The organism is Martinezella lusitana (genome assembly GCF_010668395.1).
Classification (GTDB): domain Bacteria; phylum Pseudomonadota; class Alphaproteobacteria; order Rhizobiales; family Rhizobiaceae; genus Rhizobium; species Rhizobium lusitanum_A.
On sequence record NZ_WUEY01000016.1, the window covers coordinates 1 to 57,671 of the forward strand.

General features: G+C 57.0%; 48 protein-coding genes and 4 pseudogenes (1 of these 52 running past the window's edge). 17 read left to right on the top strand and 35 right to left on the bottom strand.

From position 1 onward, the window contains the following. Positions 1-672 precede the first annotated feature (672 nt). The 13 genes and pseudogenes from GR212_RS26400 to GR212_RS26455 all read right to left on the bottom strand — a co-directional run bounded on the left by GR212_RS26400 (position 673) and on the right by GR212_RS26455 (position 14,977). Positions 673-3,039: a PAS domain-containing hybrid sensor histidine kinase/response regulator gene (locus tag GR212_RS26400; RefSeq protein WP_163991133.1), complete on the bottom strand. Its 2,367-nt coding sequence runs from the start codon at positions 3,037-3,039 to the stop codon at positions 673-675. A 28-nt stretch (positions 3,040-3,067) separates the two neighbouring features. Continuing rightward, entirely contained in the window at positions 3,068-3,706 is a 639-nt protein-coding gene (locus GR212_RS26405; RefSeq protein ID WP_163991135.1) for a chemotaxis protein CheX, read from the bottom strand. Continuing rightward, positions 3,703-4,086, bottom strand: coding sequence for a response regulator (locus GR212_RS26410; RefSeq protein ID WP_163991137.1), 384 nt, complete (start codon positions 4,084-4,086; stop codon positions 3,703-3,705). The genes GR212_RS26405 and GR212_RS26410 overlap by 4 nt, the downstream gene beginning before the upstream one ends. A 54-nt stretch (positions 4,087-4,140) precedes the next feature. Beyond that, positions 4,141-4,434, bottom strand: coding sequence for a hypothetical protein (locus tag GR212_RS26415; RefSeq protein WP_163991140.1), 294 nt, complete (start codon positions 4,432-4,434; stop codon positions 4,141-4,143). Beyond that, positions 4,431-6,395 (bottom strand): chemotaxis protein CheA, encoded by a 1,965-nt coding sequence (locus GR212_RS26420; RefSeq protein ID WP_163991142.1) that lies wholly within the window; start codon positions 6,393-6,395, stop codon positions 4,431-4,433. Before GR212_RS26420 ends, GR212_RS26415 begins: the two co-directional genes overlap by 4 nt. Further along, positions 6,396-7,265: a CheR family methyltransferase gene (locus GR212_RS26425; RefSeq protein ID WP_163991144.1), complete on the bottom strand. Its 870-nt coding sequence runs from the start codon at positions 7,263-7,265 to the stop codon at positions 6,396-6,398. Next, positions 7,265-8,356: a chemotaxis-specific protein-glutamate methyltransferase CheB gene (cheB, locus tag GR212_RS26430; protein WP_163991146.1), complete on the bottom strand. Its 1,092-nt coding sequence runs from the start codon at positions 8,354-8,356 to the stop codon at positions 7,265-7,267. Before cheB ends, GR212_RS26425 begins: the two co-directional genes overlap by 1 nt. Next, positions 8,353-9,771, bottom strand: a complete 1,419-nt coding sequence (locus GR212_RS26435; RefSeq protein ID WP_163991147.1) for a chemotaxis protein CheW — start codon at positions 9,769-9,771, stop codon at positions 8,353-8,355. Before GR212_RS26435 ends, cheB begins: the two co-directional genes overlap by 4 nt. Before the next feature lie 4 nt (positions 9,772-9,775). Then, positions 9,776-10,702, bottom strand: coding sequence for a methyl-accepting chemotaxis protein (locus GR212_RS37795; protein ID WP_432444410.1), 927 nt, complete (start codon positions 10,700-10,702; stop codon positions 9,776-9,778). Positions 10,703-10,909: 207 nt separating this feature from the next. Next, a pseudogene (locus GR212_RS37800) lies at positions 10,910-11,722 on the bottom strand (methyl-accepting chemotaxis protein); the annotation flags it as partial. 111 nt (positions 11,723-11,833) lie between these two features. Beyond that, positions 11,834-12,211, bottom strand: coding sequence for a response regulator (locus GR212_RS26445; RefSeq protein ID WP_163991151.1), 378 nt, complete (start codon positions 12,209-12,211; stop codon positions 11,834-11,836). 864 nt (positions 12,212-13,075) lie between these two features. Continuing rightward, the gene (locus GR212_RS26450) at positions 13,076-14,173 is read right to left on the bottom strand and encodes a PAS domain S-box protein (protein ID WP_163991153.1); all 1,098 of its coding nucleotides are present in this window, start codon (positions 14,171-14,173) and stop codon (positions 13,076-13,078) included. A 506-nt stretch (positions 14,174-14,679) separates the two neighbouring features. Next, positions 14,680-14,977 (bottom strand): annotated as a pseudogene (locus tag GR212_RS26455) (PRC-barrel domain-containing protein). A gap of 1,040 nt (positions 14,978-16,017) precedes the next feature. On the opposite strand from GR212_RS26455, the gene GR212_RS37250 reads away from it, so the two are divergent. Then, complete coding sequence (locus GR212_RS37250) at positions 16,018-16,260, top strand: DUF1236 domain-containing protein (RefSeq protein WP_246725982.1); 243 nt, start codon at positions 16,018-16,020, stop codon at positions 16,258-16,260. Between the two features lie 194 nt (positions 16,261-16,454). Here GR212_RS37250 and GR212_RS26465 read toward each other — a convergent pair whose 3' ends face one another. The 7 genes from GR212_RS26465 to GR212_RS26495 all read right to left on the bottom strand — a co-directional run bounded on the left by GR212_RS26465 (position 16,455) and on the right by GR212_RS26495 (position 22,391). Beyond that, positions 16,455-16,655, bottom strand: coding sequence for a hypothetical protein (locus tag GR212_RS26465; protein ID WP_163991155.1), 201 nt, complete (start codon positions 16,653-16,655; stop codon positions 16,455-16,457). Between the two features lie 515 nt (positions 16,656-17,170). Further along, entirely contained in the window at positions 17,171-18,343 is a 1,173-nt protein-coding gene (locus GR212_RS26470) for a DUF2252 family protein (RefSeq protein WP_163991157.1), read from the bottom strand. Between the two features lie 153 nt (positions 18,344-18,496). Beyond that, entirely contained in the window at positions 18,497-18,745 is a 249-nt protein-coding gene (locus GR212_RS26475; protein WP_163991159.1) for a DUF982 domain-containing protein, read from the bottom strand. A gap of 841 nt (positions 18,746-19,586) precedes the next feature. Continuing rightward, a complete protein-coding gene (locus GR212_RS26480; protein WP_246725969.1) occupies positions 19,587-20,228 on the bottom strand; it encodes a lipase in 642 nt (213 codons plus the stop codon). Beyond that, on the bottom strand, positions 20,225-20,821 hold the full coding sequence (locus GR212_RS26485; RefSeq protein ID WP_163991161.1) for a protein-S-isoprenylcysteine O-methyltransferase: 597 nt from the start codon (positions 20,819-20,821) through the stop codon (positions 20,225-20,227). The genes GR212_RS26480 and GR212_RS26485 overlap by 4 nt, the downstream gene beginning before the upstream one ends. Continuing rightward, the gene (locus GR212_RS26490) at positions 20,818-22,002 is read right to left on the bottom strand and encodes an alpha/beta fold hydrolase (protein ID WP_163991163.1); all 1,185 of its coding nucleotides are present in this window, start codon (positions 22,000-22,002) and stop codon (positions 20,818-20,820) included. The genes GR212_RS26485 and GR212_RS26490 overlap by 4 nt, the downstream gene beginning before the upstream one ends. Continuing rightward, positions 21,999-22,391 (bottom strand): hypothetical protein, encoded by a 393-nt coding sequence (locus tag GR212_RS26495; protein WP_163991164.1) that lies wholly within the window; start codon positions 22,389-22,391, stop codon positions 21,999-22,001. The genes GR212_RS26490 and GR212_RS26495 overlap by 4 nt, the downstream gene beginning before the upstream one ends. 612 nt (positions 22,392-23,003) lie before the next feature. Between GR212_RS26495 and GR212_RS26500 the strand changes: the two genes are divergently transcribed. After that, entirely contained in the window at positions 23,004-23,207 is a 204-nt protein-coding gene (locus GR212_RS26500; protein ID WP_163991165.1) for a CsbD family protein, read from the top strand. A 341-nt stretch (positions 23,208-23,548) separates the two neighbouring features. Then, complete coding sequence (locus GR212_RS26505; RefSeq protein WP_163991166.1) at positions 23,549-24,442, top strand: SDR family oxidoreductase; 894 nt, start codon at positions 23,549-23,551, stop codon at positions 24,440-24,442. A 374-nt stretch (positions 24,443-24,816) separates the two neighbouring features. Here GR212_RS26505 and xth read toward each other — a convergent pair. From xth to GR212_RS26545, 9 genes and pseudogenes are all read right to left on the bottom strand, one after another. Then, a pseudogene (xth, locus tag GR212_RS26510) lies at positions 24,817-25,594 on the bottom strand (exodeoxyribonuclease III). Between the two features lie 10 nt (positions 25,595-25,604). Then, positions 25,605-25,757, bottom strand: a complete 153-nt coding sequence (locus tag GR212_RS36930) for a hypothetical protein (RefSeq protein WP_204326774.1) — start codon at positions 25,755-25,757, stop codon at positions 25,605-25,607. Between the two features lie 110 nt (positions 25,758-25,867). Beyond that, a complete protein-coding gene (locus tag GR212_RS26515) occupies positions 25,868-26,077 on the bottom strand; it encodes a hypothetical protein (RefSeq protein WP_163991167.1) in 210 nt (69 codons plus the stop codon). A gap of 15 nt (positions 26,078-26,092) precedes the next feature. Then, a complete protein-coding gene (locus GR212_RS26520) occupies positions 26,093-27,745 on the bottom strand; it encodes a GMC oxidoreductase (protein WP_163991168.1) in 1,653 nt (550 codons plus the stop codon). Between the two features lie 30 nt (positions 27,746-27,775). Continuing rightward, positions 27,776-28,858 carry an ABC transporter ATP-binding protein gene (locus GR212_RS26525; RefSeq protein ID WP_163991169.1) on the bottom strand — a complete coding sequence of 361 codons (1,083 nt, stop codon included), beginning with the start codon at positions 28,856-28,858 and terminating at the stop codon, positions 27,776-27,778. Between the two features lie 4 nt (positions 28,859-28,862). Next, the gene (locus GR212_RS26530) at positions 28,863-29,750 is read right to left on the bottom strand and encodes a carbohydrate ABC transporter permease (RefSeq protein ID WP_163991170.1); all 888 of its coding nucleotides are present in this window, start codon (positions 29,748-29,750) and stop codon (positions 28,863-28,865) included. Beyond that, positions 29,750-30,637 carry a carbohydrate ABC transporter permease gene (locus tag GR212_RS26535; protein ID WP_163991171.1) on the bottom strand — a complete coding sequence of 296 codons (888 nt, stop codon included), beginning with the start codon at positions 30,635-30,637 and terminating at the stop codon, positions 29,750-29,752. Before GR212_RS26535 ends, GR212_RS26530 begins: the two co-directional genes overlap by 1 nt. A gap of 71 nt (positions 30,638-30,708) precedes the next feature. Continuing rightward, positions 30,709-31,941, bottom strand: coding sequence for an ABC transporter substrate-binding protein (locus GR212_RS26540; RefSeq protein ID WP_163991172.1), 1,233 nt, complete (start codon positions 31,939-31,941; stop codon positions 30,709-30,711). 59 nt (positions 31,942-32,000) lie between these two features. After that, complete coding sequence (locus tag GR212_RS26545) at positions 32,001-32,954, bottom strand: sugar phosphate isomerase/epimerase family protein (protein WP_163991174.1); 954 nt, start codon at positions 32,952-32,954, stop codon at positions 32,001-32,003. A gap of 207 nt (positions 32,955-33,161) precedes the next feature. On the opposite strand from GR212_RS26545, the gene GR212_RS26550 reads away from it, so the two are divergent. Beyond that, positions 33,162-34,244, top strand: a complete 1,083-nt coding sequence (locus tag GR212_RS26550; protein WP_163991176.1) for a LacI family DNA-binding transcriptional regulator — start codon at positions 33,162-33,164, stop codon at positions 34,242-34,244. Positions 34,245-34,896: 652 nt separating this feature from the next. On the opposite strand, the gene GR212_RS26555 is transcribed toward GR212_RS26550, so the two are convergent. Further along, positions 34,897-36,126 (bottom strand): enolase C-terminal domain-like protein, encoded by a 1,230-nt coding sequence (locus GR212_RS26555; protein ID WP_204326775.1) that lies wholly within the window; start codon positions 36,124-36,126, stop codon positions 34,897-34,899. Next, complete coding sequence (locus GR212_RS26560) at positions 36,123-37,115, bottom strand: NAD(P)-dependent oxidoreductase (protein WP_163991178.1); 993 nt, start codon at positions 37,113-37,115, stop codon at positions 36,123-36,125. Before GR212_RS26560 ends, GR212_RS26555 begins: the two co-directional genes overlap by 4 nt. Before the next feature lie 181 nt (positions 37,116-37,296). Here GR212_RS26560 and GR212_RS26565 point away from each other — a divergent pair, with 181 nt between their 5' ends. Continuing rightward, a complete protein-coding gene (locus GR212_RS26565) occupies positions 37,297-38,187 on the top strand; it encodes a LysR family transcriptional regulator (protein WP_163991179.1) in 891 nt (296 codons plus the stop codon). 49 nt (positions 38,188-38,236) lie between these two features. Here the strand turns inward: GR212_RS26565 and GR212_RS26570 are convergent, their stop codons facing one another. Further along, the gene (locus GR212_RS26570) at positions 38,237-39,340 is read right to left on the bottom strand and encodes a maleylacetate reductase (protein WP_163991181.1); all 1,104 of its coding nucleotides are present in this window, start codon (positions 39,338-39,340) and stop codon (positions 38,237-38,239) included. 494 nt (positions 39,341-39,834) lie between these two features. Here GR212_RS26570 and GR212_RS26575 point away from each other — a divergent pair, with 494 nt between their 5' ends. Both GR212_RS26575 and GR212_RS26580 read left to right on the top strand, forming a co-directional pair. Next, on the top strand, positions 39,835-40,788 hold the full coding sequence (locus tag GR212_RS26575; protein ID WP_163991183.1) for a cyclase family protein: 954 nt from the start codon (positions 39,835-39,837) through the stop codon (positions 40,786-40,788). Positions 40,789-40,988: 200 nt separating this feature from the next. Continuing rightward, positions 40,989-42,245, top strand: a complete 1,257-nt coding sequence (locus GR212_RS26580) for an MFS transporter (protein WP_246725987.1) — start codon at positions 40,989-40,991, stop codon at positions 42,243-42,245. Positions 42,246-42,668: 423 nt separating this feature from the next. Here GR212_RS26580 and GR212_RS26585 read toward each other — a convergent pair whose 3' ends face one another. After that, the gene (locus tag GR212_RS26585) at positions 42,669-43,535 is read right to left on the bottom strand and encodes a LysR family transcriptional regulator (protein WP_163991187.1); all 867 of its coding nucleotides are present in this window, start codon (positions 43,533-43,535) and stop codon (positions 42,669-42,671) included. 159 nt (positions 43,536-43,694) lie between these two features. Here GR212_RS26585 and GR212_RS26590 point away from each other — a divergent pair, with 159 nt between their 5' ends. Continuing rightward, positions 43,695-44,810: a Gfo/Idh/MocA family protein gene (locus tag GR212_RS26590; RefSeq protein ID WP_163991189.1), complete on the top strand. Its 1,116-nt coding sequence runs from the start codon at positions 43,695-43,697 to the stop codon at positions 44,808-44,810. A 354-nt stretch (positions 44,811-45,164) separates the two neighbouring features. Here the strand turns inward: GR212_RS26590 and GR212_RS26595 are convergent, their stop codons facing one another. Beyond that, the gene (locus GR212_RS26595; RefSeq protein ID WP_163991191.1) at positions 45,165-46,313 is read right to left on the bottom strand and encodes an ROK family protein; all 1,149 of its coding nucleotides are present in this window, start codon (positions 46,311-46,313) and stop codon (positions 45,165-45,167) included. Positions 46,314-46,469: 156 nt separating this feature from the next. Here GR212_RS26595 and GR212_RS26600 point away from each other — a divergent pair, with 156 nt between their 5' ends. The 5 genes and pseudogenes from GR212_RS26600 (at position 46,470) to GR212_RS26620 (ending at position 51,849) form a co-directional block, all read left to right on the top strand. Further along, positions 46,470-47,597, top strand: a complete 1,128-nt coding sequence (locus tag GR212_RS26600) for an SGNH/GDSL hydrolase family protein (protein WP_163991195.1) — start codon at positions 46,470-46,472, stop codon at positions 47,595-47,597. A gap of 97 nt (positions 47,598-47,694) precedes the next feature. Beyond that, on the top strand, positions 47,695-48,654 hold the full coding sequence (locus GR212_RS26605) for a sugar ABC transporter substrate-binding protein (protein ID WP_163991197.1): 960 nt from the start codon (positions 47,695-47,697) through the stop codon (positions 48,652-48,654). Then, a complete protein-coding gene (locus GR212_RS26610; protein ID WP_204326776.1) occupies positions 48,651-49,454 on the top strand; it encodes an ATP-binding cassette domain-containing protein in 804 nt (267 codons plus the stop codon). Before GR212_RS26605 ends, GR212_RS26610 begins: the two co-directional genes overlap by 4 nt. After that, on the top strand, positions 49,451-50,452 hold the full coding sequence (locus GR212_RS26615) for an ABC transporter permease (RefSeq protein WP_163991199.1): 1,002 nt from the start codon (positions 49,451-49,453) through the stop codon (positions 50,450-50,452). Before GR212_RS26610 ends, GR212_RS26615 begins: the two co-directional genes overlap by 4 nt. Positions 50,453-50,755: 303 nt before the next feature. Next, positions 50,756-51,849, top strand: a pseudogene (locus GR212_RS26620) (nucleotidyltransferase family protein). Positions 51,850-52,012: 163 nt separating this feature from the next. On the opposite strand, the gene GR212_RS26625 reads toward GR212_RS26620, so the two are convergent. Beyond that, positions 52,013-52,807, bottom strand: a complete 795-nt coding sequence (locus GR212_RS26625) for an IclR family transcriptional regulator (protein WP_163991202.1) — start codon at positions 52,805-52,807, stop codon at positions 52,013-52,015. A 207-nt stretch (positions 52,808-53,014) separates the two neighbouring features. Between GR212_RS26625 and GR212_RS26630 the strand changes: the two genes are divergently transcribed. From GR212_RS26630 to GR212_RS26645, 4 genes are all read left to right on the top strand, one after another. Further along, positions 53,015-54,058, top strand: a complete 1,044-nt coding sequence (locus GR212_RS26630) for an ABC transporter substrate-binding protein (protein ID WP_163991203.1) — start codon at positions 53,015-53,017, stop codon at positions 54,056-54,058. A 72-nt stretch (positions 54,059-54,130) separates the two neighbouring features. Then, positions 54,131-55,822 (top strand): ABC transporter permease, encoded by a 1,692-nt coding sequence (locus tag GR212_RS26635; protein WP_348643542.1) that lies wholly within the window; start codon positions 54,131-54,133, stop codon positions 55,820-55,822. 23 nt (positions 55,823-55,845) lie between these two features. Beyond that, positions 55,846-56,970, top strand: coding sequence for an ABC transporter ATP-binding protein (locus tag GR212_RS26640; RefSeq protein ID WP_163991205.1), 1,125 nt, complete (start codon positions 55,846-55,848; stop codon positions 56,968-56,970). 30 nt (positions 56,971-57,000) lie between these two features. Then, on the top strand, positions 57,001-57,671 hold the 5' portion of the coding sequence (locus GR212_RS26645) for a 3-keto-5-aminohexanoate cleavage protein (protein ID WP_163991207.1). It continues 250 nt past the right edge of the window; only the first 671 of its 921 coding nucleotides appear in the window; it begins with the start codon at positions 57,001-57,003; its stop codon lies off the right edge, out of view.

The following is a 57,671-nucleotide window of genomic DNA, read 5'->3' on the forward strand; positions in this document are numbered from 1 at the left end:
TTCACCTGACCCAGGATCAGTCCGAAAAGTGGCCGCCTTCAAATCGGAACGGCGGCCGGAATGAAATCGGAATGACTGGCCGGCTTGATTTCGGAACCAGTGGCCGGCTTCATCGGAATACGCACCTTCGCGAAAGCCGTTAAACATCGGTACCGCTTTCTTAAACAAAAAGTTGCGAAGGCTCTATCGGCGTTGTATTGCCCACCTATGAATGCAATGCCGGGGCGCCATTGGGGAGGCCGGTGTGGAAGTCGTTAACGTGTAATGAATTGGATTAGGTTTGTCCCGAGGCGCCGTGCTGTCTCGGCTCTTTGGAATGTTTTGACGTTATTTTTCACCTGTACTTTCGCAATCCTGCCAGGAGCAATCACTCCGGCGCATGCCGTGGTTGCTCCGATTTTCAATCACGACAACCTCGCTGTCGTCGGGCCAAAGCGGGGTGGATTATGGCGCTATCATTCCGGGCGGGACAGGGGCTTACCGATATGCCGTCACATCAGGTCGAATGCCACTCGGTATCAACCTTCTTCCAGACGGAAACTCTTTCGGGCAGACCGACCGGAGTCGGTGCACGTAACTTCGTCATCAGACGCGAGCAGTGCCTTTCCAAAAAGCACCCCACTATCAGTAGATTCTGATCCCCCGCGTTTTCCTGTTCACGGAACAAAAAATTCACTTGGCTGCGGTGAGGATTTCCCTGACTTTCTGAGCGAGATCATCTATTGCGAATGGTTTGGTGATCATTTCCATTCCCGGGGCCAGGAAATCGGAGCGCGATGCCGCAGTGGCGGCGTATCCGGTAATGAATAAGACCTTAAGAGAGGGACGGAAAGACATAGCAATTTCGGCAATTTGCCGGCCGTTGAGCCCGGGCAGTCCGACATCCGAGATCAGCAGATCAACACGGCCCTTACCTTCGATGACTGGAAGCGCTTCGCTTCCATCAATGGCTTCGATAACGCGGTATCCTAATTCGTTCAACACATCGACAACGAGCATTCGCACCGAATCGTCATCTTCGACAACAAGAACGGTCTCGCCTTCGCCACGAGGAGGATCAATGTCCGGATCGTCCGCATCACCTTCTTCCGATCTGTCTTGAACACTGCTAGGCAGGTATAGCTTGATCGTCGTCCCGAGGCCCACCTGGCTGTAGATTCGGACGTGGCCTCCGGACTGTTGCGCGAAGCCGTAGATCATCGATAGTCCAAGACCGGTCCCCTGACCGATGGGTTTTGTGGTGAAAAATGGATCGAATGCCTTGGCGATGGTCGCCTGTGACATACCGATGCCGGTATCGCTGACGGCCAGGACGACGTAGCTTCCGGGCTTCAGGGTTTCGCCGCGAACCAGATCGGCATCCGCAAAAACGACGTTGGTCGCCTCGATGGTCAGCTTCCCCCCCTTGGGCATGGCGTCACGGGCGTTGATCACCAGATTGAGGATGGCACTTTCGAGCTGATTGGCATCAGTCACCGCTTTCGATGTGCCAGGTGTCATGTTGATCAGCAGCTCTACCCGCTCGCCAAGGGTGCGCCGAAACAGATCCTCCATGGAGCCGATGAGTTGCGTAACATCAACTGGCTGGCGATCGAGAGACTGACGGCGTGAAAAGGCCAAGAGGCGATGCGTCAGGGCTGCTGCTCGTGTTGCGGACGAACTCGCAGCATCGATGAACTTGTCGAGGTCATCCAGCCGCTTTGCTGAAATCCGTCGCTTAATGATGGAAAGGGCGCCGATTACTCCGGTAAGCATATTATTGAAATCGTGGGCGATTCCACCTGTCAATTGCCCAACGGCTTCCATCTTTTGGGCCTGTCGCAGCTGCGCTTCAGTCTCTTCGAGAACCGCCTGCTGTTGCTTCTCGGTCGTGACATCCCTGCCGTAGGCATAGACACGCTCTTCTTCGCGGGAAGTCATCCACGACACGATCCTCAACGAGCCGTCTTTGTGCGTCATACGGATCTCAAGATCGGTATGCGTATTTTCAACCGCTGCTCTCAGCAGCGGTCCGATACGCTGACGATCTTCTGCCCAAACGAAGTCTGTGACGTGATGGCGAATGACCTGTTCTCGAGTGTGACCGAGGATCTCGAGCCAAGCCGGACTTACATCGCGAAAAATTCCATCGGTACCGATCACGACCAGGAGGTCTCGCGAATTTTTCCAGACGCGATTGCGGTCCCGCACGCTTTCAAGGGCGATTTCGGATAGCGCGGCATTGGCTTGCTCCAGGCTTTCCTGGGCCTGCTTCGCCTCCGTGATATCAAAGATTACGCCGACATAACGCCGGCCGTTCGATTCTGTATCATCGACATATTCCCCTCGCCGAGCAAGCCAGCGTTCCTGCCCGTCATCAGCGCGCTTGACACGAAACTCGATATTGCGCTCATTTTGAAGGCCATCAGGGTCGCTGAGGTCGATAATCCGCTCATCGTCAGAATGGATAAGATCATTCAGGGTACGCACGGTTAGGATACGCGTTGGATGCAGGCCGAACAAACGGCAGAATTTCTCGGAAACGCTGATCGTGCCGAAACCCACAATATATTCGAATGTGCCGATTCCACCGGCAGATTGAGCAATCCTAAGCTGCTCGTTGGCACGCTTCTGTTCGGTAATATCAACCAACATACCGACGAACTTTATAGGCTCATCGGCTTCGCTCAGGACGGCGCGGCCGCTGGCGTGCACCCAGCGATAGCCGCCGTCGCCGCGCAGCAACCTATATTCCTTCGAGAACACTTCGGAACCAGACAGGATGCCGGCGACCGCCACCTTTATCCGCTTAACGTCATCAGGATGGATTGAAGTGAAGAATCGGCTGGTTGCCACTCCCGCAGCCAGCTGGATAGGATCTTGATGGGTGATTGCCGCAAATCGAGCATCCGCGAACAGCCGCCTGTTGACGATATCCCATTCCCAGCCGCACGTCGCGCCCGCCGCCTCCAATGTGAGCTCCAACCGACGCTGAGCAGTTTCAAGTTCGGAGCGCACGTTGGATAGCTTTGCTGCAAGATCGTCGGCATCGTCAGTCATGGTGTGCGCCAATATTTTCTCGCCTTCGTTATTCTGTGTCCGTCATGACACGGTCGATGAAGGCAGCGATTAACTGTTTGAGCTTCTCCAAAGAGGGAAGATCCATGATCATCGCGATATAGCCGCGAATATCATGCTCTCGGACAGAAAAATTTATGTAGAGAAACAGGACAAAGCTCTCCCCACTCGTGCCACCAAAGGCTTCGAAAAGAAGATTGCTATCGCCCCGACGGACAGCCGGTAGGGACATTTTCAGCGTATGCTGAAGCATATTGGCCATCGAACCCAGGCAGCCATTCAAGATGACGTTGCCAGTCTCGGCCAGGGCCTCATCCTCCATTTCCGCCACTTCGATTTCAGCCATCTCATCACCAACGATGGCTCGAACGAGTGACAATCCATTGCTCTCAGGAAAAATCAGCAGGGCGCGGCCAGAAAATGGACCTTCAAATTGCTGCTGAACGGCGATCAGGGTCTCGCTTTCGCGCTGACCGATCAATGATGCCGCGGTCCTGCGCGTTACGACTTCAACTGACGGGACCGAAAGCGTCACTTGTTTGCTCACCATCTTGCGCAAGCTCACCGCCGCTCGGCTTACGCCGATATTCACGAGCTCGGTGAGCGCGTCGCGTTCGAGCTCGTCAAGGGCTATAGCGCTCTCGCTCATACGCTCGCCTTCTTAAGGCGAAGCGCAGCTCCAGCGATGAAGCCATTCAAGCCGTCCTGAGTAACGGGCTTTGCCACGAATGTGGCATTTAGCGAACGGACGCGGGCGATGATCTCGTCCTGCACATTGGCCGTAATCAGCGCAATCGGCATGTTGGGGTGAGCAGCACGCAACTCCGTTGCCAGTTCAAGCCCATCCTTATCCGGCATGTTGAAGTCGAGGATGGCCACATCGATCTGCTGCGATCCGACGACATCCAATGCATCTTCCGCATTGCCCGTTTCGACGCGCTCCCAATCGGGTTGCAAAGCCGCAATCGCCTTACCCACCACGATCCGAGCCAATTTGCTATCGTCCACCACTAACACCGTGACTGTCATTCTAAACTCCGCATAGTCGTCGTGTCTTAGACCTTTGCAAGGCCTTGAACTACATTACCGGCATGAAAAACCTTCGCAAGTTCCAGCTCCAAATTCGTCAGACTGGTTGAGATAGGTGACCAGTCCCGACATAAGCCTCTGAGTCATCAAGGATGGATGGGTTTCGGCAACCATTTTCGGTCGAAAAACCATCAAAGCCTGCCACAGGGCCGTATGTATTGCGGTTGCACCGCTGAGATCCACCAGGAGATCGGCGCGGCTTTGCAGATAGGAAACAAGGGTTTCTACCTCTTCGACACCACACGTGCCTGTCAGCATGAGAATATTGTCAACAAGTCTCACCGTCATTGTACCAGCTCTTCCATGTCCAGCACGAGGAGAACTTTGCCATCGCCCAGAAGGGTCGTTCCCGCAATCCCCTTTATGCCTTGCAGCAGGCCGCTCAGTGGCCGCGTCAAGGTTTCGGCTCGTTCGGCGATCGCATCTACGGCTACGCCAATCTCATCGTTGCCTGCTTGTAAGATGAGCACCTTGAGATCGTCAGAATGTGACGATTGAGGCGGCATCTGCAGCAAGTCGCCAAGATAAAGCAAAGGGATCGTTCTGTTGCGCAAAACAAATGCCTTGCCGGCTCTAACGAGTTGAATGGCGCTGGCCGGCAGCTTGTGCGTTTCAAGGACATTTGCAATCGGGATACCATATCGCTCGCTGCCAATCTCGACGACCATGAGCTGCGCCATGGAAAAATTTATCGGTAATTTCAGGATGAACGAGGTGCCCGATCCGACGGCACTTTGCAATTCAAGCGTGCCGCCCAGCCTTTTGACGGAACTCTGAACGACGTCGAGACCAATCCCGCGTCCAGATAGGTCGGAGATGGAGGATGCTGTGGAAACGCCGGGGGCGAATACAAACTGCAATATGTCCTTATCGGACAGCGCCAAGGCCTTCGCTTCCGCGATGAGGCCGAGCTCTAGCGCTCTTGCTCGCACGCGTTGCGGGTCCATGCCTCGGCCGTCATCGGAAACCTCAATCTCGATCTGATCGCTGCGGCGCTGCGCCCTCAGCAATATGCGTCCCCGGGCAGGCTTTGATAGTTGTAGCCGTTCGGTTTGAGGCTCGATGCCGTGATCAAGGCCATTTCGAATGAGATGCAACAGCGGTTCGAATAGGTTCTCGACGATTTCACGGTCGGCTTCGACGGTTTCACCTTCGATGACCAGATCGAGCACTTTTCCAAGCCTTACTGATGTTTCCCGCACGAGTCGCGGAAAGCGTCGAAAGGTATGCTCGAGCGGAATCATCCGTGTCTGAGTAACAGCGCTATAAAGGGATGCGACCAGTCGCTCGATCTCATGCTGGCTTGCAAGAATGCGCCTCGCGAGCGCTTCTGTGCCTTGGGTGCTCGCCTCTATGGCCAAAGGAAGAAGGCCGTTCTTTGCAGTGATCAGCTCGCCGGCAATTTCAACCAGCTTGTCAATTCGTGCCGAATCCACGCGTATCGTTGCCAATTGCCGGTCAGCCAATTCCGTAGACGTCGCTTTTGGGGGGGTGGGCGCTAGGCCATGAGCCTCTCTCGGCAAGGCAAAAAGCCTAACCTGATCGGGGATGAGCCTGAATGTGCGCTCCGCCTCCGCAAGGGAGACGCCCGAAACCGCCTCTATCAACAGATTACAGCGAAATGGGTCGTAATCGTGGATAGACTGGCGCGGATCCTTCAGCGAAAAGGCCAGATATCGAAGATCTGGCAGGTGTGAGATAGCTGCCAATGGGTCGTCTCCGCTGAAGAAGCATTCCGGGTGTGGCTGGTATTTGATCGCAACGAGCGCCTCTTCAGAATCGGATGGACCAAACTTTTCCTTCAGTGACTGAACCCAGCCGGGGACCGTTATGGAGGTGGACGTCGCAGCGTCTTCCGCGTCACCCTCGGTCATCGTCCCGTTCAAAAGCCCGAGAAGGCGTGGAGCCTGCTTTTCCTGGGCATCAGACAGGCGCTCCGTCTGCTCAATTCCGCCGATGCTATCGTCAATCCACTCCGTGACAGCAAGAAGTGGACCGACGAGCGCCGCGTCTACGACAATCTTGCCTGCGCGAGCCTGGGATAAAAGGTCTTCAGCCCGATGCAATATGCTCTGCATCGGGCCGAAGTCGAACAAGCCGACCGAGCCCTTGAGCGTGTGGATCGCGCGAAATGCACTTTCCAGGCTTTCGCGCTTTTGCGGATTGGCTTCCAACGACAGAAGATCGTCCGACGCCTGTTGCAATAGCTCGCGCGCCTCGATGGTGAATTGTGCGATCAACTCATCCATTTATCTTTCTCCGACGTCGCGATAGACGATGGCCTCGGGGAAACGAATAGGCTCGAAGTTTTCCGAAATGCGTGACATGGACTCTGTGTGACCGAGACACACATAGCCGCCTGGACAGAGAAGGCTATGGATATTGGCCGCGGCGATTTCCCGTGCCGCTTCATCAAAATAGATCATCAGGTTGCGGCAGAATATCACATCAAAACGCCCCAGTGCTGCCAAGCTTTGTCGATCAACGATATTGCTCTTTGCAAATGTGACGGATTCCCGAAGATCACCTATGAGCCGGCGCTGCCGATTGCTTTCTGGCTCGAAATACTGGTCGACAAGCGACGAGGATAGTTTCGAAAGCGCCCGCTGACCATAAAATCCATCGATCGCTTGCTGCAGAATGGCAGTGTCGATGTCCGATCCGACTATTTCGATATTGTAGGCATCCACAAGCGGCCAGTTTTCAAGTAGCCAAATGGCGATCGAATAGGGCTCCTCTCCGCTTGAGCATGGTATCGAGAAGATCCGAATACGATCACCTGGGCCTTTAGACCGTATAAGATCCGGAAGCATGGAATTACTCAAACAGGCAAGCTGATGTTGTTCGCGATAGAAATAGGTTTCATTGACGGTGAAGCTGTTGATCAGCAATTCAGCCTCGCGCCAGTCCCGGCGTATCAGGCTAATGTAGTCTTTTGCGGATTGGGATTTCCGTTGGCTTATTAGGTCAGCGACGCGGCGCTCGATATAGTAGCGCTTCGTTTCGCCAAAAACCATACCACTGCACTTATAGATGATAGCACAGATTTCCTCAAGATCGGCCGCCGACAGCGGTTCTGTCATGAGGCTATTGCCCGCGCTGGTCAGTGGGATCGCCATCAGCCACGCCGTTCCAGCAACAAAGGGCCGATTTCATCGACGCGCTTGATCTCACTCGCGCCGCCCAGGCGCACCAATTCTCCTGGCATGCCCCAAACGACTGCGGTTTCCTCGGACTCTGCGATCGTGTACCCGCCGGCCGCCCTGAGGTCGGTCATAGCGTCGGCTCCATCATTTCCCATGCCGGTCATGAGTACCCCGACAAGATTGGCGGCAGGCACATGTTTCAGGGCCGATCGCACCAATCGGTCGACGCTCGGGTGCCACCGATAGCTCTGATCGCTCGGAGCCGCCATCGCGACCAGCAGGCCCGCCCGCGAGGAGATGATGATATCGGCATCCCCTTTGGCAATGTAGACATTGCCGGGTTCGATTTTGATTGGTTGCGTCACCTCGGTAACGGTCATTGAACATAGCTTGTTGAGACGCCGGGCAAGAGGCCCGGTAAACGATGCCGGCATATGTTGGGCAACGATGATCGGCCAGCCGAATCCAGCCGGGAGGGAGGCCAGAACGCTGTCGAGTGCCGGCGGGCCGCCGGTGGATGCTCCGATCAATACGAGACCAAACTTCTCGGCGTCTGATTTCGATTTCGTGTTCGATACAGAAGCTGGGCGGTAGCGCTCTGCGGACTCGAAGGCTGATGGGGCCAATTGCGCGAAACGAACACGCTCGACCAATCGGCGGCTACGACGGATCCGAACCGATGCAGCCATGCGGACTTTTTCTAAAAGTGGTGGAATCAGCTCATGGATCCCAAGCGAAATGGCACCTGCGGGCTTTGGGATGAAATCGACGGCGCCAATCTCCAGTGCCGCCAATGTCTCCTCAGCTCCTTCTTCCGTCAACGACGATACCATAACAACGGGGCAGGGGTGTTCCAGCATGATCCGGTCGAGACAAGTGAGTCCATCCATCAACGGCATATGGATATCCAGGGTCACGACGTCGGGCCGAAACTTCGAAATTACCCTCAATGCCTCGGCACCGTCGCGCGCAAATTCGATCTCAAAGTCTCCTTCGCCGCTGAAGACCTGTCCAAGCAGCTTGCGCATCAATGCCGAATCTTCAACGATGAGAAGCCGGATCACGAACCGGCCGCCTTGGTCTTTTCGTCCCTGATTGCTTCAACGATATCTCGCTCCGCTCGTGTCAGAAGTTCCTTCGGGTCAATCAGCAAGATCATCCGGCCATCTGAATCGATTTGGGCAATACGGTCGAAAATATCAGTGCGTTTGGACGAAAATTCGGGTGCCGCCGACAAGGCAGCCGAGGAGATAGCCTTTACCTCCGTGACGCTGTCCACCACAAAACCGGCCTGCAGACCTCCAAGGTTTACGATAATGGCGCGAGCCTTGGCGGCCCGCGTTGAGCTCGGCGTATCGAAGCGGGTACGCTGATCAATCAAGGGAACGGCCCTGCCGCGCAGGTTGATGACACCCATCACGAAATCTGGCGCGCCGGGCATACGGGTTACATCTTTTGGCACCCCTGCGACCTCATCGACCGACCTGATCGGCAATCCGTAGCTCTCATCGCCGAGTTGAAAGATCAAGAACCGCTCGAACGCGTTCTCCTGCTCACCTGTCGTTTCCATGGGCTTAGCTTCTGAATTCTGGTCAATTGCCTGTGTGACGGCGTGATGGCCGAACAGCTTTTCCGACGACAGGATGGAGATCAGCCGCACATCTTCCCCAATTCGACCGATGGCTTCGATCTGAGCATCGCCGCGCCCCCGTTGAAGAAGGTTCGGTACCCGGTCGATCGCATCGTCGCGCAGACGGCAAATGACATCCATCTCATCCACAACAAGGCCGATCATCTCACGGTCCTGTTCAACGACGATGATCGGGGAGCTTTCGCCGATTGCTTTTTTGTCATCGATGCCAAGGAGGGAGGCCAGCGAGAGTAGCGGCAGAACACTGTCGCGTAGCGGGATAAACCCGATCACCGCCGCCGCAGCATCTGTGATTAGCGAGATGTCACGGGTGAGAGGGACAATCTCTCGAATATGATCTAGCGGAAGGCCATATAATTGGCCTGCTACGCGAAACGATAACAAGGCAGTTTGCTTAACTGTCACGACCGCGACGTCGTGGGCGGCGGACTTGGTCCGTTCAACCGGCGCTCGCCGCGCGACCTTGAATGCAGTGTCCAGGAGGCTGTTTAACTCCTTCAGCGGGGAAGCCTGAGTATCGGCGGACAGTTGCAGAACCTCGTTGACCAGCAGGCCCACCGGGCCACCATGATCATAGACGATGATCTTGCCCGCATGGGATGTCGCATCGCAAACATCGTTGAGGACCCTGTCCATCGATAGGATTGGAACCGGTTTGCCGCGAAGATTGGCGATGCCTGCCAACGCCTGCGGACCATGCGGCACCCGGGTGATCGGCGGTATCCTAACGACCTCGAGCACCTGCCTTGCGTCGATTTCGTAGCTGCGCACGCCGACCTGAAACACGAGCCGCCGATCGGCATCCACCTTGGAGGTCGATATAGCCATGGCCTCAACTTTCAGCCATTTGGAGTTCGTCTGCCAACGATGCGATTTCCTCGACGGCCGCCGCCAGATCTTCCGCCCCGCGCGACTGCTGGCGCGCCGCAGTTGCGGCTTGCTCTGAAGCGGAGCTTGCCTCTTGGGCCGCTGCAGCAATTTGTTGCGTGCCGGCCTGCACCTCTTTAGTTGCCACAAGAATTGCTTGGGTGGCCTCCAGTATCGACGTGTTGCTGCGCACCATCATTTCCACATCGGCTTCTGCTACCTCCAGCCGATCGATAATCAGCCTGCTCTTACCGATTTCGGCCTCTGACGCCAGGACGATAATCTCGAGCTCCCGCTGCACCGCCGCACTCTGAATCTGAATTTGCCGAACAATATCCTTGACGCCCTCAATGTTTTCGGAGGCATCCTGAGCGAGTTTGCGGATATCCGTCGAAACGATTGCGAAACCACGACCCGTTTCCCCGGCTCTCGCGGCCTCGACCGAGCCGCTCACCGCAAGCATGCTTGTCTGTACGGCTACAAGAACGATCCGATCGACCGTGCGCTCGATCTGGAACGCGATTTCGCTAAGCGAATTCAGGTCAGACAATGCGCTTTTCGTTTCGCTGAGTGCGGCTGAAACGCCCGATGCTATCGCTGTAAGCCCCGCCTTGTTCTTTGCCAGAAGCGCTTTAATCTCTCCAGCCTGCTTGCTCGCCAGTTCCGCGCTTTCCCGAGTCTGCGCCGCGCTCTTTTCAATCTGGATCATCGCCGCGTTGGCTTCTTGCGTAGCAGAGGCCTGCGCCTCCGCTCCTTTGCTAATCTGCTCGATGGCGACGAGAATTTCGCCCGCAGTGCCGGATAGCTCCTGAACGGTTGCGGATAGCTCTTCTGCGGCCGAGCCCAGCTCTTCGGTGCGCGACGCCCGCGAACTCCTGCCACTTTCGTTCATCAGATCGTCAGCGAGCACTGCCAAACCTTGCGCGGTCTGCTGGCTTTCTTCAAGCGCGGCGCTCTGTTGTTGGACGGAGCGTTGTGCTTGTGTTGCGGCAGCGGACTGTTCTTCGGCTGCGGCACCAACAATTTCAGCACCCTTTTGTGCCTCACGCGTTGCCGCTTCAGCCTCAACAGCAGCAATCAGGATCACCTGACTGTTCTGCGACAGTGCAGTCAAGCCCGAGCGTATGGTGTGCAACTCCTCGGACACCGATCGCCCCGAAACAGTCTGTTTTTGTGCACTGGCAGCGGCCGATTTTATGCGGGCCGCAATAGAGCGAACCCCTTCGACGATCAACTCGGCGCGTTGACTAACGTCGCGTGAACTCCGCTCGGCAATTTCTGCCAAGGCACGAACCTCGTCGGCGACAACCGCAAAGCCTCGGCCTTCATCGCCCGCCCGAGCAGCCTCGATCGCTGCATTAAGAGCCAGCAGATTGGTGCGATCCGAGATGTCCGCGACGGCGACAGTGGTGGTGCCAATACTTTCAGCCTGAGACTGAAGCTTGTCGATGACCGCAACGGAGCCGATCTGCCGTACGGCGTTGGCTTCGATGGTTGCAATCGATGAATCGATCTGTGCGGCGGATTCCAACACCGAACTTTGAAGCGCCTCGGTGCGTTTACGCGCAACCTCCGCTTCGACCCTCGCCTCGGAAAATCTGGACCAAAGATGAGTGGTCGCCGCCAGAGACTCTTGGGCGGCGCCGGCGGCCTCTTCCGCCCCGCTTGCGATCTGCTCCAAGGCACGGCGCAATTCTTCCGCTGCGGCCGCAGCTTCGCCCACACCCGAGGCAAGCTCTTCCGTGGCAGCGCCTATGCGCTCCGCCGCCTTCTGCTGGCGCAGGCGCGAGCGATCCTGTGATTTGCGCGATGACGTTGAGGCAGTGTCTCGGATTGGTGTTGCAGAGCCGTCCTGGCCGAGGTTTGCAGCCGCTGTCTTCGCGCCTAGTTGCGTGGTTTTCACAAGTGCCATGGGATGCCCGTTAATCACCTTAAACTTGGATTGCAGTTCGGGAGCCGCGATTTACAGTATCGTCAGCTAAGCCATTTGATTTTTATGAACTATTAGACGAGCCAAAGCAATCTATGCGATCTTGAGTGATGCAAGTTCGCGAATTTGCCGAACGACATCAGCAATGTCATAAAGTTTTCCGATGTATCGAACCTCGGGGGGCAATTCGTCCTTCGACATTTTCAAAAAGCCAGATGTGACGATGATAGACATCTGCGGATGTGATTGCCGGACTTTTTTCGCCAAATCCAATCCATTCATCGAACCCGGCATATCGATATCAGTAAAAATAGTGCCTACGTCCGAATTCTCATCCAATACTATGAGCGCTTCGTCTGCAGTACGGGCTTCTAGAACTTTGAGCCCCGCGTCCTCAAGTTCCGCAACCAAGTTCATGCGTATCAGGCCCTCATCTTCTACAACCAGTACGCATTCTGTATTCATGTTCATATCAGGAGATACCAGGTTTGAGTAAAGCCAACTCACGAAACGCCTAAGATGGCAAATGGTTCCAAATCGTTCGCGCAGGAACGCATTGTATCCGATTTGTACGAACTTGGGAGACGCAGAGAATGCACCTTGGCGGTGGAACTCTGGTTATCGTCATGAATTTCCTTATGCCGCGGCTTCGGTCGTTGTGAAGGGCTTCGGCACAGAAATTGCTCGCTCGCTCGATCCTTAAACCGTTTTTCTCTCGTGACCGAAGATGAACATGCCGGGGAACCGAAAGCAGACGAAGGTCTCATACGAGGCGTGGATCCAGCCTTCCCTTCTGGCGGGTTGACCATAGAGCAGTTCCGTCATTGCTTCCCTCGTGTTCGATGGAGCGATTTTCGGTAAGATTGGTTTGTGCCCGGCCGAATGGCGCCACGTCGCTCGCTCGATGGATGGCGAAACTCGAATCCCATGCCGACATATATCCGGCCGTCGAGGGCAGGGACGCCGTCCAGGTCAACCCTATTGAGAGCGGCTACCTGGAAGTCGACAAAGCCGACTTTCGGAGCAAGCCCCGTTATTCAAAGACCATAATTGACAAGCTGCACGACAACCCCTCTCGCGATGGGGCGGCGACTTGACGGTTTGGCACGTTCCCTTCCGTTCATACGAGGACCTTCAAAGACACTGTCCCGCCATTGAAGCGTAGGGGCGCCGAAATGAACCGGAAGAACGACGCTGCGCCGAAGATCGAAAGGGGCCGAGGAAGCGACAAGATCTCGGTGGTCCGGTTGGCGTCGGAGCTTAGAGATTTCTTATCCGTCTATGGACAGCGACCGCCACCGCATAATCTCGCTTCGTTGAACCCTGTCGCCGTTCCTATGACGTCGGCGACGTTGGTGCTCCGCCCAGCGCATTCGAAGGAATGGTTAGTTTGATTATCAATCCTGCGGGGTTCCACTCTCGCTCTACGGATCCTCCAAGCGAATTGATCGTCGCCCTTTCGAGCTGCGAACCGAATCCGCTTGTCTTATTCGGCGTGACGGAAGGTCCCCCGATCTCCGTCCAAGTCAGCAGAAGCATTTCATGGTTGTGCACTTCGATCTCAACTCGCCCGTGAATAGAGGATAGGGCGCCATACTTGACAGCGTTCGTTGAAAATTCGTGAAGAAGCAGCGCCAGCGAGGTCAACGAATGCCCTTGCAGTAGGAAGTTATTACCGCGTATCGACACGCGCTCGACGCCGTTGGCCCGATGGGCGGCAAAAAGCGCCCGAACAAGCGCAAAGATGGTCGTGTCTTCGGACCGAACGGCAGAAGCACCGACGGTGGGGAGGGTCAACTCATGGGCAATCGCCAGCGCGTTCGTGCGAGCGCGCAGGTCAGTGGCAAGATCCTTGGTTGAAGTTGCGTTCCGCTCGCTCAAACCGATAACTGCATTCACAACGGCGAAGATGTTCTTTATTCGATGGTTCATCTCTCGCAGCAGCAAAACCTGACGCTCGGCGTCCCGTTTACGCTCCGAGATATCCCGTGCCAATTTTGAAGCGCCGATAATAGCCCCATGACTGTCGCGTATGGGCGACACGGTCAAGGAAATGTCCAGAAGGGTACCATTTTTATGACGCCGGACTGTCTCGTAGTGCTCGATTTTCCTGCCTTCGCGGATGTTGCCGATGATCGTGTCTTCCTCAACTAGACGATCATCCGGAATAATGAGCGAGATATGCTGGCCGATCGCCTCCTTGGGCGTGTAGCCGAAAAGCCGTTCAGCGCTCCTATTCCAACTCGTAATGATGCCATGAATGGACTTGCTGATGATCGCATCATCGGAGCTCTCGACAATGGCCGCGAGCAGCGCTTGCGCGGAAGACTCGCTTTCGTTCGACGGCCCTTCGAGGATGCTATCCGTGGGGTCAGGCTGCGATACAGTCGGTCTTTCGAAGGGATTATCTGCAGATGTTTCCTCTCCGCGCATGTGCTTGCTCCCAAATGTCGAACTTTTTGCCATGGATAAGCAAATGTCAGTTCGGGGATAGGATCATTATCCTAAACCATGTCTTGCCGCCCTGCCGTCGAATATGCGGTATATACCGAACAAGGCAGCGCAGATATTATATCCGCTTAGGAGGCGTTGGGAAGCCGATCGTCACAAGGAGAGTTGTTTCGGCAAGGTCATGGTTCCCTTTCGGCGCCGAATTGCCTCGATGCTCTTCGCAACGCGGTGAACATCGATTGCACAGCGGCATAACCTGTACCGACTGGCTGATATCTATCGCCGTCCGTGGTGAAACCATGTTCACAGGAATCTTCAATCAAGATTTGCGGAGCAACGTCATTTAGAAACCAACTATGAAATAGAGGCGGTCGATAGGCCCGCATTGATCTGCGAGATGATCGCTACGATTTTCCGCCGGGAGAAACAGCCCCAATTAGCGGCTTTGGCCGGAAGCCAGCGCCTGCGCCGAGCTTTCAGGTTGCGATCTAGTCGCGATGTTCGGGCATCGCCTTCAACGGATCCTTGGTCCAAGATGTCACGCCGTGAATCTCGTCGCTTTTGGCACGCGTGAAGTGAAGATTGGCCATCGGAAGCGACACCGGCTTGGCCTCGATGCCGAGGAAGCCCGACAACATCGATCACGACTTTGCTGGCGCTGCCGCATCCGTGCACGTGATCAACCGTACTGACCTTGTGGTCGCCAGCTCCATAGATCGATGCGCCTTTGAGATTGGCCTGCGTAAATTCATCTTCGCTTGATCGTATATAATTGCTAGGATCCATAGTGAGATCCTCCTTTCGATTTTGCCTTCAATGCCGGACTGGGAGAAGGCTAATCTCACGCGGAGGCTGATGTAAGTCGGGCGACTTGCTAATGGTACACGTGATAGGCGGCATTGTGCTTGCGCGTTGCCGCAACCTCGCCACGCTTTTCCCTCCTGTGTGGGCGGCGGGATGGCTAATGTGTTTGCCTTGTCCGGCGGCGCCTGCCTTCTTGCCGCCGCCAACATCATCGTTGACGACCTCCTAACTCTCCGATCAGCCTCTTACTCCAAGACCCACCGCCATCCTCATCGCTTATAGCGATACAGTCGGCCGTATGCCGGCTTTTTTCCCGACGAGCAGCGTTCTGGGAATAACTCTCTGCGAAGGGCGCTCGCCAAAGCGTCGACCTGAATGAACAGCAACAGAAAACGCAAGCCGTCTCGCACGGTTTGCGTCAGGGCGAAATCAGACACCCGGTGAGATTGGGTTGGGTACTTGCTAACAATCCGACTACTTGGTCATCGATGACTCCGCCGGCTGAGATCGAGACATTCCAAGATCACTACGAGTTAGATCGGTTTTCTGACGGAGCATCCGACATTCACCATGTCGCCACTATGCCGACCACCTTTCCCGAAGCCCTGTGCTCTTCGACACGGCCATATCCCAGACGTCGGTAATTGAGACCGACAGCTAAATTGACCGTTGTAGCTCGCGGCGATAAGCGCCTCGCGCCCTCCAGTTGCTTTCCTTCGTCTCCTCCAAGGGGCAGGTGCCTTGGAAAGCAAAATTCGCCGTTACCAAAACGGAACAATCGCAGATCGCGTTCGACAAGGATAGTCTAATCTCGTTGGGCTTTTTACGCGTTCGTCAAGGAGGCGAAATAGTGTCAAGAAAAATCAGCATATTGTTTGGCGCTCTTGCAATCGGCGCGCTGGGGCCGTTGGCCGCTCACGCTTAAGGCGTGGTGGGCGGAGCGCGAAACGGCGCGGACGAAGGTAATCGGCAGGCGGGGCCTGTTGGCGTAGTGGTTGGTGGTGCGGGCAGGAACCGGCGGCATGAATGGACTGCTGGGAATTGATGAGCACCCCCGCTTTCATGACTATGTCGTAAAAGAGAAGCGGCCATCGATTGTATATCAAGACAGCGTCGCAGTCGGTGCCGTGCTTCCCGAGGAGGACGTGCAATACTATGACGTCCCACCGGAATATGGAGTAACGAAGCACCGTTATACCATTCTGAACAACCACGTCGTTCTCGTGGACCCTCGTACGCGCACGGTTGTTGAGGTCGTTCAATAGGTACGTGCTGCAAAAACATATACCTACTTTTGTGCCTGATAGCATACTCATCCATCGCGCTGGAAGTTGCAGCTCCAGTATTCATCCCCTGCGGCAGCATGTATACCAGCGGTAGCCTCCGCACCGACGACACTTGCCGACCGGTGCCTCCGTCGATAGGAGGCACCTCCAGATCGGTGCCGCGGTGGTGTTATTTATTTCGCGGATTGCTTATGGGCTTCACTGGAAGATTTATGGGCGCGTTCCGCATGCTCGTGCGCGGCTTCTGAATGCCGCTTTGCCTCCTCATGCTTGCCACTTGTGTGCGCATGCGCGGCCTCGTAGTGATGGTGCGCTGCCGCAGCATGGTGGCCGGCTGCTGTATGATGATGGTCATTTGATGGATGGGTAGCCATTGTTTCCTCCTGTTGGAATACCTTTGATCATGCCAAGGGCAATGATTAACAATCCAAACCTGTCGATGTTCCCGTGCGTTCCACCAAATCAACAATGTTCTCCATCCTCGCGCTAAATTCATTGCTTCGTTGGGGGTGCCAGGAAGGGTTTGCTACGCTAAGGCCAACCCGCGGCTCCGGCGCGAAGGAGTATTTTCCAGAATCCTGATCGGATCGTTCAAAAACTCCTGTTGAGGCATCGGGAGTGGATGCTTTCCGCCGCATCGCACCATTCTTTTGTTGTTGGACTCGCTACGGAGCTCCAATCTTTCCTCGCAAAACATCGATGGAGGGATTGGAGATGAACCCTGAGAGGGATGATACCCAAGAGCTACCACTGTGGGAAATCCTCATTTATGTCAGCGTAAGTAGCGAGAAGGGGCGCTCTGATCCCCATCGCCGGAGCGCGATGTGAGAAGCTGATAATTTCGCCTACAGGATGCATCGCAGGAGGTTTGAGCGGGATGCATTTGCCGTTATCGGCGGGCAAGCGCAAATTGCCGGCAATGCTCTAGATAGGCCCTGTCATGAATGGAGAGGAGATCGATCACGCTCGACCAGAGCCACGACGGTGCATCCGGCTTTTTCTTACGCGCAGTTCGCAGCTCGCGGACCCAAGCTCGCCATTCCTGCAAATCTATTTGTCGACCATGGGCGCGGCCAACCACACCACCAAGATAGCTAGCCACTGCCTGGATTTCGGCGCCAGACATGCGATCTATTTCTATCTTCATATCCTGCGGCGCGATTTCGCGGACAAATACAGCTTTATTAAGTACATGCGACGCGACCATTCGGTCGCCAAGATTGGGTGAGAGTGATTTCGCGCCAGTCACGACTCTTTCAGCGCAGTCTTGTGGCATTCTCGCGCGGTGCGCGGATGGCGAGGTTGCCGCGATTGCTTCCTTAATGTCGAGTAACGCGACCGGTCCCCTCTTGCCGTCGCGCACAAGGACTGCGCATCGCAGATGACCGAGCGAGCTGCAGCCCTTCACCCAATAGGCGGCATCAAGGACTCTGCGGCGCTTCGGCGTGGGGTTTTCAAAGTCCAGGAGGATTTTGCTCAATTCCTCCCCTTTGCTCATTGCGATAACAGCTGCCCGTTCGGCCCAATGCAGCGACCAGAAGCGGTTGTCCCGGGGCAGGGAAGGGCGTTTTGTCTGAAAATTCTCTTTTGCAAGACCTCGCCACCGCCTGTGAACAGCTTGCTTCAAAAGCTTCCTGATGTCTTTAGGTTGCCGTAGGTGCGGATTATTCGACTCGTCAGTTAGGGATGCCGCCTCATATCCGGCAGCGAGTGCGTCAAGCATCCTTGCCGTGGTGACACCTGGCAAATCGGAATCCCGCGCAAGCGAGGCGAGCGAAAGGCCAAGCCGTATGAGATCGTGTGCCGGATTGCCTATAACCGTCTGATCGAAATCCCTGATCTGAACTGAAACATCGCCATTACAATCAGCAAGAGCACCCAGGTTACCTAGATGACAGTCCCCACAGATCCAAACAGCGGGTCCTTGCGGGATCGACACCGAACTCCGGTCTATCCACTCGTAGAACAGCTTGGTCGTCCCGCGAATATAGGCTTCGGGAGATCGTGCCATCTTCCGGTTTCTCCAGGATTCCAGAAACGAAAGGCGGTCCTCGTCATTCATGGTCTGGCTCCACTCTCGGATCTATCCGCAGTCACCATGGTCCGAAATGTTTATTCTGCTCTCTCGTCGAATATCAACGTGGCCGGCAGATAACGTTGCTGCGTTTCCCTTGCTGGCGGTGATTCGATTGACCGAATTGACACGCGACCGTCCTCAGCCTTCAGAAAAGGCAATGTTCGCTTCATTCAACGCTGCGATGAGCGCCTGACGCGCATCAGGCCATTGACGCTTTCCATCAAAAGCCTCAAGCAGAACGACCTTGGCAGCGGTGAAGGCATAGCCGCTCGAATTCTGTGGCCAATGGCTGAGTAGGAAATCGGTCGCGCCTTCTGTGCTCTCGATGACCATCCGCTCGCCAAGCCGGTTAGTCTTGATAATTACCGGTTGTTTCCACCATTGCATCGCGGTGCTCCTTTTAGAAGAAACGAGCATGTTTCAATTCGGTTCCCGGCTGTCTCTGTGTTGCTCGATTTGAACAATTATCGCCAGGCCCCGACGAGGCCCGCTGATGACTCCAGCATCGAATCGGCCACTGGCACCGGCAAAGAGCAAATGAATACCACATGTTGCTAGTCGCGGCAGCGGTCCGAATGCCAACGTACTCACGGGCCGGATAGGCGCCAATGACTTTGAAGTCCAACGAGTAGTAGCCAGAAGCCACAAGGCCGATCTTGAGACTTCCGTACCTGCCTCCCTGTATTCGGTAAAAGCCGTGGACCGAGAGGTCAGGATCGAGTTGTTGGATCACCCGCAAAACCGTTTTGGCAGCCAGTTAGAAATTTCATTCATTGTGTCGGTGCCAATGCCCCTGGTCCTGACTGTCGAGCATCCGCGCGAGGTCTGAAAATGTGCAGCCCATTCTTAAGGGAACTCCGCCTGCCGTGTATGTGCGAAATAACAGAGCAGATGTTTTGGTCGCAGCAAATCTATTACTCATCAAGTGAAACGAGGACCGAACAAGCCATAGGAACCCGGTGCCGATCCGCCTGGATCCAGCTGATTATCTCGTTCAACTCCCTCCGACCATCACTGACGCGCGGCCGCTTTTTCTTCGGTGTTGGCAGGGCCTGTCGATTTGCTCGCGGCAACGGGACGAAATTGACTGCCACTCCCGCCGACCGTCGAATAGGAACAAAGAAAATAGAGGGAAAAATAACCGGAATGCCTAAGACAGCTGCTCTCGTGTGCCCGTAGTAGATCGGCTGCATAGACATCTACAACGCCCTCTTTGACCAAGCTGAGGCTATTTGGTAACACGACGAATATCACGTACGACCGAATCCTGGAGAGCGCTCTGCTTCTCAACGTTGAAATGATTGATACGCAAGTCTCCGGAGCAGTCGCGATTTTCCAGCCTTCCCGCGAAACGAGGACCTCCTGATAGCGGGAGCCCCCAGCTACGGCTTGCGAAATAGAAATTTACGGCACGTTTGACGTTTCCCGGCAATGGATCGGGGCTGGTCGCAGCAAATGACGCGATGTAATCCACTTGGATGTGATGCTTATCCAGTTCTTCGGCCAAAGAGATAATCGCGTTTGCTCCAAGCGAATGACCAACAAGAGCAATAGGTTGCTTTCCATATTTCTGGCGATCGCCGACAATTTTATCTGAAATCGATCGCCAGGCAGTGAATGCCTCGACACGCGCATCGATGCCATCCGCCTGCAGTTTCCTGCCGATCTCGTCGAGGCCCGTCGAAAAAATATTCGCCAGGCCGCGCAGTAGATAGACTTCCGGCCGTCCTCGCTCACGGTTCCTGCCAATTGCAAGCGTCGATTTTGGATTCGCGCGGGCATCCAGGCTCAGGAATGCGAAAGCAAGTCCAGAAACCAGCAAAGAGCGGCGAGTTGCGGCAGGTTCTCTGACCATCTTCGGCTTTTTCATCGGCTTGGCGACCAAGGTTTTGGAACGATGCGACCGGTATGTCTCGCATAGTCGTCATAGGATGCCCCGAATGCCGCACGCATCATGGCTTCCTCATGGGGAACACGCGAGAAATAGAGAACAGCAACTCCGACCAGGCCAGCCATGCCCGCAATTGCGTTGGGTAAAAGACAGACCTGCGCGATCGCCCATAACCAGAATGAGAGATACATCGGATGCCGGACATACCTATAAAGCCCGTCCGTTATGAGCTTGTGCTCCTGACGAATCTCCAACGTAACCGACCAATTTTTCCCCAGCTGACGATGACTTGCGTAAAACAGGCAGAGAAATGCGACTTCAAAAAATAGACCGATCCAACTGAGCCATGGATGAAAAATATAGTCGGCAAATGCCGGAAAGCCGGTTGCGACAAAAACGATCGGAATGACAGACAGTCCGATCGTCGCCGCTGCCAGAGCCAGTCGATCTCCCTGCGTTTTGGCGTTGCTGGCTACCCTTGTTTTGCGAGACCGCTTCTGATGCGGAACACGAATTGCCACCCATGCGATAAGGCCGATCGCCCATATGATGATTGCGATTTTTGGTGTCATTCCACGTTACTCTTGCACCTCCGCGATCCGCCAACAATAAAGTCCTGTACTCGCGCGTTCAAGTAAATCGGGCCGCAGCAAATCTGAAAGAAATCATACCAATAGGGCCTCGTGTTCGCGAATATGTATTGATAATGCACTCTGAAAAGGTTCCTCTTTATCCGCGCGTAGGTACCGGGCTGGAGCATGTCTTTTATTTTCACCGTTCGAACGATGGGAAAAGAACCATCGACCTGAGACTTCAATCCCATTTCCTCAACCGGGTTGGTCTTATAGAAATTAATCGCGTCGGTCAGGCATTGGATTTCAACCCATCCCAATTGGTCGTTGTTGGCAAGATGCCCCACTGCTTTCCGGAAGTTCTTGCCCGCAGGATGATACCCGGCTTTCAATGCCGTTGATCCCAATGTTAGGAGAACGACCTTGCCGGCGAGGTTGGGAAACAAGCTATCGATTGAAAGACAGCGAGCCGCAGCATCAATCATCAGCATACCGCCAGTGCTGTGCCCGATCAGAACGACCTCGTCATAGGAGCCGGCCCGCACGCGCGCAACGATCTCTTCGGCAAAACGCTGCAGGAGTGCATCAGCGTCAGGGCGCCTGCCGCGGATGAAATCGAGAGAGAACGACCACAAATCCATCAGATGGCTGACCGACCATCGCTTTCCAAGGATCCACAGCATCCCGCCAAACACGAATGCCCCAACCAGCCAACTTGCGTGTCCGAACCATGAGAACGTGACCTTCATTGCCGCGTAGCCGGCAAATAAGAACAACGTAATCATGATAAATGGATAAAGAAAATAAAGGCCAAAGCGCCAGGCACGAGCAAGGAACCTCAGCGCCGCTCCCGAAATGGCAAAGTCGGCAAACGTCCAGAGATAGCGGAGTAATCTGACAGGCAGCGGTCGCGCAAAGTCAGAAAGCACCATTTCATCAAGACACAGAAAGCTGAAATCGGTTGTTGTCGACCAACCGTCCTTCGGTGCATGGGTAGCAATGGTGACCGTTCCTATGGCATTGTCCCCTCCATTCTGAACGGGGGAAACCACAGTTTGATAACCCCAAAGTGTATCGAAACGAGAGATCTCTTTACGCAAGCGATCGAAAAAGGCCGTCGGCGTCTTCGGGTCGTAACCGCCAATGAAGAATACGGCTCGCTTTTGCACCGGCTGATTCATCTGAAAACCGTAATCAGCCTATCCGGCAGCGTCAAGTTCGCACGGTGAAGGGAGGATAACAGCTGACAATCGGGTGAGACTAAAACAGCGATTCTGCTGTCATTTTCTCGCGGCAATGCGACAACGAGCCGATCGTTTGAGTTTTTTGGGATCACCTTCACAAAGGACACCACCGCATTGAACAGCCGATCCGCATCGGCGTTATCGATACGCCTGGTCCTGCCCGCGACGCCTCGGCGCCCGTTCTCGGTGTTCGTGATATCGTGGTGCTGCTCTTCAAAAAATATGGACTTGCCTATAATCAAGCCGGCAATGAACGCATCCCGCTCCTCCGCTGCGGCCAGCTTGCCTGCCTTCTTGTCGACTTCAAACGCTTTGCTGTTGGCCATTCGCCCCCTCAATTAAGCGGTCTCACGTTCGACGTTCGAGATGGCTAGCCGATCTCCGGTGTGAAGACTTCCTACCGATCAGAGGTCGCGTCACGCAGCTCCTTACTCGCCCTCAACACGCGATGTTTCGAATTGTTCCCGGCGTGGTCACTGCGGTGTTAACTCGTCATGAACCATCTTGGGCCTTCGCCATCCATGATCGCGACGCACGCCTACCGACAGGTGCACGTGACGGGCGCGCGCATCAAGACATTCCCCGCCGCCATTGTTGCTTCCGCTTTTGGCTTCCTGCCTGGGAATGACGCCGAATCAAAGCATGCCACCCAACGTACGTAATGGGAGTATCCGTTACGGATAAGGTCTTCTAAGCCCCTTACTGGCCGATCGCACACTTAAAGTGCTAATCGGATGCCCGCGATACGGTGGATTATAAATGCTTTCGGCGCTCTCCCTCGCGCCGGCGCGACCATCGTCAGCAAGGGTGTTTTCGCCTGCCAGGATATCGCGGGAAGGGTGAGAAGCAATCATGTCGGTTGATGAAGCAGCCAGAAAAAGACTGAACAATCTGAGGCTTCGCGCATTGAGTTATGCAACCGAAAAGGAGAACTACTCATGGATTGGAATCGTGTGGAAGGTAACTGGAAGCAGGTTAAGGGTAAGATCAAGGAGCAGTGGGGCAAACTCACGGACGACGATCTGGAAAAGATCGCCGGCAAGAGAGATCAGCTCGAAGGCAAGCTCCAGGAACGATATGGCCTTCAGAAGGATCGAGCAAAATCCGACATCGACGATTGGTATGGCCGCCAGAAGTGGTAATAAATGCGAAGGTCGGCAATGCCGGCCTTTCCTTCACTATGGCGAATATTCGTTAAAGGCGAAAGGTCGAGTATTCATCTATAATAGTCAAGAAATCAGCGGCATACGAGCATGATCGCGTCCAGTGCTTTGTGTATCTCGTGCTCGTCGTGCGTGCAATCAGAAGCTCCGCCTCCTCCAGGCGGGGAGAGAAGATTGCTGGTCACGACCGGTATTTCGCGAGATTCTATGTAGCGAAGCATTGGAGCGCTTCGTGTGCCCGGGCTGCACTGTTGCAGGAACAAAGGAGCGTGGCCGGCGTTCGTCAGATTGCATCCATTAAGCAATCTGACGGTGACATTATGAACGACAAAGCCACCCTAAAGGACCCGCGCAAGCTTTACCCGGGTCCGCCCTTCCCAGACCAGCCGCAACAGGCCCCTGGGCTTGCCCGCAAGATGGATCCCACCCCGGACCATGGCGAGGAGAGCTATCATGGCTCCGGCAAGCTCATGGGCCGCAAGGCTCTTGTGACAGGCGGAGATTCCGGCATCGGCCGGGCCGCGGCGATCGCATTCGCTCGAGAGGGCGCCGACGTCGCGGTTGCCTATCTCCCAGATGAGGAGGCCGATGCCAAGGAGGTGATCGGGCTGATCGAAGCGGAGGGGCGCAAGGCTGTCGGGCTGCCTGGCGACATCAAGGATGAGGCTTGGTGCCGGGAACTGGTCGAAAACGCCGCCGCCGGCCTAGGCGGGCTTGATATCCTGGTCATCAATGCTGGACGCCAGCAATATCGCGAGAAGATCGAGGAGTTGTCGACGGAAGATTTCGACAAGACGATGAAGACCAACCTTTACGCGCTGCACTGGATCGCTCAGGCGGCCGTTCCCCATATGCCGGCCGGATCAGCCGTCATCACGACGGCGTCGATCCAAGCTTACCAGCCATCGCCGATCCTTCTTGACTACGCCACGACAAAGGCCGGAATCGTCGCCTATACCAAGGCGCTTGCCAAGCAGTTGATCGAACGCGGTATCCGCGCCAATGTCGTCGCACCCGGGCCAGTCTGGACAGTGTTGCAGCCAAGTGGTGGCCAACCGGGCGAGAAGGTGAAGAATTTTGGCAAGGACAGTGACTTCGGACGTCCTGGCCAGCCGGTTGAACTGGCGCCAGTCTTCGTCCTGCTAGCGTCGCCAGAAGCCAGCTTCATCAATGGTGAAGTCTATGGTGTCACCGGCGGCAAAGGCGTAGCCTGACCGAAACACCTGCAACCGAGACGACGATGTCACGAGAACCAAGTTTGAGGTGCGTGCCAGCCGGCGTTCTGGCCAATGCCTACTATGAAGCGGGTCCTGTCAGCGGAACTCCGCCCATCCTGCTTCATGGATTTCCCTATGATGCGCATGCTTACGATGAGGTGATATCCAAGCTCGTCGGCTCTGGCTATCGGGTCTTCTGATCATAGGCGAGCTTCCGCTTGGCGAGGACGTCCTGGAGGGCCTTGATCACCACTTCTGTGCCATCTCCCTCTCTGGCGAGACGGTCAATGATCTCGGCGACAAGATCGTCAAGCTGCTGGAAAAGCCACCGCTGGAACCCTCAGAGCTATCGGTTATGGGATATAAAAGGGTTATGTGTCATCCAGTTCAATCCAAACGGGCGCATGGTCGCTGGTGCGCTCCCATGTCCGCGCGAACTTGTCGACGCCAGAGGTCCGCAGCCGCTCACGCAGCGAAGGGCTGAGCAGGAAGTGGTCGATAAGAAGACCAGCATCGCGTGCGAAGGCGTTGCGGAAATATTTCCAGAATGTATAGATCCGCTCTTCCGGATGCAGCAGGCGAATGGCGTCGGTCCATCCCATGGTGATGAATTCGGCATAAGCGGCCCGCACCTCCAAACGGAACAGTGCATCGTCACGCCACCGCTCCGAAGCGTAGACATCGAGATTGGTGGGCATGACGTTAAAGTCGCCGACAAGGGCAACCGGCACCTCAAGTTCGAACAACTCCGCAGCGTAGGCGTTCAGCCGCTCGAACCAGCGGAGCTTGTAATCGAACTTCGGGCCAGGCGCCGGATTGCCGTTTGGAAGGTAAAAACACCCGATCACCATCCCATCGATCGCCGCCTCGATGTAGCGGCTGTTGCTGTCGTCGAGATCGCCGGGAAGACCGCGTCGGGTTTCGCGCGGCTCCTGATCGCGGGCAATGATCGCCACGCCATTCCAGGCTTTTTGACCATGCCAGATCGCCCCGTAGCCGGCGCGCTCTATCTCGCGACGAGGAAACCTCTCGTCCGGCGCCTTTAACTCCTGCAGGCAGACGACATCTGGGTTGGCCACTTTGAGCCACCGCAGTAATACTTCTAGGCTGCCATTGATACCATTGACATTGGTAGGTGGCGAGCTTCATGGGATTTACGTCAGTGCTTGCGGGCGCCCTGACCAGGCTTGGCGTCATCATGGGAGTCGGCCGACTGCAACCGCGAAATGCCTACGCTCTTCGATTTCCCCTCCTTGCCGCGGCAGACGTAGAGCTTGTTTGTACCTCTATCGAGCAGTGCGCGTTTGCTCATGGTAGGAACCTTTTATGGTTCCTTCTTCAGGAAACGCGCATACCCGCCAAAAGATGCATGTAACCAGGACTCTCGGAGCGACTCTCGAAAGGGGCATGGCCAGGACAATGCTACGGTCTATGAGCTTGATTGAGCCGGTAGCCAGGTGATGACAAGGCTTCATAAAGGGGACGATTGAAGCCGGTGTTATGAGCGATGATCAGATCGACCGACCGTATGGCGACAATGCGTTGTTCATCACGTCGCGCATAAGGCGCAGCGCCGCGCCGGCGACCGGGCGAGAAACAGGGCCGGATCTTTATCGTCTTCATTTTTGCCATTCTCCCATCCGTGCGTCAGACCTTGCCCGCGCGGTAGCTTTCTGCAAGATGGCGGCACGCGCGCATCGTGAGCGCCATCACCGTCAGCGTCGTGCCCGCAACCCCGGAACCGGGGAAGGAGGAAGCATCCGTCACGATCAAGTTCGGCGCATCCCAGCACTGGTTATAAGAATTGAGAACGGATTGCGTCGGTACGCCACCCATGCGCGCGCCGCCTGCCTCGTGGATGGCCGCGCCCATGCACATCGTCTTGCGGAACCATGTCCGAAACATGAGCCGGCTGAGGGGATCGGCGTCGGGGAACGCACCGCGGCCGATTTCCTTGAGCCCCAGGGGAGATCCGATGAATTCCAGTTCGCCCCCCACGCCGTGCACCAGCTCGATTAATGTGTCTTCCTGGCGCTTCAGGAGAGACTTTTCCTCCTCGCCTATAACGCAGCGGATATGCGGGACGGCTATTTTCCACGCGTCCTTGCGCTTCGGGTCCAGCGTGATGCGGTTGTCGGCATAGGGAAGCATCCTTCCGAATCCGAAGAAGGAGAGTCGCGAAGGCGCGTCGTCGGCCGCCGGTGCGCGGCCGACCGAGCCCTGATAGTCGAAATCGCCACGCGCCGGCGATCCGGCATCGAAGCGCGGAATGAAAATGCCGCCGGAAGGGTTGTAGAATGGATCGATAGGGGCGGAATCATCCGTCTCCCAACCCTTCTCCTGCGGAAAGGTGCCGGAGGCGAGGCAGGGAAGCTGATCCATGAAATAGCGGCCGAGGGTGCCGGAACTATTGCCGAGCCCTTCCGGATGTCGGATGGAGGCCGAATTGAGCAGCAGGCGCACGCTCTCGATCGGCGATGCCGACAGGACGATAAGGGCCGCCTTTACCGTCTCGACTTTATTGGTGACCCGGTCAATGAACTCCGCGCCGGTCGCAAGGCCCGTGGCATTGTCTGTGGTGACACGGCGAACGACCGCATCGTTGCGAACCGTCAGCCGGCCGGTCGCTAGGGCTGCGCGCAGCGGCCGGAGCATACGCTCCGGATCTGGCGCGATATAGCGCCAGGAAACAACATGGCGATCCGGCCAGCGGGTCTCGACGTCCCGTTTAAAGTGTTCTTCGGCCTTTGTCAGCTTCGCGGGATGTGCATAGACGCCGTCGGGCAAAGTCGCGAGGTCGTCGCGGTTGCCGTAAAGGCCGAGTTCCGTCTCCACCTCGGCATAGTAGGGGGCGAGATCGTCGTAGGACAACGGCCAGTCCACGCCCTTGCCGGTCAGCGATCTGATCCTAAAGTCATCGTCCGTCCAACGCAGCAGTACGCGTCCGAATGTATGGAGACGCCCACCGCTCTGTCGGCCCCTGATCCACAGGAAGGGGGCGTTCTTTGGGGTCGTGTAGGGATTTTTGCGGTCGTTGACGAATAGATGGCTGAACCGCTCGGTGAAGAACGCTGCGCGCGCCTGGATGGGCTGGCCCTTGAGGGTGGCGCGGATACGCTCCCATATGTTGATGCTGCTTGCTGGCTCCTTCTTGCGGAAAGGATCAAAATCCTTGGCCGCCACGGCGGGACCTGCCTCCAGCAGCAGCACAGACAAGCCCTGGGCCGTCAATTCCCTGGCAGCAAGGGAACCGGCAGCACCGGAGCCAATCACCAGCGCATCATAAATCGTCTCTGTCATCGCAATATTCCGTAAATGTTAAGCGACGCCTCAAAGACGCCGGCCATCCGTGCCGAACAGAGAGATCTTAGCGAGGTCGATTCCAAGTTCGATCGTCGCTCCGGGCTCCACTCCCGCATCTCCCATCACACGGTACGAGAAGGCTTTTCCTGCCCAGTCAAACCATACGACGGCATCCGCTCCCATAGGCTCGACCACGGAAACGGTTCCGGGAATAACGGCCATGGCGTTGGATGACGCATTCACAATCAGATGCTCCGGTCGGATGCCGAGGGTGACAGATCCAGGCAAAGCCGTACCCGCGAACGAATAGGCCGAAAGACTGACCTCGACCCCGTTACTTTCAAATACAGGTCTGCTGTTCTTGGTTTCGATCCGCCCCTGGATGAAGTTCATCGCCGGAGCACCGATGAAGCCCGCCACGAAGAGATTCGCCGGCCGATTGTAGATTTCAGAGGGGCTGGCGAGTTGCTGGATGACGCCGTCCTTCATGATGGCGATCCGATCGGCGAGGGTGAGCGCCTCAACCTGATCGTGCGTCACGTAGATCATAGTGTTGCCAAGGCTCTGGTGGAGCTTCTTAATCTCGACACGCAGTTCATTGCGCAGTTTCGCGTCGAGATTGGAGAGCGGTTCGTCGAATAGGAAGACATCCACCTCGCGCACCAGCGCTCTACCGATCGCGACACGCTGGCGCTGTCCACCCGATAGTTCGGAGGGGCGTCGGTCGAGCAGGCTCTCCAGATGCAGCAGCGACGCCGTGCGGGCAATTCGCGCCTCGATCTCAGTCTTGGGCAGGCCGGCGACGCGCAGGCCGAAGGAAAGGTTTCTGCGCACCGTCATCCGCGGGTAAAGCGCGTAGGACTGGAAAACCATGCCGATTCCGCGATCTTTCGGCTCCTCCCAGGTCACGTTCTTGCCCGAGATCCACATCTCGCCGTCGCGGATGTCCTGCAGACCGGCGATCGCATTCAGAAGCGTCGATTTTCCGCAGCCGGATGGGCCGAGAAGCACCAGAAATTCTCGTGGAGCAATGTCGAGGGAGAGCCTTTCGATGACGGTATGGTCACCATAGGCAATTTTGAGGTCTTTTACCGCTACGGCAGGCTGCATGGCGTTATCCTTTGACGGCGCCGGCTGCGACACCGCGCAGGAACCAACGGCCGGAGAAGAAATAGATGGCGAGCGGAACAACGGCGGTCAGGATCGTAGCGGCCATGTTCACGTTATAGGCGCGTTCGCCCATGGTGGTATTGACGATATTGTTGAGCTGGACCGTCATCGGGAGATTGTCCCGTCCGGCGAAAACCAGCCCAATCAAGAAGTCGTTCCAGATGCCCGTGAACTGAAAGATGGATGCAACCATCACCATCGGCACCGACATCGGCAACATGATTTCGATGAAGATCCGCCAGAACCCAGCCCCGTCGACGCGAGCTGCCTTGCACAGCTCTTCGGGGATGGCGACGAAATAATTACGGAACAGCAGCGTAACCAGCGGCAGCCCGAAAATGACATGAACGAGGACCACCCCGGCCACCGAATTGTAGAGGCTCAAATTCGCAAGTAGTCGCACAAGCGGATAGAGGAAGATCTGATAGGGGATAAGGCCGCCTGCCATCAGCAGCCCGAACAGGAAATTCGAGCCTTTCGGCCGCCAGAGTGACAGCGCATAGCCGTTGATCGCACCGATGAAGACGGAAATAATGACGGCGGGCACGGTGATCTTGACCGAGTTCCAGAAGCCAACGCGCACGCCGAGGCATTGCGTGCCCATGCAGGCCCCGGACCATGCTGTCTTCCAGGCGTCGAGGTCGACGGTGCCGGGTAAGGCGAAGATATGGCCCTGGCGGATTTCCTCCATTGACTTCAGCGAGGTCACGAGCATCGTATAAAGCGGCAGCAGGAAGAAGAGCGCTGACAGCAGCAGGAAGGCGTAAAGCCCGATCTGGCCGACCGTTGGCCGTGACGGCCTGGGGCCGCGAGGATGCCGAAGTGCTGTCATCAATGCGCTCCTCTTCTTCGGGCGCGGATGGCAAGCGCATAGCGAAATGGGGCGACGGCCATGACGACGGAAAGCACGAGCACGGTGGCGCCCGCGCTGGCAAGCCCGAGGTTCTGGCGTTCGAACAGATTATCCATGATGAATTTCGCCGGCACCTCGGTCGAGTAGCCGGGGCCGCCGCCGGTCTGCGCCACGATCAGATCATAGGTTTTGATCACGCCCATGGACAGCAGCATGCCCGATGCCGCAAGCGCCGGCCCGAGTTGCGGTAGGATGACTGAAAGGTACATGCGCCAGACCGGTATGCCGTCGATCTGGGCTGCCCTCCATTGTTCCTCGCCGATGCCGCGCATGCCGGAGAGCGCGATCACCATGACGAGCCCGGCGCCCTGCCAGATACCGGCGAAGACAACCGTGTATATCGCCATGTCGCGACTGACGATCCAGTCGAAGACGAAGCTTTGCCAGCCAAGTGCCCTGACCGTGGCCTGGATGCCGAATGTGGGGTTGAGCATCCATTGCCAGATCAGTCCCGTGACCACGAAGGACATGGCATATGGATATAGGAATATGGTCCGGAAGACGCTTTCGAAGCGCACCTTGCGGTCGAGCGCGGCGGCCAGCACAAAGCCCAGGGCAAGGCATCCCACGACATAGAGCACGCCGAAGATCAGCACGTTTTCCAGCGATGCGAGCCATCTCGAATTCCTGAACAGCCTGGCATATTGGGCAAAGCCGACATAGTTGGACGACGGGAAGATCGTCGAATCCGTAAACGACAATCGCACCGACCAGACCATGGTGCCGATGTAGACGAAGATGGCGGCGATCCATGTCGGCAGTAGCGCACAGGTCGCAGCAAGGGAAGGTCTGCGCTTGGCTTGCATGAGCAAACTCTTTCAAAGGGATGGAGGGCGCGGATCGGTGAACCTGTCACCGTCCGGCCCGGGAGGCGGTTCTATTCGAAGATCGCGAAGAATTTCTCGGCGCCAGAGGCGCTATCCTCCGAAGGATTGCTCCAGAACTCGTCGACAAAGTCGTTGAGCGCGCCTGCCTGCTGCGGCGAGAGGATCAGGGCTTGATCCGGTACGATCTTGCCTGCGCTCATCAGTTCCAGACCCTTTTGCGCGCAAATATCGAGCTTCGACTTGTCGACATCAGTGCGCATTGGCACGGAACCCTTTTTCAGTGAGAACTCGACCTGCACCACCGGATCCATGGCGACTTCCGCCAGCAATGCCTGCCCCTTTCGCGATGCCGGATCGGTCATTTTCGGGAAAGAGAAGGAATCGGCGACGTACACCATTCCTGGCGATTGCGGGGCGAGCATGCAGCCATAATCCTTGCCCGGCTGTTTGCCGGCGGCGACGAACTCCCCCTTGGCCCAATCGCCCATGAACTGCACGCCAGCCTTGCCGCTGATGACCATCGCGGTTGCATCGTTCCAGTTGCGTCCCGGCGCACCCTCATCGACATAGGTTCGAAGCTTGCCGAGAATATCGAGCGTCTTCTTCACCCCCACGACGGATGCGTCGCCGTTGTCCTTGTCGACATAGATTTTGAGGAAGCCGTCGATGCCGACCTGCGTCAGCAGGATCATATTGAAGACCTTAGATTCCTGCCAGGACTGGCCGCCCCAGGCGACCGGCTGCACGCCGGCGACCTTGAGCTTGTCGAGCACCGCGAAAAACTCATCCCAGGTCCGAGGCTCCTTGTTCACGCCAGCCCTGGCGAAGGTGTCCTTGGAATAAAAGACCCAGCTCTCGCCATGCGCGTCGGTAGGGGAAAGATAGACCTGGCCGTTGTAGGAGATGAGATCGAGGATCGACTTGGGCAGCACATCCGCCCATTTGCCGGCCTTCGCGGTGTCGTCGATCGGACTCAACAGACCCTGGTTGACGAAATCGGTATTGGCAAGGCCGATCACGGCCTGCTTGGCTGCTGGCGGATCGCCGGCGACGAGCCGGTTTTGGAAGGCGGCGTCGGCGGCGCCGAAGCCTGCGATGGACGAATCCTTCCAGACGCCGCCGCGTTTTTCAAACTCCTGCTTGATGACATCGAGCGCTGCCGCCTCGCTGCCGGACGTCCACGACGTCACGACTTCGGCTTTAGGCTGGTCGTCGGCGTGAGCAGGAGCGGAGGCCGCGCCAAGGGTCGCACCCACCACGAGCAGTTTCATTGCGTTTCTCATCGTTCCACCTCTTCAAGAAGGCCCTCTTTTGCGGGGCCGTTTGTCGTCAGGTCATGAAATCAGCGATAGATCGGCAGCAGCGCCTGCCGGACAAGCGTCAGCCCGTTGGCGATGTCGCCGACCGGATCCGGGGCGGCGTCGAGTTCTAGGATCGCCCAGCCTTCGTAGCCTCGATCACGCAGGAGCCTGATCCAGCCGGGCCAATCAACGCGACCGAGCCCAAAGTCGCAGAAATAGGGACGATGACGATCGTGGATATGCTTATCGATCGGCGTGTCGGCGGGCATCGCCCCGAGCGCGTCCTTCCAATGGGCGATGATGACCCGTTCGTGATGGCGTTCGACGACGTCGAGTGGATCGGATCCGGCAACGATGATGTGGGCCGTATCCGGGCACATGTGGACATATGCGGGGTCCGTCAACAGCATCAGCAGGTCGACATCGCGCGAAGCGGCAAAGATCGAATGCGCCTCGGTATGAAGGGCAAGCCGGACGCCCTTTTTATAGAGGATCGCACCGAGTCGGTTGAGAAAGTCGGCGATCTTCCGTGCCTGTTCGAAATCGAAGAACCGTGCGGGCCACTCACCGGGCGTATGGCGCAGCGGCGCGCCGATGACCATGATGTCGCTGCCGCACGCCGTGAGAAACTCGGCATATTTCTCCGCTTTTCCGATGATGGCGGCCTGGGCCGAGGCTTCGGTGAAATCGCCGGCGGCCTCAAGTTCGGCAAAGAAGCCGCTCGCCAGGGTCAGGCCGCGCTTGCGCAGCTCACCCGCAAATGCCTCGACCGAACCATAGGCTTTCGTCGCCTCCTGCCAGTTGAAGGGAGAGAAGGTGAGTTCGACGCCAGTGACGCCGGAGTGCTGGGCGCTATCGAGTAGCCTGTCCCAGAATGCGCGCAGATCGCTGTGTGCCAGGGCGACGATTGCATCATTATCCGCTACCCCCCAAAAAGCAGGATGAGAAAAAGTGACGAGGTCTACGCCGAAGCGCAGCCGTTCCATAGCGGTCATGTCATCTCCCTTTGGTTCTCGCTCCGAGTGCCCGAAGCGGACCCGCTTCGCGCTTTTGAATAGGTCAAGGATGCGATGGCAATCGTTTGCCATGGCGACATAGTAGCCGAAACGGGCCATGGCGCAAGAAAATTCGGCAATCGTTTGCCAAAATGTTTGAACCAGCTTATTGTCAACTCATCGGAGTGAAAGCGACAAAGCGGAAACATGAAAAATAACAAGGATCTACCGGCTGGCGATCACGCAGGGCCACTGATGGCCGATGTCGCCCGCCTTGCCGGTGTCGCAATATCCACAGTGAGCAGGGCGCTGACGAATCCGGGTCGGGTAAACGAGAAGACGCGCGCCAGGATTCAAGGGGCTGCCATGCAACTCGGCTACACGCCGAATGCCCTAGCCCGGGGGCTTCGGGTCGGCAAGTCGAACAGCGTGATCGTTGTGCTGCCCGGTCCTCTATATTATGGTGCCTCGCAGATCATCCCGCAGGTACTGTCAGGCATTAATGCGGCCCTCGTCGAGGGCGGCTACCATCTCATAATCGCCAATCTCGACCGGGGCGAGCAATCCGAACGCCACGTGCTGGACTTAGCCTTCGGCGGTAGCGTGCAAGGCGTGCTCATCCTCTCCTCCGCGGTTCCCGAAGTGGACGGTCGATCGCTCTCCCAGGCTGCGCTGCCGATCGTATCCCTGCTCCACGATCTGACCGCCTTAGATATACCCAGCGTCGTGACGAACGATCGGGAAGCGGTTCGCGGTGCGACGGCGGAGCTGATCGCCCTGGGGCACAGGAGATTTCAGTATCTGGCGGGCCCGCCCGGCGACTATCACGACGTGGAACGATACGCCGGAGTTCTGGAAGCCCTTCACGATGCGGGACTTGGTGAGGATGCCGTTTTGCGCTCCGGCGGCATTGACTATCGGCATGGCTTCCGAATCGGCGTGGAGGCCGCAGCGGAATATCATGGCCTTGCGACAAAGCCGACAGCGATCATCGCGACCAGCGACGACATGGCCATCTCATTCATGAGCCGTGTCCATCAGGCCGGCTATAAGATACCTACTGACCTTTCGATCGTGTCTTTCGACGGTTCGGCGATCTGTGACTATTGCTGGCCCCCACTATCGTCCATTCTGCAGCCTGTGGAGGAGATGGGAAGAAGAGCCGTCTCCCTGTTAATCGAGCGGATCAATGCGCCGCAATGCGAACATTCGGAGCGTATTATAGTTCCGAGCACGCTTGTCCGCAGGGACAGCCTTGCACCGGTGGCAGGGTCAATGGCGCTTTTCTGAGAGCTCGCAGCGCATCCGCGCCTACAGGCAGGCTTAACGCTTTGCGATTTCGCACCTCGAACTGCTCTTCGCGCACAATTCGTCGGTCGCATCGTGCGGTGAGCAGTTTTTCCGCTCCAATCATCTCAGCGGCGAAGAACACGGTTCCCGGTTGCTGGAGATGGCTACGTCGGCGATTCATGGTGGCCATGAAGTGACCAGACCAGTCGCTGTTGCGGGCAGAACTTGGGGAGTTGATTTGCACCGAGACATGATACCGAGTGATGGATATGGACGGCTGCACACCAGCGACAGCGACCGTTTATTTATTGTTTGTCGTCTCATGGAAGAAAGAGCACCCGCAAATGTACGTTAAGACGATCAGGATGATCTCTTGCTCTCACCGCGCAAGGCGGTAAATGCTCACGATGGCGGCTGCTTCTCCAACGAAATGGGAAAGCATCGGACATTGCTGATCAATCTCGGGGTTTCACAGATATTTAAGGTTGGCGATACCGGAGGCGGATGACGGCAATAGCGGTGAGCGATGAATTCTAATCTGCGACATGCTTGCCCGCACGCCAAGTCCGCGTCCGTTCGTCATCTTCAATGTCTACCGCAATAATGGGCGAATATGAGACTATCGGACTCATCGATTCCACGCCCTGCGGTATCACCAGTCTACTATCGTGCCGTCACCAAGCACCGCCGCAAGCGTATGAATCACCTCCGGCTTGAAGGGGTGCCGAGCGGCAGCGTTCTCATCGATCTCAACGCCGAAGCCCGGCGCGGTCGGTACAGACCAGTAGCTGCCTTCGCGATGAAGTGGAGTTTGGACCACCGCGTCATACCAAGGAACAGCGCCGGACATTTCCTCCTGGATCACGAAATTCGGTGTCGAAACATCGAAATGAAGCGCTGCGACGCCCGCCAACGGCCCGTTTGGATTGTGCGGCGCAACGCCCATGAATGCTGCTTCGGCTGCGGCCGCGATGCGCTTGCCCTCCAGCAGACCGCCGGTATGGTTCAGATCCGGCTGAACGATATGGGCCCCTTTTGACATGAACAGTGGCTCGAATTCCTTGATGCCAACGAGACGCTCCCCCGTCGCTATGGGGCAGCTTGAGCGTTCCGCCACGATCCGCATAGCGTCGGCATCGCCGGGCTGGACGGGTTCCTCGCAGAACATCGGCCTGTAGGGTACGAGCTCATCGATGAACTGCAGCGCCGCGCTGATCGATGCCGGCCGGCCGTGAAAATCCACCATGATCTCGACGCCGTCCCCGACCGCGTCCCGTAGCGTCTCCATCAGAATGGCGACATGGCGGCGGCTCGGAATATCGGCCGTGAAATGGCTATAGGGGATGAAGACGACCTTCAGCGCATCATAGCCGTTCTCGACGACTGCCAGAGCTTTCTCCCGCAGGGCGCCCTTGTCGAAAGTTTCGTAAACCGATCGCATGTCGCCGAGACCCAGGTGAGTATAGACACGGACCTTGTCGCGGACCTTGCCGCCGAGAAGGCGCCAAACCGGCAGACCGACGCTCTTGCCGAAGATGTCCCAAAGAGCATGCTCGATGCCACTGATCGCCGTGGCGCCGATGATGCCGAGACGATAATAGCTATGCTTGTTCATTACCCGCAGGCATTGCTCGATATCGCGGGGATCGCGACCGATCAGGAGAGGTTCTATATCCTCCACAGCACCGACTACCGCTCGGGTCTTCCAGTTGAGGCTCGCCTCTCCCCAGCCATATAGCCCGTCCTGATCAGTCAGGACCTTGACGAAGACCCAGTTGCGCATCTCCGCATTGACCACGAGGGTCTTGATCCCGGTGATCCTGATCTGAACATCGGCAGCGCTGGCCGGAACTTCAAACGATATGGTGGCGGTGTCATTCATCTTGATAACCTCTCCCGGTTCGGCATTCGCACAACGTTCTCCAGCGGCTTGCCGTTGTGCAGCCTGGTTATGTTTCCAGCAATGAAACGATAGCGCCGTTCAAAAATGCCGTCTGTCCATGCAGAGGAGTGGGGTGTGCAGACCACGTTCGGCAATCGATCAAAGTGCATGGAGGAGGGCTTCGCATTCGGGTTCTCGCCGATTGGATAACGATACCACACATCGAGATAGGCGCCGGCGATGCGCCGTGCAAGCAGCGCGTCGTAGAGCGGCCGCTCCTGAACGATCTCGGCCCGCGAGACATTGATGAGCACCGACGAGTTGGGCATCGCTTCGAGCTCGGCCTTGCCGATGATCCCGCGCGTCTCCTCCGTCAGCGGGCATGCGATGACCAGAAAGTCCGATTGCTGAAGCATCTCGTGCAAGCGATCCAGCGGCAGCACGGCATCCGTCGGACCTTCCAGATCGACCGAGCTACGCTGAACCGCAACGATCCTCATTCCAAAGGCGCGCGCCCTCTTTGCGATCGCCTTGCCGATGTGACCCAGACCCAATAGCCCGAGCGTCTTGCCGGCGATCTCTTGGTGGGGTATGCGCTGGCGATAGGCCGTCGCCCAATTGTCGAAGGAGAAGGCCTGGCGCATAGCGTCGAAACCGGTTGCCCAATGGATCATCGCCATCAACACGTATTCGGCGATGGGGATTTCGTGTTCGAAGACGTTGCAGACCCACGCCGTCTCCGGCAGCGAAGTGAAATTGATGCCGTCTAGCCCGGCGCCGGGCACCTGGAGCAGCCGAAACTGCCGCGCGGGCTGGGCCAGATGTGGAATGCGGAGGGATACCACTACATCGACTGTATCTGCCAAGGCTGCGAACGAGACATCGCCATCGGCTGGAAACGGAACAGTCAGAATCTCGCAAGGGATCTCCAGCCAATTGGCGAGTTGGTTCCGGTGGTTGGCAGCTTCGCCGACAAGAAGAATTTTCACTGGTCACCCGTTCCACCGCCGAGAACAGTAAAAAACTGCCCGAACTGCGGCGCTTCCTTCCCATCGTCAAAGTCGAACTGCGAGAACATCTGATCGGACCTCTTGCAAAAAGCGATAACGCCGCTGTACGATTAATGCAAATTGCAGTCTTTAATCGACTAATAAACGAAAGTTATCACAGATGGATTTGCGTCGCCTCGCCTGCTTTGTGGCGCTGGCCGAAGAACTGCATTTTCGCAGGGCGGCGGAGCGCTGCCATTTGACTCAGCCGGCGCTAAGCCAGCAGCTCCGTCATCTTGAAGACGAGCTCGAGGCGCAGCTCGTCTATCGCAACAAGAGGCGCGTCTCGTTGACACCGGCTGGCGAGGTATTCGCCGACGAGGCGCGAAAGATGCTGCATATGTCGAAACAGGCTGCGCAGCTGGTGCGCCGCACTGCCCGCGGCGAATTGGGGCAGTTGTTCGTGGGCTGCACCGCTCCCGGAATGTTTATCGCGCTTCCGGAAATCGTCCGCATGTTTTCGAAGGAATTGCCGGATGTGGGCCTGGTGATTCAAGAAATGACGACGGCCGAGCAGGAGGAGGCGCTTCGGCATGGCCGCATACAGCTCGGCATCATCCATCCGCCGCTGGATGACTCCTCCATCTCCTGTCTGAAGATCGCGGAGGTGGCTTTCAAGTTGGTGATATCAAATCAGAATCCGTTATCGCGGAAACGCAAATTGACGCTCGGCGATCTGGCGTCTGAGAACTTCATCATGTTTCCGCGAAAGGTCGGCCCGCAACTCTACGACCAGATCGTCGCCCTTTGCCAGAATGCCGGCTTCAGCCCTCGCATGATCCACGAGGCCTCGCCGGCGCAATCCATCGTCGCCATGGCGGCAGCGAATTTCGGTGTCGGCTGGATTGCTTCGCGATACCAGCAGTTTGCCCGGCCGGGCATTGTCTATCGGGAGCTTCTCGGGCCTGCTCCGTTCCTGACGCTGGGTATCGCCTACAATGAAGGCGAGACGGCGCCGGCAATCCGGAAATTCCTCGCCGTCGCGACGGAGATCGGCAAGACGATCGTCTAGACCGCCCATGACGAGGGGTCTTTCCCTAAAACGGCTGGCCGGCGCATGATTACCGCTGGCGCGGCCGGTTTCCCCTCAATGCATCCTCGATGATGGATGACACCGCTTCCATCGTCACCGGGCCGGGATTAAGACCGTTATCCGTTTCGACCGTAATTCGCGCGATATCCGATACATCGGCCGGCCGGATACCGACCTCGGCAAGGGATGTCGGTAGGCAGAGTTCAATAAGAAGTTCGAAGATAGCATTGCCGACATCCGGAACCGCCATGGCCATCGCGAGTGTTTCCATCTTCGCCGGGGCGAAGCGAGCGTTATATGCCGCGATATGTGGAAGGATGATCGCGTGTGATAGGCCATGCGCCACGCCGAAGGATCCGCCGAGCGTATGCGCAAGGCCATGCTGCAGGGCAAAGCCACCGGTCAGCGCAGCCCCCGAGAGATAGGCGCCATAGAGCATCTGCGATCGGCCGACGATATCGTGCGGATTGGTGACGACATTGCGGATCGCATTGACCACGACCCTTGCCCCTTCGGCCGCCGCAAGGGCGATGATCGGATCAACCGTCGGGACATAGATCGCATCGATGCAGTGGGCGAGCGCGTTCATGGCGCTGGAGGCGCTGGTCGCAATCGGCAGCGACAAGGTAAGTTCGGGATCGTAGATGATCGTCGCGGCGAGCATATTGAGGCTGGTGTGCATTCTCTTCACGCCATCGATCGTGATGCCGCAGAATCCAGTAACTTCCGAGCCCGAGTAGGTCGTCGGTACGTCGATGATCGGCAATGCAAGTTCGAGCGCAATCGCCTTTGCCAGGCCAATGGAAGCCCCGCCGCCGATGGCGACCAGACAATCCGCATCAACCTCGCGAGCGCGCTGCCTGCCCTGCCGAGCCATTTCGATCGGCACCTGCGAAATCGCCTCCGGCAGGATGGCTGCCAGCATCGGGCCGAGGTGATCGGCTATCCGCTGCCCCATAGCCTGGCGGCCGGGCGTAGACACGACCAGCGCCCGTCGCCCCCCCAAACGCGTGACCTCGGCGGCGATGCCGCGGATGGTGCCGGCGCCGAAAACGATGCGCGGCGGTCGAACATTGTAGACGTCGCCGGGAGTGGAAAAAGTGATTGTCGATCGTTCGACGAGATTCATCATGGTGCCTGCGTCCGCTGTAACTTGCATTTCGAGATATGCATCCATTTAAAGTATTACAATAATATCTTTCGTATTTTATAGTATAAATTCTGAAGCCGATCGAGGTATATAAGCTATAGTTCGCGATGTACATTCAACCTCGTCGAATGCTACAATCGATGAGAAAGCGATGTCCATTTATTATTACTGATTGTATGATTTGTTTTCCTTATCACCGGCGCTCCAGTGTCTCTTCAGCCCGCAGCGGCCGCGCAGCTTCAGGCTTCAACGGTCAGCAACGCCGAGTCTGACACCAAAGCACCATATAACTTCGCGAAATCAGTTATTTCGTCGGATGGGTGAGTGGAAAATACATCACATTAGTGACCGGGGATGCAGGAATATTCGATTGATGGCTCATAAAAGGCGCTTATCACCCAATCATCAAGTTCGATTGGAAATAATCATTGAGGGCGAGTATTACTTTGGAGGTGAGGAAATAAATAATAATCAGGGTGGAGCTTGCAATGAGTGGTGAGGTTTCTTCAATTCCGTCTGAATTGGCTGCGTGGCCAGGCCATACCGGCAATTGGGGCCGCTGGCCCAACGACCGGGGCACTCTCAATCTTCTGACACCCGAGGTCACGCGTCGCGGCTTGGCAGCTTCCACATCTGGTCAGGTCATTAGCTGCGGAAGACCCTTGTCCCTCGATGATGTCGGCCGGAGCACGCCGGGCGCATCGGTGGAGATGATGACCGCTGGCGATCTGAAGATCGAAGTTCAGTCCGCCAAGGATCAGATGTCGTTTCGCACGCACGGTCTGCTGAATACTCATATCGATGCCATCAGCCACTATGGCTATCACAATTACGGTTTCAACGGCGCGAAGTTCAGCGACTACGTCACCGTGGAGAACGGCTCACGCCGCTGGGATATCGCCGGCGCCGGCCCGATCGTGACACGCGGGATCTTCATCGATGTCGCGAGAAAGCGCGGTGTTGAATATTTTGAGCCGGGCGAAGCCGTCATGCCAGAGGAAATAGCCGACGCGGTCGAACTTCTCCTCCCCGGCGACGCTATCGTCATCCGGACGGGCGCTACCTTAAAACGAGGCACGGCACCGGATCGGGAAGACGACCCGCATTATACGAGAGACCCTCACGAGGGAATGTTCTGTGCCGGCCTCCATCCGGATTGCGTGGAGCTATTCGGCAGGAAGGACGTGTCGGTCATTGCGACCGACACACCGAACGAAAGGCTTCCGGTACCGCGGCCGACCCTCTGCCGCTCGCCGGTTCACGTGCTCGCCCTGACGATCTACGGGATCCACCTGATTCACAATATGAACCTGGAACAGGTTGGCGAAGTTTGCGCGACACAATCGCGCAACTCGTTTCTGTTTATGGTCAGCCCGTTGAACGTTCCAGGCGCGACCGGTTCGCTGGTCGCTCCTGTCGCCGTCCTCTAGACGGCTTCACATATCGCTGAATCGGATGCGGTTTCCGAAGGAGGAGTTCGGAAACCTGCGTCTTCGTATCTATCGAAAAGCGGAACTTTCCCCTTGTGTTGCAGGGAGCGTGAGGCGGCCGACTAAGACTAAACATCGATAGAATAACAAGGGAGGAAGCAATGAGACGTTATCTTATCTATGCAGGCCTGTTCGTGCTGATGATGGTGAATTATATCGACCGCGTAAACATGTCAGTCGCCATCGGCCCGTTAGCCAAGGAGTTTAACCTCACGCCGGTGGAGATCGGCTATCTCTTCTCCGTTGCCGTCTGGAGCTATGCCATTCTGCTCATTCCGCTGGGGATGGCCGTCGATAAGTGGGGTGTCCGCCGGGTAACCGGTATTTCGGTTACGATCTGGTCCCTCGCGGGCATTCTGACTGGCGCGGCGACCACCATGCCGCTCCTTCTGTTCTCACGATTGCTGCTCGGTGCCGGTGAATGCGCCACCTATCCTGCGGGGGGCAGGGTTGTCAGCGAATGGGCGCCCAAATCCGAGCGCGGCATCGCGACGGCCTTTCTGAATTGCGGCGCTTATGCCGGGCCTGCTGTCGGTGCGGTGCTCGTCGGGTTGCTGGTCAGCTATTTCGGATGGCGCGTATCCTTTTACGTTACCGGCATCATCGGCTTCGCGTTCGGGATCATCTGCTTTTCTTTCTACCGCCAGCCCGAACATGCAACCTGGCTTTCCGTCGAGGAGCGCACACGCGTTCTCAACGAGAGAAATGATTCTGACGATAGCGCGCGTATCAGCCGCCTTCAGGCATCGGATAGTAAGGGGGAGAACGGGCAAATTCAGCGGCTGAAGGTTTTGCTCGGCAACCAGACCATATGGGCCCTCTTTATGGTCGAGGCCTGCATAACCTATACCTGGTCGATATTCCTAACATGGCTGCCGTCCTATATTCAGTTTGCCACCGGCGTCGATGTTATGAAGACGGGCTTCTTTACCGCAGTGCCTTTCGCGTTGGCGACTTTGCTTGTACTTGTGCTGAGCTGGCTGAGCGATCAGCAGGTCTCATGGCTTGGCGGAAAGAACCGTCGGGTTCTCCTCTGCGCCACGCTTATCCTATCCTCAGTCATTCTGGCGGCACCCTTGGTGACATCGACCGTCGCGATATTATCGCTGGTGACGATATCACTTACCTGTGTTGCAACCGCGATCTCTCTCAATATCACTCTGACGAACGACGTTTTGCCGGATCGCTCCTATGCAGGTCTTGCAGTAGGATTCGTGATCCTCGGAGGCAATATTGCCGGACTCTTGGCGCCGATCGTGACCGGTTACATCGTCGGTCAGAGCGGAAACTATTCAAATGCCTTCATCGTTTCCGGCGTGCTGATGTTTATTGGCGCAATCATCTCCGTGTTGTTCATGAGCCGCCCCGTCGTGCTGAACGAAAAGGCATACGCCTGAGTTGGAATGCTAACGGAGGCCGGATGACAGCCCGATGTTTGCGCGTTGGCTCGCAGAAGCTCACTCGCTGCAAGGCACTAATACCAGGTGGGATTTCGTAATCGGGGCGTTCCCACAATGTGAACCTTGTCGTTCGCGACCTCGATGCGCCAAACGATGGCGGGTAGGTGATCACGCCGATAGCCCGCCATCATTTTGAGGGTAGGAAAGGTTGGATTTCGCGCGGCCGTGATCTGCGACAGTCCGTCCAGCGAATGCGGCGGTTTCTGCTGCGAGGACTACGACATTGCCGCCCGGGCGGACATGACAGATAAACTCTTCGTTGGCATTAAAGCCTATGCGCTGAACTCTGACGAGGCCGGGCGGCTTTGGAACCTCTCGAGCGAGTTGATCCAGTCGGGAGCACCATGAATGTGCCCGTGGTTATAGCTTCAGGAATTGTTCCTCGCCGACAACGCGAGCCACGAAATCCATGACGGCACGGATCGGCTCGGCGTTGCGCAAGTCGCGATGGACGACGATCCAGATGTCCCGCGAAAAGGCCGGGCCGTCCCGATCAAGGCGCATGAGATCTGGATCTGCTTCGCCGAGAAAGAGCGGTAGGCCGGCGACGCCGACACCGGCGCGAGCGGCGATCAGATGTTCGCCGATATAGTTCAGTTCGCAGACAACGGAACGGTCAGCAGCAATGCCGAGCAGCCATTGCTGCTGCGGCATCTCGGCATAGGTCTGATCGAAGGCGATGAACTGCCAGCGTTCCGGCGCGGACAGATGGACGTAGGAGCGGTGTGCGTAGAGGCCGAAGGGCATCGCGCCGATCTTTCGTGTCACGCTGCCTGTTTCCTTCGGCCGAACCAGCCGCACCGCGATATCGGCTTCCCGACGGCTTAGCGAGATCTGTTCTCCCTGAGCCGCGAGCGAGAGGCGGATGTCCGGGAAATCTTCATGGAAACGGGCAAGGTGGCGGGCAAGGAGTGGCGCGACCAGGACCGGCGGCGCGCTGAGCGCGACGCGGCCGACAAGAGGGGCGTGCGCGGCTTTCGCCAGCCGGGCAATTCCGTCCGCCTCGGCCATCATCGCGGCCCCGCGCTCGCGCACGGCCTCCCCGATTGTGGTCAGACGGCAGGCGCGTGGCAATCGGTCGACCAGACGAACGTCGAGTGCCGCTTCCAGTGCAGCAAGCCGACGGCTTACCGTCGCGTGGTCTACTTTCAGCGTGCGCGCTGCTCCGGAGAGGGTTCCAGCCTCGGCTACGGCCATAAAATGGCGAATGTCTTCCCAATCGATCATCTGTGCGAATTCTCAAGGATCACTGGCAGATATATCGAATTTTCGCGGAGAAGGCACGCGCTTAGTCTGGATGCTGAAACAGGTTTCCGCGCGTCACGCCCAAACGCCAATCGTTGGCCGAACGACAGCGCGGAACGCAGTCCAGAAAGGCGAAACATCATGTTAGTCCAGCGTCTTCGTGTCGGCATCATCGGCGTGCAGCCCGGCCGGAGTTGGGCGGCGCGCTCCCATATTCCGGCGTTGCAGGCACTCTCCGACACTTTCGATATCGCGGGGATCGCGAACACCAGCCGGGCGAGCGCCGAAGCTGCCGCTGCGGAGACCGGGATCGCACGGGCATTCGACAACGCGGCCGAGTTGATCGCAGCGCCCGATGTCGACATCGTCACCGTCGCGGTGAAAGTGCCGCCGCATTTCGAGCTCGTGAAGGCGGCGATCGGGGCAGGCAAACACGTCTATTGCGAATGGCCGCTCGGCAATGGCATGGCCGAGGCGGAGGAGATGGCTGCGTTGGCGCGCGCGAAAGGCAGTGTCGGCGTCGTGGGCACGCAGGCGCCCTTCGCGCCGGAAATCCAATATCTTAAGCACCTTGTCGCGGACGGCTTCGTCGGGGATGTCCTGTCCACGACGATCGTTGCCTGGGGTGGCGCCTTGCAGGGGGGCGGAACGATCCCCGACAAGAAGACCTATGGATATCTGTTGGATCGCGCCAATGGCGCCACCATGCTGACGATCCCGGTCGGTCACACCTTGTCGGCGCTGACCAGCGTGCTCGGCACAGTTTCAGCGATTTCCGCCGTACTGGCGACCCGGCGCCCTACGGCGCGGGTTCTCGATACGGGGGAGGTTCTTCCCGCGACCGCGCCGGATCAGGTTCTCGTATCCGGTGTTCTGGCAAACGACGCGCCTCTGTCGCTGCATTTTCGCGGAGGCGCACCACGCGATGGCGACGGCCTCTTCTGGGAGATCAACGGCACGGAAGGCGACATCCGCGTTTCCGGCTCTTCCGGCCAAATGCAGATGGTCCAGCTCTCTCTTCGAGGCTCGAGGGCTGAGGAAAAAGTCTTTCGTCCTTTGGAGGTGCCGGAGAGCTATCGCAACAGTTGGCCGGAAGACGTAGAAGTGGGAAACGTTGCCCGCGTCTATACCGCGATGGCGCACGACCTGCGTCATGGAACACGCACGACACCGCGCTTCGAGGACGCCGTGGCCCTCCATCGCATCATCGATGCCATCGAACGGGCTGCTGAAGGCGGTCGTCGCATATTGCTCTAGGCGGTACGCCAATGCCATTCGCCTCAACGAGTCATGGTCTGCGGTCCGCGCGTCTTCCATTCGTCCCAGTTCTGCGGCCCGTCAGGGCGGCAACATGCAAGCCGGCCGTTATCCCAAAGAATTCATCATAGAATTTCCAAACCAGCGGCATAAGACGGCCCCATGGATTGGATCAATCCTTGAAAGCTCTGCGCTCAAGCTACGGAATGATGGCCCGCGTGCACCTCTTCGCTTCGAATGCTGACGATGATCACCACAGCGTCCCGGCCGGCAGTTCAAACTCTATCGAGGACCGAGATGCCATCTACGGTTCAAGACCTACCCATACAGTTATCGACTTCCGTTGCACAAAAGTCAGTCGGAACTGGACCTGTTCGAAGGCGCCTCGGGATAAAAGCGATCTGCTAGGGGAAGGCAAGCCGCACCGAGTGCTGCTGCTTTGCGCGTGTGAGAGCCTTCCCGAACGATGAGCGGCGTCGAGCTCCTCCCGTCGATTTCGCCAAGCAAAGTGCGTAATAGGGCGCACAGACGGCTGATATACTCGCTCGAAATTGCGCCGTCGACGATTACGGCAGAATAGCTGACAACTGCGGACGCCGAATAAGTCGCAAAGGCAATCCCGCGCGCCAGCAACTCCAGGTCTTTCGATAGGAGTTTCTTTTTCCGCACGACAGAGGCAAGCGATCTCAGCGGAACCATTTTGGCATCGGCGTTTGGCACGAGAACCTTTCCCAGGTTCGCACCGGAACCATCTCGCGAAAAATGGATTCGACCGTCGTGGACCAAGCCGCCGCTGACCGACTCGTCAACAAAAACGTACACAAAATCGGACAGTCCGCCACCCAGGCCGTAAATCTGCTCAGCACTGCAAGCAGCGACCGCATCATTGGAAACATAGGTCGTTACGCCAATGTCCTGACCAAAGGCTGCAAAGGCATCATCGATCTCAAGCCACGACGCGGGGTCCGAACCCATCCGCAAGGCACCCGATGCAATTGAAGCCCCCAGGCCCTGGATGCGGGCATTTCGCTCAGAATTGAAACCCGTTCGAATCTCTTCGACGGCCTGTCGAGCAAACGCTATAACGTCCGAAAGGTTTGCCGTGCCGCGCGCAACGGATGTTTCCGTTATCACATGTCCCGTGAAATCGACGAGCGCAAGACAAGCTTTCTTTGTCCCGACGTGAAGGCCGAAAAACATCGCTCCCTGCGGGTTCAGTCGCAATGGCACATAAGGCTGCCCGACCCTGCCGCGTACCGGGTTGCCGGCGATCAGGAGACCTGCCTCGATGAGGCTCCTTGATATCACCGAGGCGGTTTGCGCAGTTAAGCCCGAGAGCTCTGCGATCTGTGCCTTTGAGAGTTCGCCGTGGGAACGGATCAGGGACAGGACGAGCCGTTCGTTGGCTGCACGCAGCGCGACGTGGTTGGAACCGGGGCTGACGACAACGCTTTCGAACGGCAATCGCCGCAATACTGTTGCCCCTGGAATATGCCCTGTCACCCTCTACCGCCTATTTCTATCGAATGCTGAGTTGGGATTATTAATCCACAGTGACTTATCTATTGACGTTCGCGCGAGGTCAAGTTTTAGTCGGCGTTTTGTTGCGAGGATTACAGTTTGACCCGACAGTGGATAACCTCCTGGACCGCGGCTCCGATGACAGCCTGGGGGCCCGACGCGCCATTATCAGGCTTCTACGGCCAAACCGTTCGTGAGATTGCTCGTTTAACTCTGGGTGGAACACATCTCGTTCTGCGCTTCAGCAACGAATTCGGTGCGACACCGATAACGCTTGACGCAGTCCATGTTGCGCGAGCGGGTGAGGGTGGGCGCGTCGAGCCGTTGACGACGCAACCGGTAACATTTGGCGGCGTCGGAACGACGAAAATCTATCCCGGTGCTCCTTGTTTCAGCGATCCGATTGAGATGGCGACCAGCCCGCTTTCGCGCGTTGCCGTCAGCTATTACAGTTCGGGTTTCGTGCCGGTGACTACCCATCACTTGGAAGCGCAACAGACGGCGTATATTTCGGTGCCTGGCAACTTCGTCGGCGCCGAGCAGATTATCGTTCAGCAAACGACAACGAGCCACTACCTGCTCTCTTCCATCCAGACCCATTCGGTTCCGCAGGCGCGGGCGATCGTTTGTATCGGCGATTCCATAACGGACGGCTTCTGCTCGTCTGTCGATACCGACCGGCGCTGGCCAGATATTCTTGCCGAAAGGCTCCAGAACGTACCCGAGTTGCAGAACGTCGCTGTGCTCAATCAGGGTATTGGCGGAAATCGCCTCTTACACAGTCGGCGCGGAGACCTATTGCTGGCGCGGCTTGATCGCGACGTCTTCAGCCTTAGAGCTGTATCGCATGTCATCCTCCTTGAGGGCATTAACGATATCGTCTGGCCCAATACGGTTCTGGCCGGACCGGAGGAGGCGGTGTCTGCCGCGGAGATCATCGCCGGTCTCAATCAGGCCATCGCAAGGGTCAGACTGGCGGGGCCGAAGATCTGGCTTGGAACGATAACCCCGTTCGAAGGCACCTTGCCGCGATTGCCGCATGGTGGCTATTACACGCTGGACAAGGAACGCATCCGACAAGCGGTCAATCAATGGATTCGAACGAAAAGCGGAGCCGACAGTATCCTCGATTTCGACACGGTGTTGCGCGATCCCTCTCATCCTGCGCGGCTGCTGCCGGAGTATGATTCAGGTGATCATATTCATCCGAACGATGCCGGCTACCGGGCGATGGCGAATTCGGTCGACCTCTCCCTGCTTCGATAAAAATTAAGTCAGACTGAATTAGTTATTGACATGCGGCGCGGATAGAGAGGAAATGTAGAGGCCGCTGGAGGAGCGCGCCCGAGCGAAGGAGGATTACATGCCAAACCAACCGAAGTGTAAGCTGTTGATGCGCCTAGCCCTGTCAACTGCAGCCAGCCTTGTGCTCGCCGGAGCGCCGCTCAACGCCAGTTTTGCCGCACCGCTAAAATCGATTTTGTTCGTAAATCCGCTTCCACAATATCCAGCCTGGCGGTTGATCGGCGATTGTATTGCTCAGGAAGCGAAGGCAAAGAATGTTGCGGAAACGGAATCAGGCCCAACCGGTGCCCTGAACGCAACCGTGATGATCCAGCAGATCCAGCAAGGCATCGCAAATTCCCCTGGCGCCATCATCACCTTTCCGGCGAGCGATGGCTTCGCACCAATTCTTCAGCAGGCCCGCGACGCCGGTATCAAGACGGCAACGCTTTATGGCGCCGGCGGCAAGGCCTCCGGCGCTGACGTGAATGTCGGCGCAAACTTCGGCCGGGTCGGAGAGATATTCGCAGAGGCGATAGCAGAGCGCGACGGGGAGCAAAATGTCGGCCTCATGGTGCAAGGACCCACGGGAGTTGGAAAAGCGTTTTCCGACGCGTTCACAGCGGCTGCAGCCAAGACAAAGAATGTTAAAGTGGTCGCCGTCATTTACACGAACGATGATCCCGCGAAGGCTCTCGATCAAGCCAATGCATTGCTGACGGCGCATCCGGAGATCAACGTCATCGCTTCGCACATGGGAACGGCGACGCAGGGCGCAACCTCAGCCATTCGCGCGAAGGATCTCGTCGGGAAGGTAGTGTTTGTTGCCAATGGAACCGCGGGCGGGGGCCGTGAAGGACTTGCGGACGGCACTGTCTACAAATTGATGCTTCAAGACCTTTGCACCGCCGGCAAGCAGGTCGTGGACTCGGTGGTCGATCTCCATGATGGCAAAACAGTCCCGGAGCAACTTGACGTTGGCGTGCAGATGTTCTCCGCCGATGGGGTTCAGGCCTATCTCGACAAGGGCTGGCAATGAGTGGTTCTTCGCAGCGACTAGGGAATGTTTCCTCTATGTCAGGGACGCCGGCTCTGGAACTCAAGGCGATCTGCAAGTCGTTTGGCCAGGTACGAGCGCTCACCAATGTCGATATCGCTGCCTTTCCGGGCGAGGCGCACTTCATCGTCGGGGACAATGGTGCAGGAAAATCAACGACATTGAAAGTGTTGGCAGGGATCCACCAACCCGATGCCGGTGAATTGCGGATCAACGGCGTTGAAACCAGCATGCGCGATGCATCGCAAGCGCATCGACACGGCATCGCTGTCGTTCACCAGGATTTGGCCCTGGTCGAATGTCTCGACATTGCGACCAATATGGCGCTCGGGGCAATCCCGCGAAAAAGGCGGTTCATTCTTGATCGCAGAAGAATGGAGAGAGAGGCGACAGAGGTTCTCTCCGAGCTCAAGATCCGGGTCGGTTCTGTTCGAACCCAGATCGGGTTGCTTTCGGGGGGCGAACGACAGATCGTTGCGATAGCGCGAGCGGTACGCATGAATCTTCCAATCATTCTCCTGGACGAGCCGACAGCTGCGCTTGGTGTGCGCGAGACCGCCCATGTCGGCGAAATCCTTGACGAGCTTCGAGGTCAGGGAAAGACTGTCATCTGTATCAGCCACGATCTGGAATTCGTCTTTGCCCACGCGGATCGCATCACCGTCATGCGGCTAGGGAACACTGTCGCAACCTGCCTGCGCGGTGCGACGAGCCGCGACGAGATCGTCGGCATGATTACAGGGACGATCACAGCTTCCACAGCCAACGCGGGTACGCAATGACGATGACCGTAACTGACAACGATGAAACACGCAGGCGTCGTTTTTCCGCTGAAACGTTCCTACGCTCAGAACTGACGCTTATTCTCGTCATATTGGCGATTGCCATCGCCACGTCGCTCCGCAATCCGAATTTTCTAAACGTCGGAAACCTTACTGACATTGTCCGGGCTGCTGTCATCTACTTCGTGATGGGATGCGGGGCATCGCTGCTTATGATTGGCGGCGGTCTCGATTTCTCTGTCGGCTCGGTATTTACCTTAGGGGGTATTTCGGCCGCCTGGCTGATGCAGGTTGCCGGGGTTCCGTGGCCATTGGCTGTTCTGGGCGGTCTGGGTATGGGTGTAGCCGCCGGCTACATCAACAGTCAGGTCGTTGCGCGCTTGCACGTGCCGCCGATCATCGCGACACTTGGGACATATTTCATCATCACCGGCCTTTGCGTGCAGATTACCGACGGCCAGGACATCGTGCCGCTACCCAAAGACTTTCAGCATCTGGGTCAGGGCTCCTTTTTCGGCCTGCCCTTCATCGCGATGTATGCCGTCATCATAGGCCTGATCTTCTGGTTCCTGCTTGAGCACACACCATTCGGGATCGAGGTCAGGGCGGTTGGCGGCAACCGGAAGGCCGCTGTTGCCAACGGGCTTAGGGTCGCGCGTATCGAGACGGTCCTCTACGTGCTGGGCGGCGCGGCTGCCGCGCTGGCCGGCATCATCTACGCCGCGCGCGTTGGCAGCGGCCAGGTCTCTGCGGGCGGGGCAAACGTCACTCTCTCCGTCGTTACCGCTGTCTTGATCGGTGGTATTAGTCTCCTGGGGGGCCTGGGAAGCATAACTGGCGTTGCCGTCGGAGCGATATTGCTATCGGAAATCGACAACGCGCTGATCGTCGCGGCAGTTCCGCCTCAGTACAACACCATCGTGGTCGGTGTTATCTTGATCGCTGCGGTTGCCATCGATCATGTCCGTCGCGAGCGCCTCTACAAGGTACGTCGATGAAGCAAGCTCATGAGGGCGCCGTTCCCGAGATATGCCGGCTGCCCGGGACGTTTTCGCATGATGGACTGGACACAACGGCAGTGCAATTGCGCAGCAGCTCTCTGACCTTCGTCCTGGCGATAGATGCCAGAAGGTTCGAATGAACCATCGCAACCTCTTTTTGCCATAGCGAAGCGTCCGGCGTCGATGGTCTGGTAAGGGTGCGCATCGTCTCGCGCGAGAGCCATGCACGTCTAATCTTGCGACGTATCATCTCGATCGTTATACTGTTTTTGGGAAACAGTATAACGCCGGACCGAACTTATGAAGTCCATCGACCTCGTGTATCAGACGATGCTCGCCGAGCTGGGTCAGCGTTCGCTCGACGCCGCTTGGACGGCCGATTTCCCCCCGGAGGGTCGGTTCACCCGGCAAACATCAAGGGGCGCAAATACTGGTACTTCGACATTCCAGATGGGCATGGTGGTACGAAACGTCGTTACGTCGGCTCTGCTGATGATCCGGATATCGCGGGGCGTGTAGCTGATCATAAGCGAGACAAGGACGATCTACGCGCTCGTAGGCGCTTGGTAAATACCCTGACCCGCGAAGGCGGGATGATCGCCCCTGACGCCATGTCGGGCGACATCGTCGAGGCTCTTGCCGATGGCGGTCTTTTTCGACTCCGGGCTGTTCTCATCGGCACGGTGGCCTTTCAGTGCTATTCGGGGCTGCTGGGCGTCCGCCTTCCCATGGCCGCGATCCTGACCGGCGATGCGGACATCGCCCAGGACTATGCCATCAGTCAGGAGGTTGAAGACAGTCTGCCTCCGATTGTTGAGCTGCTGCAGGGCGTCGACGCCAGCTTTCGGCCAGTTGCGCATCGATCGGGGTCGGCCGCCTCTTCGGCGTTTCAAAATACCGACGGCTACCGGGTTGAATTCCTGACGTCGAACCGTGGTTCGGATGCCTACATCGACCAACCGGCGAAGATGCCCGCCCTTGGGGGCGCCAGCGCGGATCCACTGCGCTTTCTCGACTTTCTCATAAGGGAACCCGTCAGGACAATGCTGCTCCACCGAAGCGGTGTCCCAGTCGTCGTCCCTGATCCATCCCGGTATGCGGTCCACAAGCTCATAGTCGCCAGCTGCCGGCATACTGACAGCCAGGGGCTGGCGAAGCGCGAGAAGGACGTTCGTCAAGCTGGCCTGCTCTTTGAAGCCTTGCAGCAGACAAGGCAGTCTGCCGATTTGGCGCTCGTCTACAACGAAGCCTGGGAGCGCGGGCCTGCGTGGCAAATAGGTATTCGAACGGGGGCGGGAATGCTGCCGGCACAAGATGCCGAGCGGTTCAACACGGTCCTGATCGAGGGCGCAAAGAAAAACCGCGAAGAAATTGAACTTCCTTTTGGAGAATAGGCTGTCGTCCGCCTTGAAAGCTAAGCAGTTGAGTTGATTCGAAGTGGCGGAGACAAATAGGGTGCCGGGAGTTCAATTTCGCTCAAGGCCAAACTGGTTGCCCCATCATGCCGGAAAACGTAGACGGCACTGGTTATCTTCGATTATATGCCCGTCAAGTTAATTAACTGCTCGACGATTTCGGTGTTGATAACATCGTTACACTTTTGGCTGGCTTGTGCCTCATTCCAAGTTCCTCCGAAATCGCCCTAGCGGCTGCAACTACGCCGATGTGCCACTCTTTTGATAAATTTGATTCATACTGCGCGATCGTCCCGGTGATGCCAACGCTCCCTGCAACAGCGCCATACGCATCGAATACCGGCGCTGCAAGCCCGTAGACGCCCTCGTGCCATTCTCCTGCGGTGAGCGCGAACCCCTGCGTACGCACTTTTTCGAATTCGGCGGCCAACTCGGCTGGCTCACAAATCGTCTGGGATGTATAGCGTGTCAGCTTGTCAGCGAACATTGACACGTCGATCATTCGATTGGCCAAGATGACTCTTCCTGTCGCGTTGGCCCAAGCAGGTGCTCGACGCCCGATGCGGTTAAAGACGCCGATTGGCTGGTCGCCGGTGATTCGATCCATATAGAGAACTTCCATCCCGTCCAGGATCGCAAGCAGTGCCGTTTCGCCGGTATCTTCGCTGAGTCGGACCAGATGCGGGCGGGCGACCTGCGGAAAATCGAGCTGTGATATCGCCTTCACGCCGAATTCCCACAACTTGGTCGTCAGCGTGTAACGTCCCTTGGCTCCTACCTGGCGGACATAGCCGAGCTCGATAAAGGTGCGCAACAGCCGGTGGACGTTGCTCTTGCTAAGGCCGAGAGCCGCGACGATTTCATGCAGGTTTTTGGGCTCGTCGCATCCGGCAAGATATTCAATCAAGGTCATGCCCTTGGCGATGGTCGTGTCCATTCGTCTCTCCCCCCTGCCATTGTTAGCAAGGCCTCCGTCGTGAGGCCAGAGAGCCCCGAAACGCCAATACGTCTCAAGCTCCCGCAAAAAATGCCTAATCACCGCAAGGATATGAGCAAGTCAGTTGACAGACAAAGAGCCATACGGTTTAAATAGTGATACGTTGTTCTGATATTTAGAACTACTTGTCAAGTGGAGGAGGACAATATGCAGAAAAAGTTAAGCCGCAGCCTCGCTTTCGGGGCAGTGGTTGCCGCGGTCATTCTGGGGAGTGGATCGGCTAGTGCCGAGGTAAGCAAGGAGCTGATCGCCAAGGCCAAGGCCGAAGGTGAGGTGGTCTGGTACACGACGATGGTCGTCGATCAGGTCGTTCGGCCGGTCGCCGCGGCTTTCGAATCGCAATATGGCATCAAGGTAAGTTTTGTAACTGGCGGCTGGCGCGATGTGGCTCTGCGAGTCTCAAACGAGGCGAAGGCGGGCAGCGTCAAGGGCGATGTTTACGATTCGTCGGAGGCGCTTGGCGCCATGCTGCCAGATGGCCTAGTCGAGGCATATCGCCCGCAGAGTGCTGCGAATTTTCCTGACGATCTGAAAGACAAAGACGGCTATTGGACAGCTGCGATCATGCAGCCAATGGTGGCCGCCGTAAACACCGACATGGTCGAAGAGGCCGATTACCCGAAAACCTTCGAAGACCTTCTTGATCCCAAGTGGAAGGGCCAGATGGCCTGGACCAACAACCCGACTCTGAGTGGCCCGGTCGGCTTCATCGGTGCGGTTCTTGAAACTATGGGGGAAGATAAGGGGATGGACTATCTGAAAAAGCTTGCCCAGCAGAAGATAGCCAATGTCCCGAGCAATCAGCGTGTCGTGCTCGACCAGGCAATTGCCGGCCAGTACCCGCTGGTGCTCTCGGTCTACAATTATCACGTTGCGATTAGTCAGGATAAAGGCGCGCCCATCAAGCCGATCCATCTCGATGTGAGCCAAATGAACACCGGCATGGCCGGCATGCTCAAGGGTGCCCCTCATCCCAATGCCGCCAAGCTTTTCCTGGAATATTTCTATTCGGAAGCCGGCCAGAAGATCGCCGCGTCTGCGGGCTACATTCCCGTCAGCCCAGACGTAAAAGCCAAGCATCCGGAGCTCAACCCGTTGGCTGGCAAATTTAAGGTGATCAGCTTCAGTCCGACCAATGTTGGAGACAAGCCGGCCCATTGGCTGGACATTTACAAGACGCTGTTCGAATAGCTCTGATCAGAGAGTATGCAGGGGGCGTAGAGCCCCTTCTTTCCACATCCAAATATTATGGGAGATCGTCCCGTGCTCAGCCTGCGCAAAGGCCAGACCCTGGGTCTGGTCATGACCAGCCTATTGTGTCTGCTGGTTCTGCCGCCGCTCGTTATGTTAGCGCAATCCGGCTTCACCTCACATGCTTCCGGGGAGGGGACACGCGTCACGCTCGACAACTTCCGCCGAATTTTCGAAGGCAATGCTCTTGTCAGTTCAGGGATCAATTCGATTCTCTTTGCGACCGCTACCACCGCAGTCGCCTTATTGTTCGGCGGCATTCTCGCCTGGCTTGTCGAGCGCACGGACGTGCCGTTCAAACCGCTCGCTTATGTGACGACCATCATCTCGCTTGGAACGCCTTATGTTCTCTACGTGGCAGCGTGGTTATACCTGTTGGGCCGCGGCGGACCGTTCAACGACTTCTACAGATCCTTCATCCAGCCCGGCGTGTCACCTTTCAACATCAATACGCTTCCTGGGATGGCCCTTGTCGAGGGTTTTTTATGGTCACCGTTGGTGTTCCTGCTTCTGTCGTCGACATTTCGCGCGGCCAATGCCGATATGGAGGAGGCAGCCCGGATGTCAGGTGCAACCGTCTTCCAGGCTATTCGACGAATTGCATTGCCGCTCGCATGGCCGGCGGTTTCGGCTCTGGCGATCTTTATCTTCATCCGCAGCATCGAATCCTTCGAAGTTCCAGTGCTGATCGGAATGCCTGGCAATATTGATGTTCTGACCACGGAAATCTACCGACGGCTGGATAACGCACCCCCAGATCTCGGCTATGCTAGCGCCTTTTCCATTCTGCTGATCATATTCCTAACGATCCTGCTTTATTTTTACGGCAATATTGCCAAGAAAGCAGAGCGCTATGCCAGTATCACCGGTAAGAGCTTTCGTCCGCGCCAGCTCAAGCTCGGCGGATTGCGCTGGGTTGGCGGCGTCATCATCTTGTTCAACTTTCTGATGATTCTGCTTTTGCCGCTTCTTGCTATGTTGTGGATGGCGATTACTCCCTTTACTCGCCCCATGCGCTGGGCATCGATGAAGAATCTGACACTCAACAACATCACGAATGTATTGAGCGACCCCTACTACTATCACCTGGCTGGCAACACGCTGCTCGTTGCCGCAGTCGTCGCGACAATCACAATGGCTCTGACTTTCTTCTGCGGCTGGCTCACGGCCCGCAGCAGATTCGGGGGTAGGGCAGTCGAACAACTGACGTCGATCACTCTGGTGTTCCCCGGCCTGGTGCTCGGCGTGGCTGTGTTGCAGATCGGCCTGGCAATCCCGCTGCCGGTCTATGGCACCCTTTGGATTCTCGGCCTCGGTTTCCTGATCCGCTATCTACCCTATGGCATGCGCTATTCCTTCGCCGGCGTTCTTCAGGTGCAGAATGAGTTGGAGCAGGCGGCGGAAGTCTCTGGAGGCTCGCGTGGCGAGATCATGCGCAAGATCGTGGCGCCGCTCGTCATACCATCGCTGGCCTCGGGCTGGTTGTTCATCTTCCTTCTTGCCTCTAAGGAAATGACCCTGCCGCTGCTGTTGGCCGGACCAAACTCCCAAGTTGTGGCCGTAGCGATGTTCGACCTCCTCAACAATGGGCAAAGCGCCGCCGTCGCAGCGCTCGGACTTCTATGGTCAGGGCTGATGACGGTTATCGCGATCGGCTTCTACGTCGTTTCGCGCCGTCAGAGCCAGTCAACATTCGGAGCCTGATACTCATGTCTTCCACGGAAACGATGCTGGAACTCGCCAGCGTTCAGAAACTCTATGCACCTCAAGCCAATGGTGGCCCGGTGGGCGGCGTCCATGCAAGCAGCTTCACCCTCGACAAGGGAACCTTCTTCTCGTTGCTCGGGCCGAGTGGCTGCGGCAAGACTACAACGTTGCGCTGCATCGCCGGCTTGGAGGAACCAGATTCCGGTATTATCCGCATTGGCGGCAATCTGGTGTTCGATGAGAAGTCGAACGTCTCGGTGCCGCTCAACAGGCGTAATATCGGCATGGTCTTCCAGTCCTATGCGATTTGGCCGCATATGGACGTCTTCGAGAATGTCGCATTTCCATTGCGGGTCGCCAAGGACAAACGCCGTGGCAAGGACGAGATCGGTCGAATGGTCAACGAGGCCCTCGAGACTGTGGGTCTCGGCGGTTACGCCGATCGGCCAGCGACGCGTTTGTCTGGCGGTCAGCAGCAGCGTGTTGCCCTCGCCCGCGCGATCGTGCGCAAGCCGAGCCTATTGCTTCTCGACGAACCGCTGAGCAATCTCGACGCATCGCTGCGCGAGGAAATGCGGGACGAACTGCGCCGCCTGCAGCAGAATATTGGCGTCACCACCGTCTACGTCACCCACGATCAGTCGGAAGCGTTGGAAATGTCAGACCAGATTGCTGTCATGGAGCACGGTAGAGTGGTTCAGCTAGATACTCCGCGCAAGATCTATCGCCAGCCGAGCTCACGTTTCGTCGCCGAGTTTGTCGGAACATCTAACTGGATCGATGGAATTCTAGCTGGCCGTGAGAGCGATTTGATCGCGCTGCGTCTTGTAGACGGCCGCGTCGTGTACTGCAAGGATCTGGCTGTTGCTGCGCAAGGCAAAGCGCTGCGAGTGGCCTTGCGGCCGGAGGCTATCGCCATATCGGCCGCCGACAGCTCCAAGGACGCCTTACCGCCGGGCACGAACCGGCTTGAGGGCGTGGTGACTTTTGCGGGCTTTGTCGGAAACATGATGCGCTATCGCATCGACCTTAACGGTTTTCAGATCCAGGCATATGCACCACCACAATCGCCTTTCGACCTTGGCCAGAAGGTCACCCTGACCTTTGCCGCCGGCGATGCCATTCCGTTCACCGCGACTGCCTGATCCTCCGCTCATTTTCAAGAAGAGAGTTGAATGATGTCCGAAACCAATACCCGTATCATCACTTGCGCAGTCACTGGCTCCGGCCTGACGCCGTCAATGTCGCCCTATTTGCCAATCACCCCCTCCGAAATTGTCGAGCAAGCGGCAGAAGCGGCGCAAGCCGGTGCGGCGATCTTGCATCTTCATGCGCGCAATCCGGAAGACGGCCGTCCCACCAATGACATTGCCATATGGCGCGAGATCGTTCCCGCCTTGAAGGCGAGAACCAATGCCATCATCAATATGTCGGCCTCACTCGGTTCAACGGCGGAGGATCGCCTGTCCGGCGTGCTCGACGTTCGTCCGGACGTCGCCACTGTGATCGTCGGTTCGATGAACTACGGCATTTTCCGCAAGGCGGAGGCGCTGAAGGCGACTGAATTCAAATACGATTGGGAGCGCGAATACTTCTTCGGTGGACGCAGCTACGAGATCGTCACCCAAAACACTTATGCCAAGATTGCCCGTATGATCGACATCCTCGTCGATCAAGATATTGGCATTGAGTTCGAATGCTACGACGTGGGCGACATCTATGCGGTCGAATATCACGTCAATCGCGTCGGTGGCCTCAAGCGTCCGCTCTACGTCCAGTTCCTCACCGGCATTCTCGGCGGCATCCAGTCCAATATAGAACATCTGCTGCACATGAAGCAGACGGC

Excerpts from the sequence above, each read along its gene's own strand:
- GR212_RS26590 (WP_163991189.1), top strand. The coding sequence starts at position 43,695 with ATGTTAGTCCAGCGTCTTCGTGTCGGCATCATCGGCGTGCAGCCCGGC.
- GR212_RS26615 (WP_163991199.1), top strand. The coding sequence starts at position 49,451 with ATGACGATGACCGTAACTGACAACGATGAAACACGCAGGCGTCGTTTT.
- GR212_RS26630 (WP_163991203.1), top strand. The coding sequence starts at position 53,015 with ATGCAGAAAAAGTTAAGCCGCAGCCTCGCTTTCGGGGCAGTGGTTGCC.
- GR212_RS26415 (WP_163991140.1), bottom strand. The coding sequence starts at position 4,434 with ATGACGGTGAGACTTGTTGACAATATTCTCATGCTGACAGGCACGTGT.
- GR212_RS26525 (WP_163991169.1), bottom strand. The coding sequence starts at position 28,858 with ATGCAGCCTGCCGTAGCGGTAAAAGACCTCAAAATTGCCTATGGTGAC.
- GR212_RS26465 (WP_163991155.1), bottom strand. The coding sequence starts at position 16,655 with ATGGCTACCCATCCATCAAATGACCATCATCATACAGCAGCCGGCCAC.
- GR212_RS26565 (WP_163991179.1), top strand. The coding sequence starts at position 37,297 with ATGGATTTGCGTCGCCTCGCCTGCTTTGTGGCGCTGGCCGAAGAACTG.
- GR212_RS26450 (WP_163991153.1), bottom strand. The coding sequence starts at position 14,173 with ATGCGCGGAGAGGAAACATCTGCAGATAATCCCTTCGAAAGACCGACT.
- GR212_RS26410 (WP_163991137.1), bottom strand. The coding sequence starts at position 4,086 with ATGACAGTCACGGTGTTAGTGGTGGACGATAGCAAATTGGCTCGGATC.
- GR212_RS26585 (WP_163991187.1), bottom strand. The coding sequence starts at position 43,535 with ATGATCGATTGGGAAGACATTCGCCATTTTATGGCCGTAGCCGAGGCT.
- GR212_RS26640 (WP_163991205.1), top strand. The coding sequence starts at position 55,846 with ATGCTGGAACTCGCCAGCGTTCAGAAACTCTATGCACCTCAAGCCAAT.
- GR212_RS26610 (WP_204326776.1), top strand. The coding sequence starts at position 48,651 with ATGAGTGGTTCTTCGCAGCGACTAGGGAATGTTTCCTCTATGTCAGGG.
- GR212_RS26625 (WP_163991202.1), bottom strand. The coding sequence starts at position 52,807 with ATGGACACGACCATCGCCAAGGGCATGACCTTGATTGAATATCTTGCC.
- GR212_RS26520 (WP_163991168.1), bottom strand. The coding sequence starts at position 27,745 with ATGACAGAGACGATTTATGATGCGCTGGTGATTGGCTCCGGTGCTGCC.
- GR212_RS37795 (WP_432444410.1), bottom strand. The coding sequence starts at position 10,702 with ATGAACGAAAGTGGCAGGAGTTCGCGGGCGTCGCGCACCGAAGAGCTG.
- GR212_RS26570 (WP_163991181.1), bottom strand. The coding sequence starts at position 39,340 with ATGATGAATCTCGTCGAACGATCGACAATCACTTTTTCCACTCCCGGC.
- GR212_RS26500 (WP_163991165.1), top strand. The coding sequence starts at position 23,004 with ATGGATTGGAATCGTGTGGAAGGTAACTGGAAGCAGGTTAAGGGTAAG.
- GR212_RS26405 (WP_163991135.1), bottom strand. The coding sequence starts at position 3,706 with ATGAGCGAGAGCGCTATAGCCCTTGACGAGCTCGAACGCGACGCGCTC.
- GR212_RS26515 (WP_163991167.1), bottom strand. The coding sequence starts at position 26,077 with ATGGCAAAAATGAAGACGATAAAGATCCGGCCCTGTTTCTCGCCCGGT.
- GR212_RS26495 (WP_163991164.1), bottom strand. The coding sequence starts at position 22,391 with ATGGCCAACAGCAAAGCGTTTGAAGTCGACAAGAAGGCAGGCAAGCTG.
- GR212_RS26580 (WP_246725987.1), top strand. The coding sequence starts at position 40,989 with ATGATGGTGAATTATATCGACCGCGTAAACATGTCAGTCGCCATCGGC.
- GR212_RS26475 (WP_163991159.1), bottom strand. The coding sequence starts at position 18,745 with ATGCAATGGTGGAAACAACCGGTAATTATCAAGACTAACCGGCTTGGC.
- GR212_RS26445 (WP_163991151.1), bottom strand. The coding sequence starts at position 12,211 with ATGAACATGAATACAGAATGCGTACTGGTTGTAGAAGATGAGGGCCTG.
- GR212_RS26505 (WP_163991166.1), top strand. The coding sequence starts at position 23,549 with ATGAACGACAAAGCCACCCTAAAGGACCCGCGCAAGCTTTACCCGGGT.
- GR212_RS26490 (WP_163991163.1), bottom strand. The coding sequence starts at position 22,002 with ATGAATCAGCCGGTGCAAAAGCGAGCCGTATTCTTCATTGGCGGTTAC.
- GR212_RS36930 (WP_204326774.1), bottom strand. The coding sequence starts at position 25,757 with ATGAGCAAACGCGCACTGCTCGATAGAGGTACAAACAAGCTCTACGTC.
- GR212_RS26530 (WP_163991170.1), bottom strand. The coding sequence starts at position 29,750 with ATGACAGCACTTCGGCATCCTCGCGGCCCCAGGCCGTCACGGCCAACG.
- GR212_RS26485 (WP_163991161.1), bottom strand. The coding sequence starts at position 20,821 with ATGACACCAAAAATCGCAATCATCATATGGGCGATCGGCCTTATCGCA.
- GR212_RS26535 (WP_163991171.1), bottom strand. The coding sequence starts at position 30,637 with ATGCAAGCCAAGCGCAGACCTTCCCTTGCTGCGACCTGTGCGCTACTG.
- GR212_RS26550 (WP_163991176.1), top strand. The coding sequence starts at position 33,162 with ATGAAAAATAACAAGGATCTACCGGCTGGCGATCACGCAGGGCCACTG.
- GR212_RS26420 (WP_163991142.1), bottom strand. The coding sequence starts at position 6,395 with ATGGATGAGTTGATCGCACAATTCACCATCGAGGCGCGCGAGCTATTG.
- GR212_RS26480 (WP_246725969.1), bottom strand. The coding sequence starts at position 20,228 with ATGAAAAAGCCGAAGATGGTCAGAGAACCTGCCGCAACTCGCCGCTCT.
- GR212_RS26555 (WP_204326775.1), bottom strand. The coding sequence starts at position 36,126 with ATGAATGACACCGCCACCATATCGTTTGAAGTTCCGGCCAGCGCTGCC.
- GR212_RS26400 (WP_163991133.1), bottom strand. The coding sequence starts at position 3,039 with ATGACTGACGATGCCGACGATCTTGCAGCAAAGCTATCCAACGTGCGC.
- GR212_RS26470 (WP_163991157.1), bottom strand. The coding sequence starts at position 18,343 with ATGAATGACGAGGACCGCCTTTCGTTTCTGGAATCCTGGAGAAACCGG.
- GR212_RS26545 (WP_163991174.1), bottom strand. The coding sequence starts at position 32,954 with ATGACCGCTATGGAACGGCTGCGCTTCGGCGTAGACCTCGTCACTTTT.
- GR212_RS26540 (WP_163991172.1), bottom strand. The coding sequence starts at position 31,941 with ATGAGAAACGCAATGAAACTGCTCGTGGTGGGTGCGACCCTTGGCGCG.
- GR212_RS26605 (WP_163991197.1), top strand. The coding sequence starts at position 47,695 with ATGCCAAACCAACCGAAGTGTAAGCTGTTGATGCGCCTAGCCCTGTCA.
- GR212_RS37250 (WP_246725982.1), top strand. The coding sequence starts at position 16,018 with ATGAATGGACTGCTGGGAATTGATGAGCACCCCCGCTTTCATGACTAT.
- GR212_RS26600 (WP_163991195.1), top strand. The coding sequence starts at position 46,470 with ATGACAGCCTGGGGGCCCGACGCGCCATTATCAGGCTTCTACGGCCAA.
- GR212_RS26435 (WP_163991147.1), bottom strand. The coding sequence starts at position 9,771 with ATGGCTATATCGACCTCCAAGGTGGATGCCGATCGGCGGCTCGTGTTT.
- GR212_RS26425 (WP_163991144.1), bottom strand. The coding sequence starts at position 7,265 with ATGGCGATCCCACTGACCAGCGCGGGCAATAGCCTCATGACAGAACCG.